This is a genomic window from Periweissella beninensis (assembly GCF_016908275.1).
In the GTDB taxonomy this organism is placed as follows: Bacteria; Bacillota; Bacilli; order Lactobacillales; family Lactobacillaceae; genus Periweissella; species Periweissella beninensis.
Genome location: NZ_JAFBDN010000001.1, coordinates 115,343 through 169,577 on the forward strand (window position 1 = coordinate 115,343; position 54,235 = coordinate 169,577).

Below are 54,235 nucleotides of genomic sequence, written 5' to 3' on the forward strand. Positions count from 1 at the left end.
AATTAACGCAAACCAAAATTCGAGCTCACCATAGGCTTTAACTGATGTTAAATTAGCTACACACAAGGTCACGACCACTACGATGCCGGTTAACCAATCTGCGCTACTTGGCCACCAATAATTTAGATACTGACCAACTGCAATTACCTCACTAATACCAACTACTAAGTACTGAAAAACATTACTCCAAGCTGTTAAGTAACCAGCCACCGGGTGAATATACTCTGTTGCGTAATTTACAAATGAGCCCGTTGAAGGATCAACATATAACATTTCCCCTAATGCCCGCATTACCAAGTATAAAATTAATCCGGCAAAGGCATAGGCTAGCAATACAGATGGGCCAGTCCATTTAATTGTTGCTGAGGCTCCCATAAACAAACCCACCCCAATTGTGCCACCCAAGGCAATCATTTGCATCTGTCGTGAAGATAAATCTCTACTTAATTCTTTTTTTGCCATAATACTACTTCCTTATTCTCAATGTCTCATCAGGATAACCAAAACATAAACGTTAAAAAAAGCGCCCCTAGATAATAAATTATCTAGGGGCGCTTTTGCGCGGTACCACCCAAGTTTTTTTAATTAATCGTGTGCACTACAATTAATTAACTCACTTTGTTAGCGAATAACGACTCTAACAGCACCGTTGATCTTTCAGTTTTAAACTTACTAGTATCACACTTTAAGGTAGTTTTCGATAAATGTAACTAGCCATTTGCACCATCCATGACCTCTCTGTAGCTTACATTTTTATCTACTCGTCCTTATTAACGTTTTCTTAATAGGGAAGAGTATATACCATTCATCCCCAACAGTAAATAGTATCTTTAATAATTTTTTAATTTTTTATTTAGATTGACTATTTAAAAGCCATCTTTCCATATATATTAATTATTTAAATGATATTCATTAATGAAAGTTATTATTTAGTTATAAAAGATACAAATGATGTTTAAAACTAGTAATACTGAGCTTAATGAATAAATGTTGCCAGAATCATAATGACAATTAAACCTGTTACTGAAATTAAGGTTTCCAAAACTGTCCATGTCTTCAACGTTTCCTTAACATCTAAATCAAAGAATTCTTTAAACATCCAAAAACCAGCATCATTAACATGACTAGCAGCTAATGAACCCGCGCCAATTGCTAACACAACAAAGACTGGATTTACTGAACTTTGGGCGGCCACAATTGGGGCTACAATCCCAGCAGCTGTCATCCCGGCGACCGTTGCAGAACCAACAGAAACACGAATAATAACAGCAATTAACCATGCAAACAAGATTGGTGACATTGATGAGTGTGAAAATGCACTAGCAATGGCAGTTGAAATACCACCAGACGTAAGGACACCCTTAAACGCAGCACCCCCACCAATAACCAATAATAAATTCGCAATTGATTTAACGGCATCACTTAAGCTACCGTTAACTTCGGCCATTGTTCGACCAGAATGCCGGCCCATTGACCAAAGTGCAAATAATAGTGCAATAACCATAGCAATCAAAGGATTACCTAAAAATGCAATCATTTTTTGGAAAAATGTTGGATGTAATAAATAACCATTTTGGGCGGCTGAGGTAAGGGTTTTCCAATTAGCATCACCGATTACACCACCATACACTTGCTTACCATCATTAACCACCATCGTGATCACTGTAGTAACGACCATAAAAATAACAGCCATTAAACTAGTTAAAATTGATAAACCAAACGAAGGGGTCTCTTCAAGCTTAAATTGCTTAACCTCACCCAAAGCATCTAACTTTTTAGTGATTTTAAATGCGGTTGGTACATACTTTTGCGCAAATTTAGTAAAAATTGGTCCAGCAACAATCATTGCTGGGATTGCGACAATAATCCCATAAATTAAGACCATGCCAAGTGGTGCACCTAAAATATTAGAAACAGCAGTTGGTGATGGTTGTGGTGGTAAGAACCCTTGAGCGGCTGATAAAGCCGTCGCCATTGGTATTCCTAGATAAAGTAATGGTACTTCTGCTTCAAGCGCAATTGTGAAAACAATTGGGATTAATACGACTAGCCCAACTTCAAAAAGCAATGAAATTCCGATAATAAATGATGCAAAAGCAACGGCCCATTGCAAACGCTTTTTACCAAATTTATCAATTAAAGTTTTGGCAATTCGATAAGAACCACCTGAGTCAGAAACTAAGCGGCCAATCATCGACCCAAACCCAAAGACAACAACTAGTTCACCAAGGGTCCCCCCAATTCCGTTCTTTATGGCATCAGCAATTCCTGCTGGATTCATCCCTAAAGCAAATGCCACCACGATTGAAACAACAATTAATGTTACAAAAGTGTTAATCTTGTACTTTAAAATTAGGGTCAATAATAAAGCAATTCCTAACACCAAAATTAAAAACGGCCATACATTAAAGCCATTCATATTAAGCATAAATAATCCGGTTTGCGGATCAGTTGCTAAACCAACTAAAGCAGTCAATTTCTCTTCCTCCAAATAATTACTAGTTCTCTTTTAATCTTTGTTTGTATTGTTATACTTCCGCTGGAAATTAGCAATATTAGCATATTCTGTTTGTAATTGCCGACTCAAACGAATAAAGATTGGTACTAATTCACGATATACATTGTAGTTTTCAGGATTTGGCGTATAAGTGTTACTTTGACCAACTAATTCTTCAATATCCTCTAACCTATCCATAATACCCAAAGCTTTTTTAGCAACAACAGTTGCAGCTAATGCGCCAGATTCAAATGCTTCTGGGACTGTAACTGGTTGTTCAAAAATATCAGCAGCCATTTGCCGCCAAAGTGGTGACCGTGCAAAACCGCCAGTTGCCTGAATATTGTGCAAATCACCCACTACTTCTTCAAGGGCTAATGAAACCATGTAGATATTAAAAATAATCCCTTCAAGGACAGCACGGACCATATGTGCTCGCGTATGTTCATGCGTTAAGCCAAAGAATGAACCTCGTGCATTAGCATCCCATATGGGCGCTCTTTCACCACCTAAATAAGGATGAAATAATAATCCATCGGCGCCTGCTGGTACTTTTGCTGCAATACTGGTTAACAAATCATACGTGTCCATATGCAGTAATTTAGCAGTTGAATCTTCAGCATCAAATAAGTTATTTTTAGCCCAACGGAAAACATCACCTCCATTATTGACCGGACCACCCACAACCCAGTGATCTTTATCAAGAGCGTATGTAAATGTCCGCCCTTTAGGATCAATCACAGGCTTGTTAGATACTACGCGAATCGCCCCTGATGTTCCAATCGTTACCGCAGCAACACCTGGTTGAATCGCATTTACCCCTAAGTTTGAAAGTGGCCCATCCCCAGCACCGTAGACGAATGCAGTATCTGCGGGAATACCAATGAATTTTGCATATTCCGGATCTAAATTGCGTGCAATTTCATATGGTTCAACTGGTTGTGGCAATTGTTCTTTCTTAACTCCAGTAACGGCCAACGCTTGAGCATCCCAATCCAATTCAAAAATATTGAACAAACCAGTTCCCGATGCAATTGAAATATCCATTTTATTATCACCAAACAAGCGGTGAAAGATATATTCTTTAATTCCAAGATAATGGGCGGCTTGTTTATAAATATCAGGTTTCTCATTCTTTAACCATAATAGTTTTGATAATGGTGCCATTGGATGGATCGGCGTTCCAGTTTTCGCATAAATCTCTTTTCCCAAACCATTATTTTTTAATTCTTCGGTGTAATTAACAGCACGTGTATCCGCCCAAGTAATTACACGCGTTAAAGGCTGCCAATCTGCATCAAAAGCAATTAATGAGTGCATTGAACTTGAAAATGAAACAGCGATTAACTTATCTGTTGCAAAATTAAGCCCCTTAGTTACATCAATAATTCCTTCCGTAAACGCTTGAAAAATTTCATCTAAATCTTCTTCAGCCATATCAGGTTCATCACGATATAATGTATAACCATGATTAGCTGTTTTAATAACTTTACTAGCTTTATCAAATAAAACTACTTTTGTCGATGTTGTTCCTAAATCAACGCCAATTGTATAATCCATAATTTTTATATCCTCTAAACTTATCAAATATTTAAAGCGCTTACAAAAAATAAAACCGCAATTATCCTGTTCAATTATTAATTATAAGGTAAACGTTTACCGCATTGCAATAATATTGTGAAAAAAATATTTTATTATAGTACATATAAGTTAAAACCACCACTAACTATCTAAAAAGAAGTTCTGATAAAACAATTTTCATTACATTGTTTTATCAGAACTTCTTTTATTAATTAGCCCAGTTTTCAGTAGCTAATTATCAATATTAAATTTGCTCACGTAGCTCACTTGGAGCGTAGCAGCACGCTAAATTAAGCCTTTACGGTTGATTGTTTTAATTGAAAAATACCCATTATTAAAAAATTAATAAATACAAGCCCTGCTGTTACCAAGAAGACTTCTTGATAATCAAACGCACCGGCAATTACTGATCCTAGTAGTGGTCCAATGACTCCACCAGCGGCTTGAAATGATTGATTATAACTAAAGATTCTCCCAAATGCTTCACGGGGTACTTCTAATGTTAAAACTGTCTGCACGGCTGGTAGTAAGGCCGCATTCGCCATCCCCAATAGAAAGCGCCAAAAGGCTAATGACCATGGTGATGATACCAAATACATTGGAATAAAGAAAACAGTAGCGGCTAACAAACCAAACACTAAAACACGTTGTGGCCCAATTTCATCCATTTTATGGCCTAAGCGACTAGCAATCAGTAAGGTTCCAAAGCCCGGCATTGCCGCGACAACTCCACTGACAAAAGAAATATTTCCTTGATTATGCATCAACTCTTTAACTAATAAACTGATAATTGGTGAAATTGACATTAATGATGACTGAATTATCAGGGTTGTCATAAACATTAACCAAATTAACTTAACATTCTTAACTTGTTTAAAAATCGTACTAATTTTCTGCATTTTTTGCGTTGGAATTGGTGTAAAATGCTCTTCAACATTTAACATTGTCATAATAAAAACTAAGCCCATCACACATCCAGTAATATAAAAGGGTATCCGATAACCAAAGGTATTCGCTAAAATTCCACCAAAGAGTGGTCCTAACAAATTACCTGTAACATTTGCGGTCATCATGTTAGCCATCACAGATCCTGATTTATTTTTAGTGGTCTCACTTGCCATTAACGCAGTGGCATTATTAATATATCCCGAAAAAAAGCCTTGAATTGCACGTAACACAATGATTACCCAAACATTTTGTGCTAAGCCAACCGCAAATATTGTAAATGCCATTACACCAGATGCTCTTAAACACATTAAACGGCGCCCCTTACGATCAGCTAAACTCCCCCAGTATGGCGAAATAATAGCTTGTGCCAAAAAAGTCACGGCAAAGGCAACACCTGAATAAATATTTAGCTCAATTCGACTATAATTTTGTAAACTTTCAATAAATAATGATAAAAAAGGCATTGTCATTGAAAAGCCAAGACCCGTCATAAAACAACCTATCCATAAAGTGACGAATGTTTTACGCCATGCCCGTTGACGCTGTTCGGTGTCATCCATACTTGCTAACTCTCCTGTTTATTAAAATTAAAGCTATGGCAAATTTTAACACTCATAACACAAAAATTCATTAACTATTAAATAATTTAACTAGATATTTAATTAAATAGTAACCAAATTATCAGGCATAAGTAATTGATACCCTATTTTTATTTTCGGATATAATTAGTTGATACTAAGTCTTGTTTAATAACCCCAATTGGTATGACAACCTTTTGAACATTTAAATAAGCAGGGGCAATCAGACCACTTGCAAATACTAAAACTAACTTACCTTGTTCATTAATATAGAAGTTGTCTTTAATATCATGTGCTTTTATTTTAAAGTTTGCTTGTGTTTGTTTATTGACAAAATCAGCTAAAAGCTTTTGATAATGATTATTTTTAAATAACATCGCTAAGGTTAAGACAAGACCATGCTTCAGATCGATGACGGTATATTTGTCTTCAACCAATGAATCAGCAGCGGTTTTAGTAATTCGTCTTTTTAAAACAACCAATTTTTGATCCTGATACACCTTGCTAAACGATTGTCGAACTGTTCTATGTTTTGTATCTTGTTTAAATTCAGTATCTAATTGACGCCCTTCATTAGCATACTGAGTATTTAGTTTATTAGCTAATTTTTGATTATCGATTTGTGCTACCAATGGTACTTGAATATCAGCCCAACTAGTCTTATCGACATGCTTATACTCTCTAACTAAAACTAGTGAAACCAAATCTTTTAAACCACTAATCCGACTTGTAGCATTAACAAATTGATATGACGTATTTACAGCAATAACAAAAGAAGCCACGATTATAGCCACCCCAATCGTAATTTCCCACCAACCAAACCATTGACGTGTTTTTTTGGCAATGGTTTGATTAATTCTTTCTTTTAAGGCAAATTCTGGTATATCTTGTGATTTGTAGCGTGCTTTCATTTCTTCAATCTTCATGGTCATTCTCCTAATTTCTTTTCCAATTTTTTCAAAGAGCGATAATATAATGATTTAATTGTACTTGTTGGTTTCCCAATGATATTAGCTGTTTCATCTAAAGACAACTCTTCAAAAATATGTAACTTTATAACCTGTTGTTCCATCTCAGACAACTGTTTTAGTTCTTCTGCTAATGCTATTTGCTGTTCAAGCGAGACACTGATAGGTGTTACTAAGTCTTTTTTCACCTCAGTCGTGTACTCCTTTGTCTGTTGGTTCTTTCTTTGCATATCAATAGCGGTGTTAATTAAGATTCGTATTAGCCATATTTTTAAATATTTTGGCTCCTTAATTTGCTTTAACTTTCTAAATGCTTTTTCAACCGTAATTTGAACAATATCCAATGCTTGCTGTTCATCATGAACATAACTATTTGCAAGTCTAAATAGCCGGGCTTGCTCATGTCTAATAATTTTGATTAATTCTTCTTGCACATTCCTAACTCCTTTATTGTTTGCCATAATTATATTAGACGGTTATTTGCGGTAAAAAGTTTCAATTTATTTATAAATAACTTTACGCCGCTAACTAACTTGATTAGTGCTTTTGTAACATTTTTTAAAATATGCTAAAATTAAGTAGCAATAATTAATTATTTATATCTGGGGGAACAATTATGAGAAAATATTTTGCTGAATTTATTGGTACTTTTGTCCTAGTATTTGTCGGGACAGGTACTGTTGCTATCGCTAACACAGGTAGCACTGCCGTTGGCTTCATTGGTATTGCACTTGCTTTTGGTCTAGCTGTTACTATTATGGCATATGCTGTTGGTGGTATTTCAGGGGGCCACTTTAATCCTGCAGTATCATTAGCTATGATGATTAACCAACGACTAGATATTAAAGATGGTTTATTTTATATCGTTTCTCAATTTTTAGGGGCTACTGTTGCTTCATTTGTTGTTAAAGACTTTGCAAGTAGCTTAAAACTACCAAGTACTAGTTTGGGGCAAACTGATTTTCCAAATATTAGTGCTGGTCAAGCCTTTTTAGTAGAAGCACTTATTACATTTCTTTTTATTTTTGTCATTTTAATGGTCACAAGCGATAAGTTTGGGACCCCTACATTAGCACCACTAGCAATTGGGGTAACTCTTGCCCTCCTAATTATGGTTACACTAAATCTTACCGGCGGCTCATTAAACCCCGCTCGTAGTTTTGGTCCTGCAATCTTAGCTGGTGGTAGTGCCTTATCACATTATTGGGTTTACTTCTTAGCTCCGCTAGTTGGTGGTGTGATTGCCGCTTTTGTTGGTCAATTTATGGGTAGTGAAGAATAACTTAAATCGCTTTCTGTGAACAACTAATTCGTATTTTGAATTAGTTGTTTTTTTGATTATCAAAGCACGTAATATCATAAAATATAATCACTTTTAAAACGTATTTTTCTATTATTTAATTGCAACCTTTCTAGTTACATATCACTTTTCAAATTAATGATTACTATCAAAAACACGCACGTAGCAAACATAACTAATAATTTTTCGTACTGCATAAAAAAGCAACTAATTCAAAATGAGAATTAGTTGCTTAGGTAGTTATTTAATGTTTGATTTATTAAACCAATTTTTCAAAACATCCTGAATATTTTACTTACTATAGATATTTGACAAATCATACAACGTTGAGCTATTATTACCGCCCATTCCACCACCAAAGCTTTGAGTGCTTGATGTTGAATTAGTTTGCGTACCACTTAGTTTAACCTTAGTACCGTGCTTTTTAATCCAAGTTATTATTTTACCGATTTGACCACTACCACCCTTATCACCTGAAGATAAGAAGTACTTAACTTGACCACTCTTAACCAACTTTTTGAATTGGTTTAAGGTCATAGTTGGATCAGTTCCGTTATAACCACCTAAGGCCATAACTGCCTTTTTCGATTTAATAATATAACCAGATGCACTATTAGAATCACTAGTAGTAAATAGATATTTCGCGTTTCCTTGATGTTTAGTTACATATTTAAGAATACTTGTATTAACCTCACCACCAAGATCTTGACTACCTTGACTAGTTAATAGACTAGGACCAGCTGATGGAATTGCGGCTGATTCATGGGCAATTGTTGGCGTTGCTGCCCACCAACTTGCCATTGCTACTAACGTAATTAATGAAACAGCAATTCGATGTCTAACAGGTCGGTTATCAATCACCCACCAAACAGCTAGAGCCGCACCAACTGCTAATAAGGCAACACTTGCAGTTGGATAGTAACTCCAAGCATAGTAAGCTTGAACACCGGTTGTCGCTAATAAACAAATGGCCCATAGACTACCAACCCATCTATGCATCTTACCATCTTTTGCTTGTTCTTGTTGTTGCTTCAAGTATGCCAACCTGATTGCACTTAAAGCGGCTATCGTTGGTGCTAACATAATTGTGTAATATGGATGGAAGAAACCAGCTACTGAGAAGAAACCAGCTACCGGTACTAACCAACCTGCCCATAAAACAACTTCTTTTTGCTCACTAGTTAAGTAATACCATTTCTTTTTGCGATCACGATATCCTAGTAAACCAATTAACATTCCAATTAAACTCAAGGGAATGAACCAACCAATTTGGCTTCCCAAATCTTGTTGTAATAACCGTAGTGGTCCAGCAGTCCCAATGGCAAAGGCATTATTACCCCCACCCATACTCATACTACCTTTTTTGTTTCCACGTGTTCCCGTTGGTGGTGTCATATTATTAGTCTTACCGACTTTTTTAGTCCCTTTAGCTTGAATATTGTTCCTTGCTTTTTGCCCGTTTTTACCAGTTGGCATATTTTGGCGACTTCTATTACCACCGGCTTGGCCAGTTGCTTTAGCAGTCTTGCCAGTCGGCGGTGTCATATTTTGCTGCCCATTTTTAGTTCTTTTGCTATTCTTTTGACCGCTTGGCATTTGCCCTTTAGTATTTTTTTGTTGACTTTTTTTAGTTGTTGAATTCATCCCAGCAAAAGCACCACCAGTCCCAGTACTTTGCCCCAATAGCCGTTCCGTTCCATTATAGCCAAATGCTAATTCAAGTAGTGAATTCGTTTGTGAACTACCAATGTAAGGACGCCTATCTTTACTGACAGAATCAACTGCGACTGGATAAGCTAATGTAAAAATCGCTAAACTAGCAACCCCACCAATAAACCAACCAAGCTTACGTTTGAATGGCTTTTTTACACTTAACCAATAGTAGACCACCATGGCTGGTAAAATCATAAATGCCTGTAGCATTTTAATATTAAAGCCTACCCCAATCAAACCAAAGGCTATTAATACCTGCCAAAATTTATTTTGATTGACTGCTTTTTGTAGAAAGTATATTGCCAATAATAAAGTGAATACTAATATTGCATCCATATTATTCGTACGGGAGTCAGCTACCACAATTGGTGTTAAAGTCATAAATAAGGCTGCTAACCGACCTGCAAAAGCACCAAACTTAGGAGCGATTAACCGGTATAACAGATATACCGAACCAATTCCAGCTAAGACTGATGGTAAGACAATTGACCACCCATGTAGCCCAAATATTTTAGCTGAAATCGCCATAAACCATAGTGCAACTGGTGGTTTATCTACCGTAATAAAACCGGCTGGATCGAATGCTCCATACCAAAAGTTTGACCAACTTTGCAACATTGAAGTAATTGCAGAAGTATAAAAACTATTAGCATTTCCAGCATCCCACGTCCCCCAACCATAAAGGATAGCAGCTAATGCTAAAATAGCTAACAGCCATTTATCAACCTTAATATTCTTAAATTTTTCGCGCATAATTACCTCTTTCTAAAACTTATGCTTACTTTATTGTTCTAATGTATTTTCCTGAATTGTAAATCGTGGCCGATGTTTAACTTCATTAAAAATTTTGCCAATATATTCACCAATGACTGAAATACTAATTAGTTGGATACCACCAATTAACCAAATTGAAATTATTAATGATGGCCAACCAGATGTTGTATTGCCTAATAGATGTTCAATTAATGAATAACTAAATACAAGTAATGCACTAATTACCGTAATAATACCTAATAACAAAATAATGCGAATTGGTGCAACTGAAAATGACGTAATACCATCCCATGCAAACTTAAGCATCTTAGGTAACGGATATTTTGAAACACCGGCACTCCGTTCTTGCCGGGTATAATAAACCTTGGTTGTCTTGAACCCTAAAAGGGGAATAACACCTCTTAAAAACAGATTTGTTTCTTGATATTTCAACAATTCTTGGACCGCTCGTTGACTCATTAATCGATAATCAGCATGATTGGGGACGATATTGACCCCCATTTTAGCCATTAAGCGATAAAATGTTTCAGCAGTATGTTTCTTAAACCACGTATCGCTATCACGATTATTTCTTACCCCATACACAATTTCATTACCAGCCAATGCCTCATCAACCATTTGATCAATTAAATTGACATCGTCTTGTAAATCAGCATCAATCGTAATTATAAAATCACTAGTTACAACAACTGATGTTAACCCAGCTAAAAGTGCATTTTGATGGCCAAAGTTTCGTGATAGATTAATGCCTTGTAGTTGTTTATTTCGCTGGCTTAATGTACTTACTAGTTCCCATGTAGTATCTTTAGAGCCATCATTAACAAAAACTACCTCACTGTTTTGACTAATTTTATTTTGCTTGATCAACAGCATCAACTTTTGGTAAATGATTTCTGCTGATGTCAAAATCACCTCTTCCTCGTTATATACTGGAACAACAATTGTTAAGCTTTTAAGTTCATTCATTAGCTTTACTCCTTAATCCGTATATCTATGATTGTTGCATGATAGCGAATTATTTTTAAATGAATGTTAAACAACCATTTTATTCGAACGATTAGCAAAACTAGTTGCTTTTTTAATGTTACTATGGCAGAATATTGAACAATGTACTTAGGTACAAAAAAATAAAGAATGACTGTGAGCATTCTTTTTGGAGGAATTAAATATGCAATTATCTTTTAAAAAAGCCCACGCGCTATCATCTAATCAGAAATGGACCTTGGCTTCAACATCAGCTGGCTTTGCACTTGAAAATATGGATGTAATGTTTTTATCATTTGCCCTATCTTCAATTATCCAGCAGTTTCACATTTCTGGGACTACAGCTGGTTTGATTTCATCAATTACCAACTTAGGCATGTTAGCGGGTGGGATTTTGTTTGGCCTTTTAGCCGATCGTTTAGGCCGAGTCAAAATCTTTTCATATACGATTTTCATTTTCGCCTTTGCTACTGCTAGTATGTATTTTGCTACTAATATCTATACCCTCTATATTCTTCGTTTTATCGCCGGCATTGGGGCTGGTGGTGAATATGGTATTGGAATTACACTTTTAGCCGAGAATTTTGCAGCTAAAAAACTCGGGCGCCTTTCATCCATCACTGCAATTGGTGGTCAGATTGGAGCTTTACTAGCCGCAATTGCCGCAGCCATAATCATTCCTATTTGGGGCTGGCAAACCTTATTTCTCTTAGGCCTTATTCCCGTTATCTTAATCTTTTTTATCCGCCAAAATGTGACTGAAAGTCCCGTATTTGTTACTAATAATTCTAACAATCCTCAGCATATCAAGATTTCTCAATTATTTAAAACTCGTCAACTAGCCTATCAAACCAGCGCGCTCATTATAATGGTAATTGTCCAAATTTCTGGTTACTTTGGTCTTATGAATTGGTTACCAACCATTATGCAAAAACAATTAAACTTATCAATCTCTGGGTCATCGCTATGGATGATTACAACTATTTTAGGCATGAGTTTAGGAATGTTAACCTTTGGTCATTTTTTAGATTACTTTGGTCCAAGAAAAGCCTTTAGCATTTTTTTAATTGCAGCCGCATTAGGTGTTTTTTCTCTTTCACTTGCTTTTAACACGCTATCGTTACTACTGATCGGTGCACTAGTGGGCTTTTTTTCCAATGGTATGTTTGGTGGTTATGGTGCAATCGTTAGTCAGCTATATCCCACTGAAATTCGAGCAACTGCCAATAATTTTATTGTCGGTTGTGGCCGTGCAATTGGTGGCTTCTCCTCAGTTTTAATTGGCTTTTTACTAGATAATTACTCCGTTTTGGCGGTGATGCTCTTTTTATCACTATCATATCTTATCAGTCTTACAGTTATGTTAACCATTCCCAACCTTAAGAAGTTAGTGAACTAATCAGTCTGTAAACTTATTTCCCCTTATTTTTTAGGCGATAGTGGTAAACTATAAATTATTAAATAATTTATAGGAGGAGCCACTTATGTTTAAAATTAACACAAAACCATTATGGGCTAAAAACCTAATTATACTGTGGTTTGGGATATTCATGACTGGCATTGGCATGAGTGAAGTAATGCCTTTTTTATCCCTATTTATTAATGAATTAGGTAACTTTACGAAAACAGCGTTAACCATCTATAGTAGTCTTGTATTTGCGATATCATTTTTAATAATGGCCATTGTTTCCCCTTTTTGGGGTCGTCTTGCTGATAAAAAAGGCCGAAAATTAATGCTTCTACGCGCCTCTTTAGGTATGGCAATCGTCTTTTTACTAATGGGCTTTGTAACCAATGTTTGGCAACTTATGTTTCTCCGGGCTCTGCAAGGTGCGTTTGGTGGCTATGTTTCTAATTCTAATGCCCTAGTGGCCATGCAAACACCGAAGGAACACTCCGGGCATGCGCTTAGTATTTTAGTGACTGGTATTACTGCAGGAACCCTTTTAGGACCTTTAATTGGTGGTATTTTAGCTAGTTTATTTACCTATCGCATTTCGTTCTATATAACGGGCATCATTATGTTTTTGGTTTTTATTTTGACATATAAGTTTGTGCATGAAGATTTTGTTGCGCCTAACCCTAATAAAAAAGAAACCTTGCCTAAACAATCATTTAGGGCCGTGACTACCAATCCGTTAATAATTATTTTATTCATTACTACGATGATAATTCAAATTGTTAATATGTCGATTAATCCTATTCTTAGTTTATTTGTTAAAGAACTTGGTAGCCAAAATATTTCAATTACCCTAGTAGCAGGGATTGTTGCCGCGATGCCCGGTATTTCAACCGTAATTGCTGCACCCCTTTTTGGTAAATTAGGCGATCGGATTGGTACACATAAACTATTAACCTTTGGTTTTACTTTTGGAGTATTTATCTTTTTTGCAACTTTTTTTGTTCAAAACATTTACCAATTAACGATCTTCCGCTTTTTAACAGGGCTAGCTAATGCGACTCTTTTACCATCTGTCCAAACATTGTTAACTAAAAATACACCTATCTCTAACACTAGTTTGGTATTTTCATATAATCAAAGTTTCCAAGCAATTGGTAGTGTTTTTGGTCCTCTTCTAGGCGCTTTAATCGCTAATTTTTTCGATTATCGTGGTATCTTTCTATTCAGTAGTATTATCATGCTCGTTAATTTAGGCTTATTTAGTTACTACCGTTTAAATCATAGATTAATCTAACTTTGAGATTAAAAAAGACAGCTAAATCATAATAAAAAAAGGGGCTGAATTTATAAAAATTCGCCCTTTTTTTATTTTATATACTTACTTTTTTGTAGCTATTTAACCGTATCTCTTTTTAAGGTACCGTGTTGTTTAACACTGAGAGCTATTTATGAACAACTTTCAGTTTTAATAAACAATTTATTACTTCCATCTCAAGATCACTGGGAATATAGCCAGTTCGCATGACTAATGAAATATTAAATGCATCTAAGATATGATCTGTTATCTCTAAACATATCAAGCCATCATGCTCATTAATAACATCTTTAACTAGAAAGGCTACCCCCAGATTAGCAGCAATTAACCCCTTTATCCATGAAATGTCTGGTGTTCGATAAATAATTGCTGGTTTAACATCTGCATAACTGCAATAATTCATAAATGCACGATGATGAATATATTTTTCGGTCAAACTAATGAATTTCTGCTCAGCCAACTCCTGAAAACTCACTTGTTTTAAATTTGCCAAAGCAGATGCGGGACTAACTACAATACTAAACGGCCGGGTGTCCAATTGAATTGCATCTAACTTATCATTTTGAATGGGTAAAGTAGATGCTAATAATGCAATATCCACATCCCCATTTTCAACGTCTTTAGTTAATTGATTTGAACCATTCTCAATAATATCAAGCTGTTGTAGCAACCCTTTTTGTAACAGCTCACCTGCCACTTTCGGAAAACAAATTCTACCCAGAATTGGTGGCAAACCAAATTTTATCTTAACTTGTTTAGCATTATCAATTTCACGATGGGTGACATTAATTTGATGCATAATCAATTTAGCATTTTTGTATAGTAGTAGCCCTAAGCGAGTAATTTTGGTTTGCTGATGGACACGATCTTGTACAACTAATTTAGCATCAAATTCACGTTCTAACCGCTGAATTGCTTGTGTAATCGCTGGTTGCGATACCAAAAACTGTTGTGCTACCATCGTATAATTTCGGTTTTCTACTAACGCACAAAAATAATCTAAATCTTTAGTTTTCATCACTATACCTATTTAATATCAGATTGTTGGTAGGCTTTATCCCACCTTCTTAGCTTACCACATTCCGATAACTTTCATCCATAGTGAACCAATTCCCAACCAAATAACAAAGTAAACAATTCCTAAAATTGCATTTAAGCGCCACCATTCATTTTGTGTTACATAGCCTGATCCAAATAGAATTGGCGCTGGCCCGTTACTATAATGGGTAGTTGATGCAAACAAGTTACCAAAGAAACCGAGCATTAAAGCCGCAAGCATACCGGGTACGCCTGCTGAAATAGCGACTCCAAGTAAAGCACTATACATTGCACTGATATGTGCCGTTGCACTAGCAAATAAGTAATGACTGTAAAAGTAAGCTAATATTAGTACAACTAAAGCAATAACCCAGTTTAAGCCACCCATCATATTAGCAATTACCTTACTTAACCATGGAATGAAACCTAGTTCGTTTAATTGGGTTGCCATCATAACTAATACTGAAAACCAGGTTAGTGTATTCCACGCACCCGTTTCTTTAGTGATGTCTTTCCAAGAAAGAACCCCAGTTAATAAAAGCAATGTTAATGCAATAAAAGCCGTTAAGGTTGCATCAATTTGTAAAATACTACCAGTAATCCACAATAACAAAGCTAAAACAAAGATGCCGCCCATTAATTTTTCAGGTAAGGCAATTTTACCCATGGTTGTTAATTCATTTTCAGCCCATGCTTTAGCATTTGGCGTTTCCTTAACTTCTGGTGGATAAATTTTATAAATAATATATGGCACGACTAACAACGATATTATTCCGGGCACACTTGACGCTAAAAACCAACCCATCCATGTAATATTAACATGCATACTCTTGGCCAATGATTGTGCTAGTGGGTTCCCGGCCATCGCAGTTAGAAACATTGCTGCAGTAATCATATCGCCATGAAATTCTGAAAACAATAAAAATGAGCCAATTTTTCGTTGAGTATTATCTTTTGGCGAAGAACCAAAAGCTTCTGCCAATGAATTAATAATTGGATACATAATTCCACCAGCCCGGGCAGTGTTACTTGGTGTTGCCGGTGCTAAAATTAAATCAACACCAATTAATGAATACGCTAGGCCTAATGTCTTTTTACCAAATAGCTTAACAAAGATTAACGCTATTCGCCGTCCCAAACCGGTTTTAATAAAACCACGAGAAATAAAGAACGCCATTACAATTAGCCAGATACTATCATTACCAAACCCAGCAATGGCTGTTTCCATTGGAACAATCTTTGTTAAAACAACAATCGTAAATCCAGCAATCGCAACCCCCCCAATTGGTAGTGGTTGTGTAATACACCCAATAATTGTGGCAACAAAAATAGCAAACATATGCCATGCTGCTAGTGAAACACCCACTGGTTTAACCGGTGATAGGAACCAAATAATTAACCCTACGACCACCGGAATAATAAATTTCCGGTAGTCAATCTTTTCTAGTGTCATTTTCTCAAACTTCCCTTATTTATTTACTTTGCACATATGCAAATACTTGAATACCAGCTTGCCGACCAAAAATTACCGTTTCAGCAATCGAATTACCACCAATACGATTGTTACCATGAAGGCCACCAACTACTTCACCTGCAGCATATAATCCAGCAATTGGTTGGTTGTCCTCATTTAAAACTTCGGTTGCAGTGTTAATTGCAACTCCACCCATTGTATAATGGACAGCTGGTGCAATATGAATTGCATAAAATGGCCCAGTTACAACCCCACGATCCATTCCCGTTTTCCGATTAAACTGTTGATCATTATGTTCAGTTACAGCCATATTCCAATTAGCAATGGTTGTTTCAAGGGCTTTGCTTGGCACATTAATTGTTTTTGCTAAATCTGTAATTTCTGTTCCATGATGTACCAAACCAACGTGATCATAAAACTCAATTGCTTTAACTCGGTCACGAATACCTTGATCAAAAATCAAGAATGCGCCCGTACCACCTAAACTATCAATTGCTGCCGTTACATTTTTACGCGTATCTAGTTCGTTAACAAATCGTTGTCCATCATTATTAACTAAAATTGCTCCTTCACCACGAACCGCTTCACCAATTAAATAAGTATGATCAGTATCTTGTTGTACTGTTGGATGTACTTGTACTTGGTCCATATCAACTAATTTCGCACCAAGTGATCTTGCTAATTCAATTCCATCACCTTTAGCTCCTGGTTGATTGGTCGTTTTATATTCTGCCAACTCAGGGCGATATTTAGCAAGCATTTGCTTATTGGCACCAAAACCACCTGTTGCTAAAATAACTGCAGTGGTTGCTAGTTCTTTTTTAACACCAATAATGTCTAGGGTTACACCACTAAGCACATTATCAGTTGTGTTAATATCAGTTACTTTTACCCCAGTAAACACTGGAATTTTGGCTGCTTGCACTAATTTCAATAATTCCGTTATCAAAAAACCACCGATTGGTGCCATTGAGCTTGGCCGATGAGTTCGCATTTTACTCATACCACCAGTAATTGTAATATCATCAAGTTTAACACCATGTTCTGCTAACCAATCAATTGCTAACGCACTATGATTAGTAAAAAATTCCAACAACTGTTGGTTATTTTGATTACCACCGCCAACTAATGTTTCATGGTAAAAATCAGCCATGCTATCAACGACATGATGCTTAAGTTGTACTGTCGTTTCAGCAGCATTCATCCCTGATGATGCCCGTGTAGTATTACCACCAAGCCGGGCCATTTTTTCAAAAACAACGGGTTTTAATCCTAATTCGTGGGCTTGTAAAGCTGCCGTTAAGCCTGTACCACCAGAACCAATAATTACTACATCATATTTATCTGCCATTTTTTGCGTAGGCGTTGGTTCAAATTTAAATTTATCTGCCATTTTATTACACTTTCTAAATTTCTATTGTTAGCAAATTATGCTACGCCATTTAATATCCATAAATGCGCAGCATAATTATCATTATCTAGTTAAAATTAAGCTTTGTCGATATTTGTCATAGCCAAAGGTACAACCCATTTATCGAAATCTTCGCCACTTACAAAGCCTGATTTTACAGCTGCTTCCCGTAAAGTTAGCCCCTCTTTTTCAGCTTGTTGCGCAATTACGGCACTATCATGGTAACCAATGTGTGGTGATAATGCAGTAACTGTCATTAATGATTGATCGACTAATTCTTGCATGCGTTCAGCATTTACTGTTAACCCAGCAATCATTTTATCGGCAAAGCCCATAATTGTACCAGCCATTAATTCAGCAGATTCCAAAAAGGCACTAATTAGAACTGGTTTATAAACATTCATTTCAAAGTTACCTTGACTTGAGGCCACGTTGACAACCACATCATTTCCCATAACGCGGACAGCTGCCATTGTGATTGCTTCAGCTTGTGTTGGGTTAACTTTACCAGGCATGATTGATGAACCAGGTTCATTGGCTGGAATATTTAATTCACCATATCCTGAACGTGGACCACTAGCTAGAAAACGAACATCATTTGCAATTTTCATTAAGTCACTTGCTAAGGTTTTAATAGCACCATGCACCACATTTAAGCCTGAGTGTGCAGCCAAACCGTAGAATTTATTTGAGTCAGCTGTGAAAGCATGCTGATATGTGTCAGTCATCAAACTAGCAATCTTATCCGCAAAATGTGGGGCAGCATTTAAGCCTGTACCAACAGCTGTTCCACCCATTGCTAATTCGCTTAAAGTTGGATTTAATTTTTGTAAGTAATCAACATCATGTTCCAACATACTTACCCAACCACTGACCTCTTGTCCAAACGTCAATGGTGTTGCATCTTGTAAGTGTGTCCGGCCGACCTTTACAGTTCGCCAGTATTTTTCTTGTTTTACTTTTAATTCGTCAATTAAGTGTTGCGCAGCGGTGATTAACTTATCAACGGCTACCGCAGCAGTAATATTCATAGCTGTTGGGAAAATATCATTTGAACTTTGACCGTGATTAACGTGATCATTAGGTAAAATTTCAATTTTGTCATCAATTTTTGCTGCCATATGCGCAACCACTTCGTTGGCATTCATATTACTTTGTGTTCCTGAACCAGTTTGATAAATTACCAAAGGAAAATCTTTACGTAATTCAGCATCCTCTAATGCTAAAAGACTATCAATTGCTTTGACAATCAAATCAGCTTTATCAGCTTCTATTGCTTGAGCTTCCTTATTTGCAATTGCAGCTGCCTTTTTAATTTGCAACAATGCTTTGACAATTTCAAGTGGCATTGGGTCACCAGTTGGAAAATTATTACGACTTCTTTCAGTTTGAGCACCCCAAAGAGCAGTACTAGGAATTTTGACAGCACCTAATGTATCTTCTTCAATACGATATTCAACCATGATTATCTCCTTATTTTTAGTGAATATTTTCACATAAGTTTTTATAATTAATCAACAAATTTATCTTAAACGCTCTGATATTTTATAGTCAAATTACCATAAAGCTATAATTTTTACTTATGAGGTTAATATATCAAGATTTTTAAGGCTAGTTTTTGTTAATTAAAAAATTATAATTAATTTATTTTTAAATTTTAAACAAAAAACAAAAAATTATAACTATCACAATATCGTTTAATTCATTTCTAGCTAATACATTTTAATGTCTGCAACTAAGGCTTCATTAATTTGTGACCAATTCAGCGAAACACCTAATCCTGGTTGGTCTGGGACTTGCATCTTACCATCAATCACACTTAATGGTTCATTAATAATATCATTTTCAAAATAATCAGCATTACTACCATTATCACCAGGAAAATTATGCACAGTAGGTAATGAACTTAATGCTAAATTAACCGCTCGACCGACCCCAGTCGTTAACATGCCACCAATCCATGCCATTGTTTGATATTGCTCAGCCATGTTTATTGCCGCTTTAGCAGCCGTTATCCCGCCCAATTTTCCTTGCTTGATCGTCAAGGCCCGGGTAATTGGGTGTTGATACTTTGTTAAAACGTTATTTACATCAGCTAAACTATTAATACTTTCATCTAAACTAAGTTTGAGCTGTTTTAAATTATTTTGAACTTGATAATGTAAAGCTAACTCCTTTTCACCAAAAGGTTGCTCAAGTAAACTAATACCCATTTGATCTAAATACATAATTTTACTAATATCATTTTGATGCCAACTACCATTAGCATCTAGGGAGAAATAAACTTGCGGGTAGCGCTGAATGAGCTGGGCTAACTTAGCTAAATCGGTGGCCTTGTCAATTTTTAATTTAATCCGTTCATACCCCTGATTAACATAATCATCAACTTTATTTTGTAATATGTGGTTGTCACTTTGGAGGCCAATGGCGCGGCCAACCTTAACCGCGCGGCCTTGCCCACCAATCATCATTTGTAACGATTGTTCCGTTATTTTGCCATAGACATCATATATCGCCATTTCAATCGCGGCCTTAACGAATGAATATGGTGTTAAGTTTGCCAGCTTTTTAATAAGCTCACTAGGTTCCTTAAATTCTAAACCGATTAATTTCGGTAAAATCTGGGTTAGGTTCTGTTGCGATAATGCTTGGGTTTCTGCTACATATGCCGTATCTGCAAATGACTGGACCTCACCGATCCCCCAATTATGATTACTTAGCATAATCTTTATTAATGTAATTGGCCGTTGCGTTGTCAGTCCGTGTGCGGTTTTAAACGGATGCTTTAGCGTTAACGCAATCGGATAGACTGTAATATGTTCAATTTTCACTACGCGCTAACACCTCACTATATGCATTAGGTTGCTCAAAATGGACATTATGCCCGGCCCCCTGCATCACCACTAATTGACTATTTGGTAACAACTCGGCCATTTGTTTACCAATCGTCGTAAATTTTTGATCAAATGCACCCACAATAATTACCGTTTTAACTTGTAAATTGGCTAACTTTGGCCAATAGTTTGGTTGTTGGCCCGTTCCCATCATTTCTAATGAATTGGCAACGTTTAACTTATTATGACTAATGCGTTGTTGATGCATAAAAATGCGTTGCTCAGTTGTTAGCATCGTTTGCGTTGCAAATAGTGGTAGTTGTTCCCAATTCGTCACAAAATTTTCAAGCCCAAGTTTTCTAATCTGCTGCGCCTTTTGTTGGTCACTTATTTGGCGCGCTTGCCGTTTTATAGCTGAGCCAATCCCTGCCGTGGTACTTTCTAAAAACAATTGTTCTATCATAGTTGGATATGTTAACGTAAATGCAATTGCTAATCGCCCACCCATCGAATAACCAACCAAATTAACTTTATCGATGGCTAATTCTGTTAATATTTGGGCTAAATCTTGAACTTGACTTTGAATTGTCATGCGTGTTTTGGCAATAATTGGTTGCTTCTGACCGAAGCCCAATAAATTTAAGTATATGCACGTTCCTTGTGGCTTGATGTTAGCAAAGTCAGCGTGACTTCCCATAAAACCATGTAAAAAGAGCCAAAATGGTTGGCCTTGACCACGTACTTCATATTCATACAGATAATTATTAATTATAATTTTCTTTAGCATCTTACTTCCCTAATTATTTAATTCTTGCTTGATTTTGGTGACCAATGCTTGATGAACCAATACATTCTTGTCACGTTGACTAACAATTTCAATCAGTTTCAACCCTTTTGGCACCTTTTGTAATTCAGCTGTCAAACTTGGTAAGGTTGAAATACACTTATATTCACCCGCATACAATTGCGCAATTTTAGCAATTTCTAAATTCAGCGGTGTCCCAAATAGTTCATTAAAATAATCCTTAGCTTGCGCTTGTGGTAAAAATGAAAAGATGCCACCGCCATTATTGTTAATGACGATAATTGTTAAGTTGATACCTAATAAATCAACTAACTTCAAGCCATTCATATCATGAAATAAAGTTAAATCACCAATCAGTAAATACGTTGGTTGACCATTTGTCGCTATCCCAACGGCACTTGAAATAGTACCATCAATCCCATTTGCCCCCCGATTACCAATTATTTTCAACTCATTTTCCGGCCATAAGTAGTTATCAATATCCCGAATTGGCATGGAATTTGCTACGAATAATTGCGCCTTAGATGGTAAATTTTTCATAGCTTGGGCAATCGTCGGTTCTGTTAATACAGTGTTTTGTGTTACTAATTTTTTAAAGTTGTCGCTTAATGCTAACCAACCTGCTAAATAAGCATTCTCGGTTTTTGTAGGCGTGCCAGGTTGGGCTAATAGTTGCGCTAGTAACTGATTACTATCCACATCAACTGATATTTGTGCAAAGCGACTATGGTCTTTACCAACAAAATTTTCACCAATTTGATAAACCTTAACATCATTTTGCTTTAACCAAGGTAATACCCGGGCTGAAACAGGAGTTGCTCCAAATCGGAACGTAACATCTGGAATTAAATCTTTCGGAATAACATCAGCCTCAAGTAAAACATCGATGCCGTTGATAACATTTATACCTGGCCGTACACTACTTAAGGCATCGGCAATTACCGGTATTTGATATTTTTCACTAAGTTTTAGTAATAAATCACGATTAAGCTGTTCTTCATCCGGTCCCACTAATATTAATACTTTTTGTTGAGTTAACACCTTAATTAGGTCTGTTACATCAGCAATCGTTAGCATTTTTTTACCAGTTAAGAAACGTTGCGGTAAAATCTGTGGCCACCTTGTCTGTAACGCTGGCATCAATGGTTTACGCAATGGCAGATTGACTTGAATCACACCAGCGGGGGCTTTACTTGCTAAATAAACTACCTGTTGCATCCTATAGTCAATATATTCCGTATTATCCGGATGTTGAAGTTGTAAATCTAATTGTATAAAATGTTTTGCATGTGACCCATATAACTGATTTTGATTAATTGTTTGCGGTGCACCAATTCCTTGAAGTTCTGTTGGTCGATCAGTCGTTAAAATAATTAAGGGAATATGACTAATACTTGCTTCAGCCACCGCTGGCAAATAGTTAGCTGTCGCAGTGCCTGATGTCGCTAGTAAGACCACTGGTTTTTTCGTATTTTTCGCAATCCCTAACGCTAAAAAACCCGCGGAACGTTCATCAACATCAACTAATACTTTTACTGCTTGCTTGTTAGCAGCTAATTCCGCTAATAATAATGCCACCGGTGTCGAACGCGAACCCGGTGAAACGACAAAATCTGTAACTCCTTGTGCGACTAGTGCACCGAGCATATGTTTAATATTTGTTGTTAAAGTCTCCATTAAGCTAAATTCTCCAATAAACTCATCATCGGTTCCATTTTTAAAGCCGTTTCTTGATATTCACTTTGGGCTTGTGACTCTGCTAAAATCCCAGCTCCGGCAAATAAACGTACCGTTTTTGCAACTACATACATCGAACGAATCCCAATTACTAATTCACCATCCCCATTGGGCATAATCATCCCTATTGGACTAGCAAATAATCCTCTTGCAAAGGTTTCGGTTTCTTTAATTATTACTAATGCCCACTCAACTGGAATGCCACCGAGCGCCGGGGTTGGATGTAGCCTTTGTGCAACATCTAATAACGTTTTGGTCGCTTTTAAGTTACCAGTAATTGGTGTATATAAATGCTGAATTTGCGGTGTTTTTAGAATACCCGGCTGACTAATTGTATCAAGTTTAGCTAAGTGCGCTAATTTTTTGACAATTGTTGCTACTACGTATGTATGTTCTTGTAAATTTTTATGATCATTTAATAGTGCTGTCTGTAATTTTGTATCCTCTAAGGGTGTGGTCCCACGTTTGATGCTGCCAGCGACTGCTGCCGTCGCTACCTGGCCATCTTTAACTGCTACCAAGCGTTCAGGTGTTGCTGAAACAAAAACTTCATCATAATATTTTAAAACAAAATGATAACTATTTGGTTGTTGCTCCTGTAATTGCTGAATTAAACTAACTAGATTAATCTCTGTTGCTAACTGCAATAATCTTTGCCGGCCCAAGACCACTTTTTGTTTATCCGCTTGCGTTAATAATGAATCAATAACCCGATTAATTCTATTGGGCCAAGTAGTTTCATCGCGTTGCTGTATAATTTGATTTTTTTGCTTATAAGTTGGTGTTGATTTAGCCAAAGGAAGTTTTTGCTTTATTCCATAAACTTGCTTGGTTACTAGTTCATAAACTGTTTGTGGTTCAAAAAAATAGCCATTCATTAATTTTGACAAGGCTGTCTTTTGATTATCAAATTTGAACCCGCCAAAAATAGGATTTGTGTGTCCTTCAGCGCGCCATTGCTGAACTGCTTGAAAATCACCTTCAAAGATTTCCTTTTTAACTTCAAAACCATAATATCTCGTTGTCTTCGCTGGATTAGCAAAATAAACAGCAACTTTAGCTGCAGCAAATTGCTCTTGTAATACTAACTCGTTTGGAAAATTCATTTAATAATACCTTCTCATTACCTAGCAAACATAGGTAATCTATGTTGTTCAGTCTAATATCGTTGTTATTGATAGCACAAAATAATCTTACAAATTATTTTGCTAACACTACCCCAATTTTAATTTTAATACTTATTAGTCATTAGTTGAAAGGTTTATACCTATTAAAATTAGATTTTACGTTTTTTTAGATTAGCTTACCTATTACATAATCGTCTAACGATATTATTATCAAAAAAAGGTTAGTGCTAAACAACAAAAGTTGTTTAACGCTAACCTTTTTTATAAAATTTTCAATTTTCATCGATTAAAAGAAGCCAATTAACGAACCTACTGTGATAATTGCTGTCATAATTAGAATAACTTTAGTAGCTGAAATCTGTTTACTTGAAACCAACCACCAACCAAGTAAAACCATACCTAATGGTAAAATACCTGGGAAAATGTTATCTAAAACGACTTGTAAATTTTGGGTTTTACCACCAAGAGGAATTTTCGCAATCGTTTCTAGCACAATTGTTTTAGCTGATAATGCCCCCACAACCATTACCCCTAAGATATTAAAGGCATCTGTAATCCGCTTTGAGTTCTCACCAACAATAGTATCAATTGCACTAACTCCTAATTTGTATCCACTATGAAAGGCAAAATACGAAATCGAAGGTCCTAAAATTCCATATGCGACAATATAAAAGATTGGTCCTAACGCACTCCCACCAGCTGCTAAACTCATAGCAATTGATAATAAAATAGGTACAATAATTCCTTGAATAATTGAATCACCAATTCCGGCAAGTGGTCCCATTAATGTCGCTTTTATATTAACAGGCATTTCCTCTGAAACATCATTGCCTAGTGCAATTTGTTCTTCTAGGGACGCGACAATCCCATTAATTAACTGGCCAGTTTGTGGTTCAGTATTGTAAAACATCGAGTGGCGTTCAAGTAAACGGCGTTGTTTTTCTGGATCATCTTTATAGAATTTTTTAGCGAAAGGAATGTATGAGTAAGCCCACGCATGTCCTTGTAATTTTTCATAACTCATTGAACTAAGGTGAGTAAAGCCCCAACGATACCATAGTCGATTTAAATCATGTTTTGTTAATAATTTGTCAGTTTGCTTTGCATCCATGTCAATTGCTCCTCCTATTCTTAAAAGAGATCATCATCTTCATATTCATCAGCTGTATTGACCGCTGAAGATTGTGTTGCGGTATTACCATCACCACCATTTCCTTTATTAATTGATGCGAAATAATACATATAAGCAACTAGTGCTGCAATAAAGACAATCGCAATCATACTCAACTTAGCAAACGCTAATAATACAAAACCAGCAAAGAAGAAAATAAAGTGTGTTTTATTTTTAATTACAATACTCATTAATAAGGCTATCCCTAACGCTGGTAATACCCCACCAAGGACTTGAATAATATGGGTGACTTCTTCTGGGATACTATGAATTAACCAATCAACTAAGCCCTTACCAAAATAAATTGCAAGAAACACGGGTACTGCCCGCAGAATAAACGTGGTAATTTGCGGATATACTAAGTGATTTAGGGTAATTCCATGAGTATCATTTTCATGGGCTGCTTTTTCAGCGCGTGTATTCCAAAATGAATATAACGCCATCCGACCATTGTAAAAAATCAAACCAAATGTTTGACCAATTAAAATCGCAAGAGTTACCGCGATTGCAGGATCCTTAGTTGTGGCCATGGCTAAACCAATACCACCATAACTGGCATAAACGATTTCACTATTCGTTGCCCCACCAGTATTTAGGTTCGCAATAAAAACCCCTTGAACAGCCAAACCACATAAAACACCAGCTTGAATGTCACCAAATGCTAATCCAATTAAAAGACCAGCAACTAAGGGACGCCCAACAATATAATAACCACCAGACATTCCTAAAAGCCAAGGCGATTCAATCGCCCCTAAATAACAAAAGATTCCTGTTAAAAGTGCAGGTATAAATAAACTCGACATAAATAATCACCCCTTTAGTGTTGTAATTAATCCATTGAATCGTATTTTGCTTTCATCGTGTCCCAATGGCGAATATCATCATCTGGTAACAATTGGAATTGAATATCAACGCCATGCTTAGCAATATTTTCAAATGCAGCATAATCATTTTGGTCAATCGCAACGGTTCGACCTAAAATTTTGGTATTTGGGCGAGTATTCATTGGTCCTACGTTCAATGTCCCACCAAAATCAACTCCCATATCAACTAATTGTGAAAAGGTTTGTGGTGAATCACTAATTAAAAAGAAATTTTTCTTTGATTCAATTCCTTTAGCAATTTTTTCAGGTGCTTCAGCAGTTGTATAAATTCCCACTTTAAGTTCATTCGCAGCTGCCTTTAAAACCTTACGTCTTAATTCATTATGTGCAATTGCATCCCCTACTACTAAAATGCCATCAACTGGTCGGGCTTTTGTCCATCTCGTCATTGTTTGGCCATGAATTACTCGATCATCAACTCGTACTACTGAAATTGTCATAATTTTTTCCTCCTAAATTATCAGTTAAAAATCTAAATCATCATCTGCATCATCATCACTATTCTGTGCAACTTGAATCCCTTGTTGACCTGCTGTCACGACAATTGATACTGCTTGATCTAAGTCAGCGACACCACTAATTTGCGGTACCAACTCTAACAGCATTGGTAAGTTAACCCCACTAACAACCCTAATGCGATCTGGGTGGCCCAAAAAATAATTATATGCCTCATTAAATGGAGTACCACCTTTTAAATCAGCTAAAACTAAGACTGGTTCTACTTGTTCATCTAGCCAATTCACTAAGCGATTCCGAAAATCCGTAACACCTTGATCATTCAAAACCAATGTACTTAGTTCTGGTGCTTGACTAGCAATAAATTCATAACTCGCAACTGCCCCCTTGGCCAAATCACTATGCGAAACAACTAAAACTTTCATGTAATCACCATCCTTGGACCCATATTTGTATTAACATATTTCGTTTACATGTTAATTATATGAAACCGCTTTCATATAGTCAATATATTTTATATAATTTTGTTATACAATATATAGTGTTAGGTATAATTAAATCGATAAGCATTTATAATTTGACAACTATACCAATTATTGCTAATTTTAATATGTTAATACATAATATGAAATGAGGCCTTTATTATGAACTATTCCATTACTGACTTAAGTAACCTAATCGATCATACTAATCTTCATCCAGATGCCACAGCTCAAGATATCCAATTACTATGCCAACAAGCAAACCAATACCACTTTAAAATGGTTGCCATTAATCAAAGTCAAACTGCATTGTGTGCTAAGTTACTTAATACTAGTAAAGTTCATGTTGGGGCTGCAATTAGTTTTCCATTAGGCCAAACCACCCTTGCCAGTAAGTTATTTGATACCCAAGATGCAATCGCCAATGGTGCCGATGAAATTGATTACGTTGTTAATCTCACAGCAGTTAAAAATCAACAGTGGTCCTTAGTTGCTGATGAAATGCAAAAAATTGTCTTTCTATGTCGTCAAAATAATGTTATTAGTAAAGTTATTTTCGAAAATTGTTATTTAACGACGAATGAAATTATTAAACTAGCGGAAATCGCTAAGGAAATTAAACCCGACTTTATAAAAACATCAACTGGTTTTGGTCCAAGTGGCGCCACGATTGAAGATGTCAAACTAATGAAAAAAACAGTGGGTAATAGTGTTGCGGTTAAGGCGGCGGGAGGAATTAGAAATGCCAATGATTTTTTAGCAATGCTTGCAGCGGGAGCTACTAGAATTGGAACTAGTGCTGGGATTGCTATTATTACAGAATTAACTCAACGATTGACTGCGCAAAATACCACAACAATTTCTATCACCCCGACGAAAAAATAAGAAAGGATACGAATAATGACAGATATACCAATGCCCAAATATCGCCAAATTGCTGACGATTTGCTAAAAAAAATTCAAACTGGGATTTATCCAATAAATGCCTTAATTCCCAAAGAAATTGAACTTGCAACTTTTTATGGTGTTAGTCGGCCGACTATTCGTCAAGCTATTCAGCTCTTAGTTAACGATGGTTATCTTGACCGTCGCAAAAAACGTGGCACAATTGTTCGCCAACGTAAAATTGTGCAAGAATTTACCCATGTGATTGCTAGCTACGATCAAGAAATGGATAATCATGGCCTAATTCCCATGACCAAAGTCATTATGTTTACCACTGAAGTGGCCGATAATGAAGTCTGTGAACGTTTAAATCTCCCCATAGACTCAATTGTTTTTAAGCTTGTTCGGCTACGTTATGCTAATGATCAACCAATTGTGATTGTTACCACCTATATTCCCTATAGTGTGGTTCCACATTTGAGTGATTATGACTTTACGGCGGTTTCCCTTTATGAAACTTTAGCGGCCAATAATACCGCAGTTGTCCGTGTACAACGCCGGCTAGAAGTTATCAAGGCAGATGAGACTGTTGCTAATCTACTCAATGTTCAACAAAACGAACCCCTTTTTTATTTTCATACGATCGGTCACACACAGGACTCTGGCGCTATTGAATATTCTATTGCTAAATATCGTGGCGATCTAAATTCTTTCAACATTGACGTTAGTTTGTAAAAAAATTTTTAAAAATCATTGACAAGTTATTTTTAAATTGTTAATATACATCCAACAATTAAATTTTAATGAGAAACGTTGAGTAGGAAAGTAGGCTTTTTATTATTTTTAGCGAGTCGTTGGTTGGTGCAAAACGATAATAATTTAAATTTGAAAATCACCTATGAGTTATCCGGCGAACTTTTATGTCGTAGTCAGGATTGGGAGCTCCCATTATAGAGCTAGCAAATTACAGTTGTAGCTTGCGAATTGAGATTCACTATTTGTTTAGTGAATAAAAATAAGGTGGTACCGCGTAATGACGCCCTTTAATAGCCAGTTGGCTGTTGAAGGGCTTTTTTGTTGATTTAATTGAAATTTTTAATAAAGGTGGTAAGTGCTATGTCGGACTCAAGCGATATTTCAGATATTAATAACATTAAATTTACTATTAAACACCCTTTACCTAAATTTTAAAGTATTTTATGGAGGAATTGATTATGACTTTAGTAACAACCGAACCTACTACCTTGACTGAAAATGAACTTAAATTTGCCCACGCCTTATTTGATGCTTATCAAACACGGAAACCACTGACTGAAAAAGATTGGCAAGATACTGTTACCACGGATGAACGAGCCTATGCTGTTCAAGATAAACTGACTGCCTTAAAACGTGAAGCAGTTGGTGGCTATAAAGTATCCTTAACGAGCGCTAAAACACAAGCAATGTTTGCTGCAACAAGCCCTCTATACGGTGCACAAGTTAAAAGTCACTTTTTAACTAGTCCAGCAACAGTTAGTCTACAAACATTAATGGAACCCTTAGTTGAAGTTGAGTTAGCCTTTGAAGCAACCGCTGATTTACTACCTACTGACTCATTAAGTGATCTAATGGCTAAGACTAACGTCGCGGGAGCTTTAGAATTACCTGATTCTCGCTTTGCAGATTGGTTCCCACAGCTATCCAAGTATATGGTAATGGCTGATGCTGCTGTTGGTGGGTTAGTTGTATACAGTCAACCAAGACCAACTACTAGTCTATTTAAAGATGTTGATCAAGTAACCAAAGTTGCCTGTGAATTAACCCATGATAATGAAACAGTTGCTAGTGGGCAAGCAAGCGAAGTTCTGGGTAATCCGCTAAACTCGCTTCACTGGCTCGTTGCTCAATTAGCTGACCAAGGTAAAACCTTTAAGGCCGGACAAATGGTTTCAGCAGGGACCTTTGTTTTACCACCAGCTCTTACTACTGGTACTTGGCACGTTGATTTTACGCATGGTTTGGCTAGTGTTACGGTGACAGTTACCGCTTAGGTTTTAAATGTTGACTGGCTTTCCATTGAAGTATTGATATTTTTTTATAAATTAAAAATATTTCCTATTTTTGATCAGTTAATCACAAAGGTAAACTAAATGTGTTATTAAATTATATTCTTTGTGAAGTATTTCAAAATGGCCAATGTAACAATTAAAAATTTAACCTTAGCAACTGATAAAACAAGTATTGCTATCCCAATTACTAAAGATACTACTAGTTCTATTTTAGAATATGCGCAAGCGATTAAAACGGTAAACCCAGATTTGGTTGAATGGCGCATTGATTTCTTTGAGGCTGTTCTAAATGACACTAAATTAATTAAAACTAGTCATGATTTACGAGCAATCTTAGCCCCTATTCCCGTTTTAATAACATTTAGAACCTATGGAGAAGGAGGTAATCTGCCCCTTGATGATACTAGTTATTTTAAATTATTAGCAACGATTATTGATAATAATTTAGCTGATTCAATTGATATTGAACTTACTCATGATTTTGCTACGATTAAAACCTTAGTTACGAATACTCATGCTGCGAATATTCCAGTCATTATGAGTAATCACGATTTTGTTAAAACACCTTCACTAACTGATGGTCTTAGCTTATTAACTGCAATGGATCGTTTAGATGCAGATGTTTTAAAAATTGCTAGTATGCCCAATAGCACGATGGATGTGTTAACCGTTTTACAACTATCGACAATGGCTAATCAGATTTTTGATAAACCAATCATCACCATTTCCATGGGTGAACTTGGTAAATTAACCCGTTTTAGTGGACCCGTTTTTCATTCCTGCTTAACCTTTGCAGCCTTAGAAGATGCATCTGCACCCGGTCAGTTAGATCTTGATACGTTAAAAACATTCTTAGCTGAACTTAGTTAAGTACCATTTTAATCCATAGTCTTGCATGCATTATCACCTAATCATCGAGTATGCCTTTGCTAATCTGTTAAGCAATTTGTGTTAGTAACTCAAGGTTACGTAGATATTAAAAAAGAGCAGAAAATTTATTTTTTCTACCCTTTTTTATTGTATATGTTAAATTATTAATTTACCGCTATTAACTTTTAAATATTAGCATTGTGACCTCGTTATGATAAAATAAACAAATTTATCATTAATTTTAACAGCAGACAAGGTTAGCGTAAAAACTTCGTGAAAAAAGAAGCTAATTTTAAAAAGCCATTGACAATTGCTTATAAATGTTAGAACATATTAATAATTTTAATTTTTTTAACATTTAAGATTGATTAATATATAGTTATTCCTTTTATCATCCATTTATTTTGCCTATCGATTAGGAGGTAGTTTATGTCAAGTTTCAAAGAAAAGATTTTTCGTAAAGAAGATCCCAGCGTTTATGAGAGCAAGGATGCCCATCTTGTTCGATCACTGCGTGTTCGTGATTTTTTAGCTCTTGGCGTGGGAACCATTGTTTCAACTTCAATCTTCACCCTACCCGGTGTCGTTGCCGCTGAACATGCTGGTCCTGCTGTCGCATTGTCATTTTTAGTCGCGGCAATTGTTGCTGGGATGGTTTCCTTTGCATATGCTGAAATGGCATCAGCCATGCCCTTTGCCGGTTCAGCATACTCATGGATTAATGTTATCTTTGGTGAATTTTTTGGTTGGGTCGCCGGATGGGCCTTACTAGCAGAATACTTTATCGCCGTTGCCTTTGTCGCATCTGGTTTATCAGCTAACTTCCGTGGGTTACTTGAACCATTAGGTATTTCACTCCCTGCTAGTTTAAGTAATGCCTTTGGCACTAATGGTGGCGTTATTGATATTGTTGCTGCCGTTGTTATTTTAGGTGTTGCCCTATTACTATCACACGGTGTTTCAACCGCTGCTAAGATTGAAAACGTCTTAGTTATTTTAAAAGTTTTAGCCATTCTTTTATTTATTGTCGTTGGTTTAACTGCCATTCGTACCAGTAACTACTTCCCCTTTATCCCTAAATATCACATGACAGCAAATGGGGACTTTGGTGGTTGGCAAGGCGTATATGCTGGCGTATCCATGATTTTTCTAGCATACATTGGTTTTGATTCAATTGCTGCTAATTCTGCTGAAGCAATCAATCCGCAAAAAACGATGCCTCGTGGTATTTTAGGCTCATTAGCCATTGCCGTTGTCTTATTCATGGGTGTTTCCTTAGTCTTGGTCGGCATGTTTAAATATTCAAGTTATGCTAATAATGCTGAACCAGTTGGTTGGGCTTTACGACAAAGTGGCCATGCAGTTGTTGCAACCATTGTCCAATCAATTAGTGTTATTGGGATGTTTACCGCACTGATTGGTATGATGCTAGCTGGTTCTCGTCTGCTTTACTCATTTGGTCGTGATGGCATGCTTCCTAAATGGCTTGGCCAATTAGATAAAGCAAACCGCCCAAATCGCTCACTTTGGCTCCTCACTATTATTGGTCTAGTTATCGGTTCGATGTTTCCTTTCGCCTTTCTGGCCCAATTAATCTCGGCCGGCACGTTAATTGCCTTTATGTTTGTAACGCTTGGTATTTATGGTCTACGTTCTCGTGAAGGTAAGGATATTGACGTACCTGCTTTTAAAATGCCTTTCTATCCAGTTATGCCCGCCCTTAGTTTCATTGGTGTTTTAGTTGTCTTTTGGGGCTTAGGTAACGATGCTAAACTTTACGCTGGTATCTGGTTTATCGTCGGTGTCATTATTTACTTTACCTATGGTTCAAGAAACTCGTATCTTAATAAACAAAAGTAGGTGAGTCACATGGTTGAAGATACAAATCGTTCCTTATTAACTAAAGAAGCTGCTGCCCTATCCCCGGCAACACGTGTTAAATATTATGATATTGTTATTGACCATGGTAACGGTGCCACAATTACCGATGCTGATGGTAAAACATATATTGATTTACTAGCTAGTGCCTCTTCAACAAACACTGGCCACGCTCATCCCCACATTGTTGCAGCAATTACCAAGCAGGCTCAAAAATTAATTCAATATACACCAGCCTATTTTGCCAATGAACCTGCCGCTAAATTAGCTCCACGGTTAGCCGCCTTGGCTCCCATAAGTGGTCCAGTCAAACTTGCCTGGGGTAATTCCGGTTCAGATGCAAATGATGCCATCATTAAATTTGCGCGTGCCTATACTAATCGTCAGTATGTTGTTAGCTTTACGGGGGCTTATCATGGTTCAACTTACGGTTCTTTAACTACCTCTGCTGTTAGTCTAAATATGAGCCGCAAAATTGGTCCCCTATTACCAGGTGTTGTTAAAGTACCTTATCCCGATCCCTGGCAACGACTTGCTAACGAAAGCGAAGATGCATTTGTTGACCGGTTGTTTAGGGCCTTTAAACAACCCTTTGAAACCTATCTACCAGCAGAAGAAGTTGCCGTTATTTTAATTGAGCCAATTCAAGGAGATGGTGGGATTGTTAAAGCACCAACTAGTTATTTAAAAAAAGTTTATGATTTCGCCCATGAACATGGTATTTTATTTGCCGTTGATGAGGTTAATCAAGGACTCGGCCGTACTGGTAAATGGTGGTCAATTGAAAACTTTGAAGGGCTTGAACCTGATTTAATGTCGGTTGGTAAATCATTAGCTTCTGGCTTACCCCTAAGTGTTGTTATGGGTAAAGCACCGATTATGGATGCCTTGGGGTCACCTGCGCATACTTTTACTGCTGCAGGTAATCCAGTTACCACAGCAGCGGCCTTAGCTACCCTAGATGTTATTGAAAATGAACATTTAATTGAACGCTCAGCGCTTTTAGGTCAAAGAGCGCAAGCCTTTTTTGAAAATGAGCAAAAACAATTTGCATTTATTGGTGATGTACGGATGTATGGCTTGAACGGTGGGATTGATATTGTCGATCCAATCACTGGGTTGAGTGATGCCACTGCTACCACTAAATTAATCTACCGGGTTTTTGAACTAGGCGCAATTATTATTAGTCTCCGTGGTAATGTCTTACGGTTCCAACCACCATTAGTTATTACAGAAGATGAACTAACACAAGCCTTTAGTATTCTCCATCAAGCCTTTACTGAACTAGCAGCTGGCACCTTGGAACTCCCAAATAACGCTAGCGAAATTGGTTGGTAATATGTGCGATTAGCATAATAAACTAGCCCTACCAGCTTCATTTAAGGTGCTTACTTAAATAATAAAACAGAGATTAATCACCGTTTATTATTGGTGATTAATCTCTGTTTTTGTTTTTTAACATTAACTCTGAAACCCGCTTGACCATAAATCGATTGAACCGCGCTTTACACATGAATACCTAAGGCCAAACGAGCTAGTTGACTCATTTTTTGCACGGACCAACGTGGTTCAAAAACAATTTCAAAGTTTACTTTCTTAACCCTAGAATGCCTAAGTAAAGTTTCTTCAATTTGTTCTTTTAAATAATCGGTCAATGGGCACCCTAACATTGTTAAAGTCATGACGACTAAACAACTACCTTGATTATCAAGTTTAACGTCATATATCAAACCCAAATTAACCACATCAATTTATAATTCTAAATCAACAACTTGTGTTAAAAGGTTTAACGCGATAGGCATAAATTCATTGTTTTGTTTAACCAATTGATCCTTCCATTTCAAACGCAATCAACCGATTTAATTCAACTGCGTATTCCATTGGTAACTCTTTTGTAAAGGGTTCAACAAAGCTCATTACAATCATTTCAGTTGCTTTACTTTGACTAATTCCACGTGACATTAAGTAATACAATTGGTCTTCAGAAATTTTAGAAACTTTAGCCTCATGTTCCATCGCTACATCACTATTCAAAATTTCATTATATGGAATTGTATCACTTTTTGATTGATCATCCATAATGATCGTGTCACACTCAACATGTGCTAAGGATCCTGCACTATTCCTAGCAAATTTTACATTACCACGATAGTTAACACTGCCACCAGTTCGCGCAATTGATTTTGAAACAATTGATGATGATGTATTGGGGGCATTATGAATCATTTGCGCACCCGTATCCGAAATAATGCCATTACTAGCTAAGGCAATTGATAACATTGTTCCTCTGGCACCATAACCATTAAGATAAACGGAGGGATACTTCATTGTCACTTTTGAGCCAAGATTACCATCCACCCATTCCATAATTGCATTATCCAATGCTTGTGCACGCTTAGTTTCTAAGCTATACACATTATCTGACCAATTTTGAATCGTCGTATAGCGACAATACCCATTAGCTAATACGTTAACCTCGACCACAGCAGCATGTAGACTATCTGAGTCGTATTGTGGCGCCGTACAACCCTCAACATATTCCAGATGTGCACCTTCATCAACAATAATTAGGGTTCTTTCAAACTGCCCAGTGTTCTCAGCATTTAAGCGAAAATACGCTTGAATTGGCATTGGTACGGTCACCCCAGCAGGTACATAGATAAAACTCCCTCCTGACCAAACGGCACTATTTAAGGCTGCATATTTATTATTATCTGGTTTAACTAATTTGCCAAACCATTTTTTAAACAACTCTGGGTATTCTTTTAACGCACTATCAGTATCAGTAAATATAATTCCCATTGTTGCTAATTGCTTTTGGATATTGTGATACACAACCTCTGATTCATACTGTGCAGATGAACCGGCTAAATACTTGCGTTCTGCTTCTGGGACGCCCAAACGATCAAAAGTTGTTTTTATTTTTGCTGGGACGTCTTCCCAATCACGATATTTTTTATCCGTCGCCTTTTGATAAAATTTCATATTTGCTAAATCTAGTTTACTTAAATCCGGCCCAAAATTAGCTTCATTCATTTTAAGATAGGTTTGATAGGCTGCTAGCCGATACGTTAACATCCACGCTGGTTCATTTTTAGCCGCTGATATTTGGCGGATGACTGCTTCACTCAACCCCCGCCCTGTTGAAAATACTGGTTTTACATCATCATGAAAGCCATATTCATAATCTTCATCTGTCATGATACTTTCTAATTCACTCATTTACTTACCTTCGTTTTCCAAAATTTCAGCTAAGCCATGCCACGCCAAGGTAGCACATTTAATTCGGGTTGGAAACTGCGCAATACTACTTAATACGGCAGCATCTTTCAATTGCTGATTATCAGCTTGGGTAATTACTTGACCACTAATTTTTGCCAAAAAGTTAGTAATAACTTTCTGGGCAGTTTTAATCTCTAGCCCCTTAACCGTGTTAGTTAACATACTCGCTGATGCTTGTGAAATAGTACAACCATGACCGGTAAATTTAATATTGGTTATTATTTTATTTTCAATCATAACTTGAAGCTCAATAACATCACCACAAGTTGGATTTTTTAACCTAATCTGGGCAGTTGGCATTACTAGTTGTCCTTGGTTATGCGGATTTTGTGCATGCTCAAGAACTACTTGTTTATAAAGTTGTTCTAGTTTTAATAAAGTCATGATTTAAAAAAGGCCTCGAGTTCTTTTAGGATCTTAGCTACCTTACGTACTTCACTACTTTGATTATAAATACTGGTACTAATTCTTAACGTTGCTAAAACGTGTAAATAATCCATTAATGGTTGCGCACAATGCTGTCCAGCTCGAATTGCGATACCTGCTAAATCCAAACCAGTGGCAATATCATGCGGATGCAAATCTGCAAGATTAAATGAGATAACACCATAGTGATCCTCAGGTACTTGCGAACCATAAATTATTAAATTGGGAATTGTTTTTAAATTCTTAAAAGTAGCTTGCATTAAGGCTTGTTCATGACTTATGATTTTTTGCCACCCAATTTTCTTTAAATAATCGATGGCGGCGGCTAAGCCAATGGCTCCTGCAATGTTCGGTGTCCCAGCCTCAAATTTCCACGGTATTTTTTGCCATGTTGCGGTATCTTGGGTTACTTCATCAATCATTTCACCCCCAAATTGAAGTGGTTCCATATCCTCTAATAATGCCTTTTTACCATACAGGACACCAATACCAGTCGGACCATACATTTTATGACCAGAAAAAGCTAAAAAATCAATATCTAATTGCATGACATCAATTGGAAAATGAGCCATTGCCTGAGCCCCATCAATCACGGTAATGGCGTTTTTTGCATGTGCAAGTTTAATTAATTCTAAAATTGGGGCGCGCATGCCTAAAACATTTGAAACATATGCAAACGTAACAATTTTTGTCTTATTAGTAATCTTTTGTTGAGCATCCGTTAATGATACTTTTCCGGTTTGATCCAACTTGATGAACCTTAACACAGCACCAGTCTTTTGCGCTAATTGTTGCCATGGAACAATATTACTATGATGCTCAGCGACCGTTAATACAATTTCATCACCTGTTTGTAATTTACTTTCATAACTTTTAGCAATCCAATTTAAACTTTCCGTTGTTGAACGTGTAAATATAATTTCTTCGGCAGTCGCCTGAATAAACTTAGCCACTGTTGTTCGAGCCTGCTCATATTGGTTTGTTGCATTATTCGCTAAGGTATATGTTCCCCGATGAACATTGGCATTAGCAGTGTTGTAATAGGCCATAATCGCCTCAATTACTTGCTGTGGCTTTTGCGTGGTTGCCGCATTATCTAAATATATAAGTGGTTGCTGATTCATTTGTGTTGCTAAAATCGCAAAATCTTGTCGAACATTAACTGTTTTTTTAGAATTATCCATTAACTAACTTTTCCTCAATTTTTCCTAATATCCGCTGAGCTAATGCCTGATCGATACTACTATCAATCGTTTTACTTAAAAAACCAGTGACAACCAATTTTTGTGCCATTGCTTTTGATAAACCACGACTCATTAAATAGTAAAGTTGTTGCTTATCAATTTGCCCTACACTAGCGGCATGCCCTGCTACAACATCATTTTCTTCAATTAATAGAATTGGATTAGCATCACCACTAGCATGGCTTGATAACATCATTAAACGATTTTCTTGATTAGCATAAGTTCCATGTGCCCCATGATATATTTTACCAATACCATTAAAAACTAATTTTGAAGCATCTAGCAAAACGCCTCGTTGATTTATTTCGCCCTTAGAATGATGCCCATAGTTTAGCAGCTTAGTATTAAACCCATGTTGTTGCTGTTGACTAGTAATACTAATCACGTTTATTTTTGACTCGGATCCAGCACCAATCAGATGACTAGTACACTCACTGATTAGGTTACCTTTACTTAAATCAACTAATTGCCAATTTAACTGACTAGCAGTAGCTAAATGCGCTGTGCGTTTAAGATAGCCAAAATTACTTGCTAATTGATCAAGACCAATATATTGAAGTTGCGCATTTGCATGTAACGTAATATTAACACCGATATGCGTTGGGCTTGCTGACTGTGGTGTTGAAGCTATTTCATGCATAATTTTTAATTTACTATTTTTACCAAGAATAACGATTGTTTGATTGCAATAATCAGTCTGTTGATCAGAGGCTTGGTCTGTTAAAATTGTTAATACTTCGTCAATTTCAACATTATCTGGCACCTTAATAAGCCAACCACTAGTCATTAGTGCAATTTGATAAGCTTCAGTTTTAGTATTAGCCTGTTTTAACATTTTTATTAGTTGATCTTTTAAAATTTGAGGCACTAATTGAATTGCTTCTTTGAATGTATAAGTTTTAAGTCCTTTTTCTTGCATGCTTTTAGCAAGCTTTTTACTATAGTGATCCGCATAGTTACTTAGTTGATACTCAATTTGTTGCTGGGCATCTATATCCTTTTGTTGTTTAATTATCGTCTTACTGGTAATAAATTGCGGCCAGTCTTTATATGCGATTTTATCAACCCGTGGTAACTCTAGTTGGTTAGCCCGTTGCCATGCTTGTATTCTAATTTCTTTTAACCATTGTGGCTCTACCTGTTTTAAAATACGCTCCATTGCGGTAGCTAATGCTTGTTTCTCTACCTTTTCTACCATTCATTTAATTCCCCACTAATTTAGTCTTCATCAACAAGCTTAATATCCAAACCTAGCTCATCACGTAAATGAGCATAGCCTGTCTGTTCCAATTCTTGGGCTAAGGCCCCTGTTCCAGTTTTAACAATCCGTCCATCCATCATAATATGTACGTAATCTGGTTTTATATAGTCCAATAATCTTTGATAGTGGGTAATCATCAAGGTTGCAAACTTTGGTCCCGCTAAAGCATTTACACCTTGGGCTACAACTTGAAGTGCATCAATATCCAATCCTGAATCAATTTCATCTAAAATTGCAAACTTTGGCCGTAACATCATCATTTGTAAAATTTCATTCCGCTTTTTTTCACCACCAGAAAATCCTTCGTTTAAATATCTTTCAAGCATTGCTTCTGACATATTTAACATTTTTAAATTTCGTTGGAGTTCTGCCATGAAATTACCAATTGATAATTGCTCTTTTGGTGATCTTTGGGCATTCATTGCTGCCCGCATAAATTCAAAGTTTGTAATACCACTAATCTCAACTGGATATTGCATTGCTAAAAACAGACCAAGCCGTGCTCTTTCATCAACTGTTTTTGCTAGCAAGCTAACGTTATCAACTAGGATATCGCCACTAGTTACTATATAATTAGGATGACCCATGATGGCTTGCGAAAGTGTTGACTTACCAGTTCCATTTGGCCCCATAATCGCATGTGTTTCACCGGTGTTAATCGTTAAATCTAGTCCTTTAATAATTTCTGTTTGTTTTTTTGTTTCATTGTCGACAATTGCCACATGTAATTGGCGAATTACTAAGGTTGACATAGTAAGCTCCTTATATTTAATCAAAGTTAGGTATTTGTTGTTCAAAGGCGGTAATTTGGGCCGCGTACTGCAAGGTTAAATCAATGTCGTCTTGTCCTTTAATTAATTTATCTTTCCACAGTTTATTAATCAAAAAATTGGCAGAAAATGTTCCACATGAAACATTTTGATTAGGTAAATGAATTGCTACTTTTTGCGTAGCAGCAAGCTTAGCAAGTTTTTGCCGATCTTCTTCTGGTAAAACAATTGCTAACAAACCATTTTTAGTACTGTTCATATAAAAGATATCACTATAGCCGCCTGCAATTATTGCTTTGAAACCATAATCTTTAAGTGCCCAGACTGCATGCTCACGCGATGACTCACAGCCAAAATTATTACCTGTAATTAAAATTTCTGCCGATTTATATAAAGGTTTATTTAAAACAAAGTCTTGATTAATCTGCCCATTTTCATCATAACGCCAATCAAAAAATAAGTCTTTCCCAAAACCAGTTTTTAGAATATTTTTCAAAAATTGTTTAGGAATAATTTGATCAGTATCAATATTTTCTTTCATTAACGGTACCGTTGTCGCTTTAATAATTGTAATTGGTTGCATATTAGCCAACTTCCTTTCTTATATCAATAAAATGACCATTAATTGCGGCAGCGGCTACCATCGCAGGACTAGCTAAATGAGTCCTTGAACCTACGCCTTGCCGTCCTTCAAAGTTACGATTAGACGTTGATGCACAATGTATACCACTAGGAACCTGATCAGGATTCATTCCTAAGCATGCCGAGCAACCTGGTTCACGCCATTCACAACCAGCTGTCTTAAAAATTTGATCTAACCCAAGCGCTTCGGCTTGCTGTTTAATCAATTGCGAGCCAGGGACAACCCAAGCCGTCACTTTCTCATTAATGTGTTTACCTGCTAATATTTTAGCTGCCTCTTTTAAATCCGATAAACGCCCATTAGTACATGAACCAAAAAAAGCCCAATTAATAGGAATATCCATTGCCTTTTGACCTGGTACCAAATCGACATAAGCATAGGCTTTTTTATCGTCCTCATTTTTAATTGCTGGTAATACTTCATCAACCCCCACCGACATTCCCGGATTAGTTCCCCATGATATTTGGGGTGCCAACTGAGCCACGTTCATTTCAATGATCTGATCAAAAGCATCGGGACTATCCGTTTTAAATTGTTGCCAATATGTGATTGCTTTATCCATATTTTTTGGCGCATATTTCCGTCCGTTAACATATTCAAAAGTTATTGCATCTGGTTGTACGCTTCCCATCTTTGCACCACCCTCAATAGCCATATTGCAAAGAGTCATCCGCTCTTCCATACCCATTTTTTCAATTATATCACCATAAAATTCAACTGCTTGAACTGCGGCAAAATCAGCTGTTGATGCAATTGGAAAACCGGCCTCAATAACATCAATTCCCCATTTTTCAAGGTTATTTGCAATTTTGATCTTATCTTCAACACTAAAATTAACCCCAATTGTCTGCTCGCCATCCCGCAAAGTGGTATCCAAAAATTATACTTTTCTCATTTAAAAAACTCCTTCTCTAATAAAAAAACCTCCTACTTGGAGACTTCTTTAAGTAAGCGCCTCATTACTTACATCAAAATAGGGCTTAACATGTGTCAGGCCCGTCAATTATAGTAATAGGTTTAGTAAAGTGGTTTTTGCATTAATCTTAATTGACATATTTTAGCGTCCTTCTAATCAAATGTTACATTCATCACTAGTGATTGCCGTTAGATTACGCCGCTAAAAACCCTATGTCAAGCTCTAATTATATTATACTAATTTTTTATAATAATTATTTAAAACCACTCTATTTACTACTTTCTTCACAAATTATTAATTGCTACTCAAACCATTTTTAATGGCATAATTTATGCTTATTCTTGATTAATATTGATTAAAAAATAAATTAAATAAAAAAAGATATTGACATTCTTTTCTCATTTATGTAAAGTAATACTCATAAAATAACAAAACAAAAAGGAGATTTTTATTATGACTAACTTTAATACTAATATCATTAATAACGCCCTCCTCCTCAACCTTCTACTCATCTAGAGTCTAGTAGGTTGACCTTTTGGTTTGTCCCAGCTACTAGACTTAATGTAAGTTTAGTAGCTGGTTAGGAAAACGTCTTTCACAAACGTCCTAACGAGCAATCGTCAGGGCGTTTTTTATTTACTCTCGCGATTGTTTACCTAGGACTAATCACACAGTAAAAATAGGAGAATAAGATTATGGCTCAAAATTCAGTTTCGCACCAACCAATGATTATTGACAAAAAAGCAATTACGGATGAGGTTACGCAAACCAAAACATCAATTAAAGAAACCGTTTATAACGTTAGTGCAGCGGTTTCCAATGCAATCTTAGTTACACTAGGTATGGGCCTTTTATTACAAACAATTGCCGGTTTTATTAATTGGGCCCCCATGGTCCAAATGGGTGCTATAACTAAAGTAATGTTACCCGCGGCCTTTGGTGCAGCCATTGCATCCCAAATGAAAACAAATACGATGGTTATGTTTGCTGCAATGGCCGCTTCAACCGTAGGTGCTAATGCTGTTTTCTTCAGTGAAAAAGCTGTTCAAGGTGTTACTGCTACTGGTTATGCGGGTGCGCAAGTCGCTGGATCAGCAATTATTACTACTGGCCAACCAATTTCAGCAGTCTTAGCGGGTTTAATTGCTGTGTTGTTTGGTAAATGGCTTAGTGGTAAAACACCCTTAGACATGGTTATTGTTCCTGCAGCCACAACGATTGTTGGAACAGTTTCTGGTTATTACTTAGCAATGGTGACGACACCCGTTTTGGTGGCAATGGGTAAAATTATTGCCTCAAGTGTTGCTGTCAATCCGATTATGGGTACCGCAATTGTCGCAATGACCTTTGGTGCTTTAACAATGACACCTGCGTCAGCTGCTGCTTTAGCCGTTGCTATTGGTGCAACCGGTATTACTTCACCACAAGCAGCCGGTGCTATTTTAATCGGGACTACCGCTGTTTTTGTAGGTTTCCCTGCTATGTCATTCCAAGAAAATAAGATTGGTGCAACAATTGCCCAAGGAATTGTGACACCAAAAATTCAATTTCCAAACCTTACCCAAAACCCTGCATTGATCATTCCACCAATGATTGGTGCTGCTATTGCGGCCCCAATTGCTACTATTGTATTTCATGTAACAGCCCCCTTTACAATGGCTGGTATTGGTTTCAACTCATTCATCGTTCCCTTGGCCTTGGCTGGTTCTAATTTTGGATCTTTCATTGCTTATATGGTAATTGGTGTAATCGTACCAATCATAGTTTCATTTATTGGCTATCGAATTATGCGGAAAATGGGATGGGCTAAGGCTGAACAATTACATTTGGAAATGATTTAGTCTTATAAAACCATCTTTAAAGTTTTACAAAAAAATTAATCGAGGTATTACCATGTTTAATCAAAACGCCTTTTGGGCAAAATTCATTCGTAAAGAATCACCTAGTAACTATCAAAAGCTTGATAAGCGACTTGATGGTAATGCACTAGGTACCAAAGAGTTAACTGCTATTGGTGTTGGAACAGTTGTGGGTGCTGCTATTTTCATTATTCCCGGGGTCGTTGCAGCTAATTACGCCGGTCCTGCCGTTGCTATTTCATTTATTATTGCTGCCATTGTCGCCGGTCTTTCGGCACTTGCGTATGCTGAATTTTCATCAGCACTTCCTTTTGCTGGTTCAGCCTATACTTGGTCTAATATCATTTATGGGGAATTCTTTGGTTGGGTTGCTGGCTGGGCTTTATTAGCAGAATACTTAATTGCTTTAGCATACTCCGCCTCAGCTTGGTCGGCCTATATTCGTGGTTTCCTTTCAACCTTTGGTATCACCATTCCAAAAGCCTTAACTAGTACTTTTGCGCCAAAAGCCGGCACATACATTGATTTATTTGCTATCATTGCCGTGCTTTTGGTTTGGTTCTTATTATCTCGTGGAATTCGCGATACCGCTAAAGTTGAAAATTGGCTAGTTGTTGGTAAAATTATTGTTATTATTTTATTTATTGCTGTTGGTATGACAGCTATTCATCCTGATAACTTCCATCCATTTATTCCTAAAAATGAAGGTGGAACTCGCTTTGGTTGGTCTGGGATTGTCGCTGGTGCTTCACAAATTTTCTTTGCTTATATTGGATTTGATATGATGACTTCCAATGCTGCTGAAGCTAAAAATGCTCAAAAAACTGTTCCCCGAGCTATTTTTGCAACATTAGGTCTTGCTACAGCATTATTCATTGGTGCCTCTTTAGTTATGGTCGGTATGTTTAAATATACTAAATATGCCACTATAACCGATCCTGCTGCGTGGGCTTTACGCCAAACTGGCCATGTTTTTGTGGCTAACTTGCTTTCAATTGTTGCTTTAGTTGGTATTTTTTCAATGTTAATTGGTGTTTCTTTAGGTGGTTCACGGTTAATGTATGCCCTTGGGCGTGATGGTTTACTTCCTAAGCAAATGGGGCAAGTAAATAAAGCTGGTACCCCTCATATTGCTTTAAGCGTTCTTGCAATTGTAAGTATTATCTTAGGAGCTATCTTCCCAATTACCATGCTTACTAACTTAGTATCAGCTGGTACTTTAATTGCCTTTATTATGATTTCATTCGGTGTTTTAATCTTACGACGGCGTAAAGATATCGATCATTCTGGTTTTAAGATGCCTCTTTATCCAGTATTGCCAGTTATTGCAGGTTTAGCATCAATGATGCTTTTCTGGCAGCTAAATGTTGATGCTAAAATCTTAGCAGCTGGTTGGTTCTTCTTTGGTGTAATTATTTACGTTGTTTATGGTATCCGCCATTCTATTAAGTCTAATAATGTACAAAAAAGTAGTAGTTCTGTAAGAAAACAAGCCCCACTTGTTGAAGAATAAATTAGAGTGTGGCAACATCAATAAAATGATTAACTAAACCCCATGAGTTAGCTATTAACTCATGGGGGTTTTATTTTCGCAAAATAAATTTAAAGCGAACTAATTTTCTTCATTAGATCGCGCCAAACCGTGATAGCCATTTATTAAGCACGGACTGCCAAGATGATATTAGTTTATTTAGTCTTACTAAATAAAAAAACTAACATAACTTCAGTCTAGTCCTGAAATCATGCTAGTCAGATATTTTATTTATTAACAGTATTCTGTGGTTTGCCATCATTAAAAGCCTGAATATTCTTAACTGCGATATCTAACAATCTTGCGCGCGCTTCTTTAGGAGCCCATGCAATATGTGGCGTAATAAAACAATTCTTAGCAGTAAGTAACGGACTATCAGCAGCAATTGGTTCTTGTGGTGCTACATCAACCCCCGCTGCTAAAATTTTGCCACTATTTAAACCTTGGGCAACGTCAACATCATTTAACAGTTTACCACGTGATGTATTAATAATAATAACACCATCCCGCATTTTGGCGAGCGCATTTTTATCAATTAAATGGGTTGTTTCCGGTGTTTGTGGAACATGTAAACTAATAATATCAGCCTGGTTAAACAAATCATCAAGTGATACTTGTTTCAACCAGTCAGCATGGTCTTTAGGTCGATGATTATAGAAAATAACATTCATTGAAAAGGCATGTGCCATTTTAGCTACTGCTTGTGCAATTCGACCAAAACCAACAATACCGATTGTCTTATCTTTTAATTCAATTAACGGTTTAGCCCAAAATGTAAAATCAGGATTACTACTCCATTTACCAGCATGAACTAGTTCGCTATGTAAGCCAACTTGACTAGTAATTTCTAATAATAATGCAAAGGTAAATTGCGCCACAGCGTCAGTTCCATAAGTAGGAATATTGGTTACTACAATTCCAGCCTTGTTTGCAGCTTCAACATCCACAACATCATAGCCAGTCGCTAAAACTCCAATATATTTTAGCGTTGGTACTTTGTTTAACACATTTTCACTAATCGGTGTTTTATTAGTTAAAACAACGGTTGCGTCACCGATTCGCTTGACTATTTCAGCTTCATCACTAGTAGCTGTCCGATCATAAAAAGTACATTCCCCGAGCGCTTTTAAATGCGACCAATCCAAATCACCAGGGTTTAAGGCATAACTATCTAAGACAACAATTTTCATGTTCTTTTACACTCCTTATAGTAAGTACTATCTTAAAATAATCATAGCATGATATTTCTAAAATAACCTATTATAAAACTGCTAATTAGCTTAAAAGTTTATTTTAATAACCACTTAATAGGTAGCAAAAAATTATAGTTTGACCTTACAATACAAAAAAGCAACTAATTCAAGTTACGAATTAATTGCTCATCAAATTAAATGTTTTTAGGATCTTGTTGCTTTTTTATATTTAATTTAGGTTGTTTATCTGTTTCAACGTCTATTTCCTTAGCTTTAAGAGCATCTGAAAATTCCATTTCAATACTTTTTTCATTTTGCGCACCCTTATAAAAAAGCTTATATAAAACTAAACAAATTATTGGTAAGATAGCTGTTACTAAATACATTTGTTTGAAACTAACAAACGCCCGTAAAGTTCCTAAAGCGTAAGGTCCAACACCAATTCCTAAGTCTAAACCAATGAAGTATGTTGACAAAGCGACCCCAATCCGAGTACCATCTTTGATTAACTTCAAAGTTACCGCTTGTCCATTAGACATAAACGTCCCATATCCTAAACCAACAAACGCCCCGGCCAATAACAATTGCCAACTTTGTTGCGTCATACTTAATAACAACAAGCCAATTGTTAAAAAGATGTAGCTTGGATACATCACTGCATTTTCACCATGTGCATCAAAGATTTTACCTGACAATGGTCGTGTCACGGTAATAACTAATGCATATATGACAAAGAAAAATGAACTAGCACTTACCAAATTAATTGCTTCCGCATACGAAGCTAAAAATGATAACACACTTGAGTATGCTAACCCCATTAAAAAACCAACCAATGCAATAAATAATACTTTACTTTCAACAAACGTATTTATCTTCCAACTTTTAGCAACGGCAACTTGGGCCTTACTTAATTCAATATTTTCCACTTTTGTAAGTAAACAACCAATTGTTGTTAATGCAATTAATACTGTTGAAATACCGATAATCCAATAAAAATTAGTATAGTCAAGCAACAGCATTCCTACAAATGGTCCTATCGCGGCTGCTAAACTAGTACTCAAACCGTAATAATTAATGCCTTCTCCACGTCGGCTAAATGGAATATATTCTGTAACAATTGCATTTGTCGCTGTTGACACTGTTCCATAACAGAAGCCATTTAATAACCTAACTATGTATAACACAGCGATTGATGGCATGTACAAATATGCTAAAGTTGTAATTAAATAAAAAATAGCTCCGTAACGTAGCACTTGTTTGCGCCCAAATAATTCTAATTTTTTACCTATAAATAATCGCGCTAACAACGTGCCAATAACATAAATTCCTGATGCTAAACCTGCCTGGCTTAAACTAGCATGTAAATTATCCTGAGCAATAACGGCAATAATTACCATCAATAAATAATAAACTAAATACACCACAAAATTAATTATCGTGATACTGATAAAACCCTTGTTAAATAATTTTTCGCTCCTAGCCGCGTCCGTCATTCATACTCTCCTATTCTTTCTCATATGCTCTCTTCCAAATTTCTCTTCCTTAACTTGATACGCCGTTTGCCTTATCTCTATCACCTTCAATTATTAAAAATTAATACAAATCTTGGTTACTTATTGAAAAATAACTTGACTGTACTACAATAATACATTAATGGTTACATAATCAAAGCTATCAAAACTGATAACTATTATTTATATACAGCCGCAAAACGCTGTTATCTAGGGGGTTTTCAATGTACTTTCATGACTTAGAATATTATCAACAATTATTTTTACAAAAAAACTTCTCAAAAGTTGCCAAATCTTACAACGTAAGTCAACCAGCAATTAGTAATGCGGTTAAAAGATTAGAAGATTTTTTTGATACAAAACTTATGATTCGAGGTACTTCCCAAAAAGAACTCATTATTACCGCATCTGGTGAGCAATTATATAAACACGCCATCACCATTATTAACGAATTACAAACTGCTAAAAAAGAAATTCATCGCCTTAACACGCACACCTTAACTTTGGGCCTAGCGCCAATTATTGAAAATACCTATTTTGCCAAAATAGCTCATAATTTAAAACGTAAAGCATTGCTTACAAATGTGGCAATTTATGAAGCGGGTTCTAACGATCTTCGCAAAGCACTCAAAGAAGGTGAAATTGATATTGCTCTTATTGGTTCTATTAGTCATCATCATCATGATGAGTTCATTGTTAAAGACTTTGCTACAAGTAAATTTTCTATTTTTGTTAGTACCCAACATCCCTTAGCCCAAAAAAAAGGTGTTTATTTTGCTGATTTAAAAAATGAAACTTTTGTTTTTTTTAATCCAAGCTTTGTTCATATGCAAGCAGCCCGTATCTTTGCCCAAAACGCCCACTTTAAACCAAATGTTTTATTTAAATCAAATGATGTAAATTTCTTGATGAATATGGTTGCTGAAGATGTTGGCATCACCATCTTAGCTGAAGTCGCCCAACCGAACCGCAATGATGTTGTCAGCATTCCTTTATTAGATAGTGATCAACCTGAATTTTTTGCTAGTGTAGCTTATCGACGTAACCATGTCCTAACGGATGCCCAACAAAAACTCCTAAAGGTTATTACTGAAGAACTATACTAAAAGTTTTAAGTTGTTATACCTAAATGCTTTTATTTTGAATATTTAATTAATATAATAAAAACCCCCGATATTGGATTTTGGTCCAATATCGGGGGTTCACTTCACTTTTCACTAATTTATTAGTGCTATTATACTAATCAAAATACACTTACTTGTGGTATGGGCTACCAGCATTAATCATATAAGCCCGATAAACTTGCTCTGCTAATATCAACCGCATCAATTGATGCGGCAATGTAAACTTACCAAAGCTAATTTGTGTATCAGCTCGCTTAAGTACCTCATTTGATAATCCCAAAGATCCACCAATCACAAAAGTTATATCGGAATGCCCATATGTAGCTAAATGATCGATCTCCGATGCAAGTTCTTCACTACTTCGCTCATTTCCTAAAATGGCTAATGCAAAAACATATTCGCGATCTTTAATCTTAGCTAAAATACGCTCCCCTTCTTTTGCTTTCACTTGTTGCATTTCTGCTGCTGATAATTGCTCAGGCGCTTTTTCGTCTGGTACTTCAACAATTGAAAAATTGACAAATTTACTTAATCGTTTAGCATATTCCGCAATTCCTTGTGCTAAATACTTTTCCTTTAATTTTCCAACACCAATAATTTTAATATTCATCTAATTATATATATCTCCTATTACTTTTATTCATTCTATATTATATTATTTTATCTAGGAGTTTATCCACAGTTTTCCACACGAACATTATTTTTTTAATTAGCTACTATGCCTAAGTTACTAGTGTTTACTCCCACGAACAATTAAGTTATCCACATAAAAATAAACTTATCCACAGCTGTGTCTCTTGGTTGCTATAATCAACTTTTTTATTTAAAATAACAAGAAATCCACCAAAAACAAAAAGTTATCCACAAGGGGATAACTTTTTGTTGCTTTATTCTTTCTAAAATAAGTTTAATCGTGCAATCCTTTCACAAGCCTCTGTATATCTTGGCTCATCGATTAGTAAGCCTACTCGCACAAAACCTTCCCCACCTGAACCAAAACCAGTTCCTGGGGCTACTGCAACACCGGCTTTCGCTAATAAAGTATCCGCAAATTGCTGACTTGTGTACCCTTTAGGTACCGGCATCCAAGCATAAAAACTACCACCGCCAATATATGGTTCCCAACCAATTTTACGAGCAGCCCGATAAAAGGCATCTCTTCGTACTTTATATAAATTAACTAATTCTTTTACGGTTTTTTGATTACTATTTAAAGCTTCCGTTGCTGCCTGTTGTATTGCGGGAAATACACTAACAAATAAATGATCCTGAATTAGGTTTAAAGCTTCAATCATATCTGCATTACCCACTGCAAAACCGATTCGCCACCCTGCCATATTATATGATTTTGATAAGGTATTAAATTCAAGCCCAACGTCCTTAGCCCCGGGTGTTTGTAAAAAGCTTCTCGGTGGTTGTTCTGCAAAACCAATTGCGCCGTATGCAAAATCCTGTACAACACCAATTTTATTTTCTTTAGCAAAGGTAACCGTTTTTTGATAAAAATCAGCAGTAGCTATCGCACCAGTTGGATTATTAGGATAATTTAAATATAACAATTTAGCATCTTGAATAACTTGTTCATCTAACTGGGTATAATCTGGTAAAAAATTATTACTTTTTAGTAATGGTAATAATTCTAATTTTAAATTAGCTAGGGCAATACTAGATAAATAATCAGGATAACCAGGATTAGGTAATAATAACGTATCCCCGGGATTTAAAATTGCTAATGGTAGTTCCACTAAACCAATTTTTGAGCCACCTAAAATGCAAACCTCTTGCTCTGGATCAAGCTTGACCCCATACTCGCGTTGATAAAAATTAGCAATAGCTTCTTTTAATTCACTAGCACCCCGAAAACTACTATACTTATGATTTTCTGGGTTAATAATTGCTTTGTTCATTGCATCAATAATAAACTGTGGTGTTGGTTGATCAGGGTTACCTTGTCCTAAATTAATTACATCCACTCCAGCAGCAATTTGGCTATTTACTTTAGCGACTAAATCAGCAAAAAACTGTTTAGGTAAATTTTGTAAAATATTTGCTTGTTGAAATTCCATAATATCATTAGCCTCCTAACGCTAAACCGTTATGATCTTGTATAGTGATTGGCCAAACGATCACCAATCCATTGAATAATCTGCACAATTACTACTAAAATAACAATGACACTTATTAAAACACCCGTTTCATAACGATTATAACCATATTGAATTGCTAAATTACCAACACCACCCGCACCAATTGTTCCCACCATGGCCGAATAGCCAATGAGACTAATAATCGTTAGGATAATTCCTCTAATTAATGCCGGTAATGCCTCTGGAAATAAAACGTCTTGGAAAATCAACCAAAAACCAGCCCCAGTCGCTTGACCAGCCTCGATTACCCCTTGATTAACTTCAGCAAATGCACTTTGCGCAATTCTTGCAAAAAAAGGTACGGCCGCTACCGATAATGATACAGCTCCTCCCATTGGGGTATATGGATCGCCAGCAATTAACTTAGCAAATGGAATTAAAACTACCATTAAAATCAAGAATGGTAATGAACGAGTTGCATTAATAATAAATCCAACAATACTATTTAAAACTGGACGTGGTGTAAATAGTTGATTTGAATAATAATATAGTGCCAAACCAATCAATGTACCAAAAATAATACCAATAATACTTGACACTAGTACCATTTCAAACGTTTCCCATAATGCCTGTCCTAAATTTTCCTGTAAAATGTGTAAAGTTTCTGTCATTCTCCCACCTCAGCAGATGTCGTTACTTGGCTATTAAACGCTGCAATGGCCTTTTTTATTGCTAGTGTCTCACCAGTAATGTAAATTGATAAGATACCAATTGCTCGCGCCTCAATAAATTCAATATGGCCTTGTAAAATACTAATATCAACATTGGTTTCTCGTGCAATAGCTGTTATTAGGGGATGCAATGAATCCTCACCATGATATTTAAGTGTTAAAATTTGGCCTTGCGTGGCTTGCAATGCTAACTGTTGCTTTATTTCACTAGGAATCGCTACTGCTAACACATGGTTTACTAATTTTTTGGCCATTGGTGATTGTGGATTAGCAAAGATTTCATATGTTTTACCTGTTTCAACTACGACCCCGTTATCCATCACGGCCATACGATTGAATAGTTTTTTGGCTACTTCCATTTGGTGGGTAATAAACACGATTGTAATTTTCAAACGTTTATTAATATCCTTTAATAAGTTTACGATTTCTTCAGCGGTGGCGACATCTAGCGCACTTGTTGCTTCATCACATAATAAAATCTCTGGCTCATTTGCCAATGCCCGGGCAATGCCAACTCTTTGCTTTTGACCACCAGATAGCTGATTAGGATAATTGTCTACTCGATCGGCTAATCCTACCAAGGACAATAGTTCATTAATTTTAGCTGGTTGCTCTTTTTCAGGATACCCACCAGCTGTTAAAGCAAAAGCTATATTCTGACCAACTGTTCGATTACTAATTAAATTAAAATTCTGAAAAATGAAACCAATTTTCTGTCGAACTTGTTTTAATTTTTGCTTGGTTAAACTAGTTATATCAATTCCATTTATTTTTACTAACCCGGTACTTGGTTTTTGAAGTCCATTAATCGTTCTTACGAGTGTTGACTTACCAGCCCCAGATAAGCCAACAATTCCGTATATTTCACCCGCTTCAATTGCTAATGAAACATCATTAACGGCACTAATCGTCCGGTTTTTTGCTTTAAAAAGGACTGATACATTGGTAAGTTCAATTTGACTCATAGTCCCCTCCTATTTCCAAGTATCTGGTTTTTGAAAATTCTTAAACTTAGACTTAGCAATTGCATCTTTAAAGGCTTGACTATTTAAGACACTTTTAACTGCCTTCGCAAATTTACTGTTTTTAGCACTTGTTTTTACGACAAATACTTCTTGATAATCCGCACTTAAGTTTTCAAGTGCCAAAGCTTTACTTGGATCCAAATTAGCATTCCATGAATAATTACCTGGAATTAGTGCGATTGTTACATTACTTTGCGATTGTGGTAATTGCGCTGCATCAAGTGTTTTAAATTTTAAATGTTTTGGATTACTTGTAATATCTGCTAGACTAGCTTGTGCGACATTAATCTTCGCCTTTAATTTGATCAATTTATTAGCTGCTAATAGCTGTAATGACCGTGCTAAGTTAGAGGGATCATTAGCTAATGAAACAGTTGCTCCGTTCTTTAATGCACTTAATTTAGTAATTTTTTTCGAATAAATTCCCATCCCCAACGTTGGCGTCTTTGCAATTGCGGTTAGTTTTAAATGATTAGCTTTCGAAAATGTTTTTAAATATGCCGTATGTTGAAATAAATTTGCATCAATTTCACCCGTGCTAAGCGCTTTATTCGGTTGAATGTAGTCATTAAATTCTTTAGTCTTAACTGTGAAACCTTTCTTTTTAAGCAACGGACCGATTACTTTTTTAGCCATATCACCATATGGGCCTGGTGCAACCCCAATTGTCACAGTTTTAGTAGTTTGACTCGTTGCTTGCTTAGAATTTAAATGACCAATGGTAAACACACCTCCTAATAAGATGATAATTATCCCAGCCCCTATTAACCATTTTGTATTTCTTTTCATTGTAATTCCTCCATTTTTTATTAAACTAAACAAAAAGTCGTCCTTTATTAAAAAATAAAGGACGACTTTTGCCGCGGTACCACCTTAATTAAGTCCATCTAATGCTTGCACTCACTCATTGCTGTGATATCGGTCAGTTACCGTAGTTAGCTTACGCTTAATTAGCTTCCCTAGGAACGCTCACTAACTAATTTTAAACCAATAGACCATCTTCGTATCTTTATCGTAATCAACTTCCACCACTTTGTTGACTCTCTGTCTTTGATAAATAATAGTACTCATCCTTGGCATGTTGTTTAGCTATTGCTTGTATTATGAGCAAAGGATTAGATTAAGTCAATAAAAAATTATTAAAAACTCATTTAAATTAAATTTAATTTTAATTAAAATTCACCTATTACTGTTTTTACTGCAAAATTAACCAAAAAAATAAACTATTAGGGATATTTCATCCTTAATAGTTCGGTTTAAATATTGGGTCTACACTTTTTGGTACTGATAGACATGACGTCGTCATGTTAATCGGTATCTTTTTTTCTTGCATTTTGTAAAAAAAGGTGTAAAAAAAGAGATAACCCACCACCACCAAGCAGAAAGGAAATCTCCATGGATAATTATCTCAAAATATCACTCACATTAAAAGACCCAAATTTAAAAATCGATAATACTTTCAAAAACCCTAA

General features: G+C 36.2%; 47 protein-coding genes and 2 other annotated features (1 of these 49 only partly in view). Of the genes, 12 read left to right on the plus strand and 35 right to left on the minus strand.

From position 1 onward, the window contains the following. The 6 genes from JOC59_RS00530 to JOC59_RS00555 form a co-directional block, all read right to left on the minus strand. Window positions 1-462: the 5' portion of an amino acid permease gene (locus tag JOC59_RS00530; protein WP_205142843.1), read on the minus strand. Its footprint begins 903 nt before the window's first position; only the first 462 of its 1,365 coding nucleotides appear in the window; its start codon is at window positions 460-462; its stop codon lies off the left edge, out of view. 82 nt (window positions 463-544) lie between these two features. Continuing rightward, window positions 545-783, minus strand: a binding site (T-box leader). 193 nt (window positions 784-976) lie between these two features. Next, complete coding sequence (locus JOC59_RS00535) at window positions 977-2,428, minus strand: gluconate:H+ symporter (protein WP_420875263.1); 1,452 nt, start codon at window positions 2,426-2,428, stop codon at window positions 977-979. A gap of 81 nt (window positions 2,429-2,509) precedes the next feature. Beyond that, window positions 2,510-4,057, minus strand: coding sequence for a gluconokinase (gene gntK / locus JOC59_RS00540; RefSeq protein ID WP_205142844.1), 1,548 nt, complete (start codon window positions 4,055-4,057; stop codon window positions 2,510-2,512). Between the two features lie 311 nt (window positions 4,058-4,368). Beyond that, entirely contained in the window at window positions 4,369-5,586 is a 1,218-nt protein-coding gene (locus tag JOC59_RS00545; protein ID WP_205142845.1) for an MFS transporter, read from the minus strand. Between the two features lie 149 nt (window positions 5,587-5,735). Beyond that, a complete protein-coding gene (locus JOC59_RS00550; protein ID WP_205142846.1) occupies window positions 5,736-6,530 on the minus strand; it encodes an RsiV family protein in 795 nt (264 codons plus the stop codon). A 2-nt stretch (window positions 6,531-6,532) separates the two neighbouring features. Then, complete coding sequence (locus JOC59_RS00555) at window positions 6,533-7,006, minus strand: sigma-70 family RNA polymerase sigma factor (RefSeq protein WP_205142847.1); 474 nt, start codon at window positions 7,004-7,006, stop codon at window positions 6,533-6,535. Window positions 7,007-7,188: 182 nt separating this feature from the next. On the opposite strand from JOC59_RS00555, the gene JOC59_RS00560 reads away from it, so the two are divergent. Beyond that, window positions 7,189-7,854, plus strand: a complete 666-nt coding sequence (locus JOC59_RS00560; protein WP_205142848.1) for an MIP/aquaporin family protein — start codon at window positions 7,189-7,191, stop codon at window positions 7,852-7,854. A gap of 309 nt (window positions 7,855-8,163) precedes the next feature. Here JOC59_RS00560 and JOC59_RS00565 read toward each other — a convergent pair whose 3' ends face one another. Both JOC59_RS00565 and JOC59_RS00570 read right to left on the minus strand, forming a co-directional pair. Further along, window positions 8,164-10,338: a glycosyltransferase family 39 protein gene (locus JOC59_RS00565; protein WP_205142849.1), complete on the minus strand. Its 2,175-nt coding sequence runs from the start codon at window positions 10,336-10,338 to the stop codon at window positions 8,164-8,166. 30 nt (window positions 10,339-10,368) lie between these two features. Then, window positions 10,369-11,325, minus strand: a complete 957-nt coding sequence (locus JOC59_RS00570; RefSeq protein ID WP_205142850.1) for a glycosyltransferase family 2 protein — start codon at window positions 11,323-11,325, stop codon at window positions 10,369-10,371. Between the two features lie 202 nt (window positions 11,326-11,527). Between JOC59_RS00570 and JOC59_RS00575 the strand changes: the two genes are divergently transcribed. Next, window positions 11,528-12,742, plus strand: coding sequence for an MFS transporter (locus JOC59_RS00575; protein WP_205142851.1), 1,215 nt, complete (start codon window positions 11,528-11,530; stop codon window positions 12,740-12,742). Between the two features lie 85 nt (window positions 12,743-12,827). Continuing rightward, window positions 12,828-14,039, plus strand: coding sequence for an MFS transporter (locus tag JOC59_RS00580; RefSeq protein WP_205142852.1), 1,212 nt, complete (start codon window positions 12,828-12,830; stop codon window positions 14,037-14,039). Between the two features lie 148 nt (window positions 14,040-14,187). On the opposite strand, the gene JOC59_RS00585 is transcribed toward JOC59_RS00580, so the two are convergent. The 12 genes from JOC59_RS00585 to JOC59_RS00640 all read right to left on the minus strand — a co-directional run bounded on the left by JOC59_RS00585 (window position 14,188) and on the right by JOC59_RS00640 (window position 27,422). Further along, entirely contained in the window at window positions 14,188-15,078 is an 891-nt protein-coding gene (locus tag JOC59_RS00585) for a LysR family transcriptional regulator (protein WP_205142853.1), read from the minus strand. Window positions 15,079-15,132: 54 nt separating this feature from the next. After that, window positions 15,133-16,551 (minus strand): anion permease, encoded by a 1,419-nt coding sequence (locus JOC59_RS00590; protein WP_205142854.1) that lies wholly within the window; start codon window positions 16,549-16,551, stop codon window positions 15,133-15,135. A 19-nt stretch (window positions 16,552-16,570) separates the two neighbouring features. Continuing rightward, window positions 16,571-17,965 carry a flavocytochrome c gene (locus tag JOC59_RS00595; RefSeq protein ID WP_205142855.1) on the minus strand — a complete coding sequence of 465 codons (1,395 nt, stop codon included), beginning with the start codon at window positions 17,963-17,965 and terminating at the stop codon, window positions 16,571-16,573. A 95-nt stretch (window positions 17,966-18,060) separates the two neighbouring features. Further along, entirely contained in the window at window positions 18,061-19,446 is a 1,386-nt protein-coding gene (locus tag JOC59_RS00600; RefSeq protein WP_205142856.1) for a class II fumarate hydratase, read from the minus strand. Window positions 19,447-19,695: 249 nt separating this feature from the next. After that, window positions 19,696-20,814 carry an o-succinylbenzoate synthase gene (menC, locus tag JOC59_RS00605; RefSeq protein WP_205142857.1) on the minus strand — a complete coding sequence of 373 codons (1,119 nt, stop codon included), beginning with the start codon at window positions 20,812-20,814 and terminating at the stop codon, window positions 19,696-19,698. Continuing rightward, on the minus strand, window positions 20,804-21,604 hold the full coding sequence (gene menH, locus JOC59_RS00610) for a 2-succinyl-6-hydroxy-2,4-cyclohexadiene-1-carboxylate synthase (protein WP_205142858.1): 801 nt from the start codon (window positions 21,602-21,604) through the stop codon (window positions 20,804-20,806). Before menH ends, menC begins: the two co-directional genes overlap by 11 nt. A gap of 9 nt (window positions 21,605-21,613) precedes the next feature. Further along, window positions 21,614-23,299 carry a 2-succinyl-5-enolpyruvyl-6-hydroxy-3-cyclohexene-1-carboxylic-acid synthase gene (gene menD / locus JOC59_RS00615; RefSeq protein ID WP_205142859.1) on the minus strand — a complete coding sequence of 562 codons (1,686 nt, stop codon included), beginning with the start codon at window positions 23,297-23,299 and terminating at the stop codon, window positions 21,614-21,616. After that, entirely contained in the window at window positions 23,299-24,465 is a 1,167-nt protein-coding gene (locus tag JOC59_RS00620) for an isochorismate synthase (RefSeq protein ID WP_205142860.1), read from the minus strand. Before JOC59_RS00620 ends, menD begins: the two co-directional genes overlap by 1 nt. A gap of 307 nt (window positions 24,466-24,772) precedes the next feature. Continuing rightward, window positions 24,773-25,597, minus strand: coding sequence for a PTS system mannose/fructose/sorbose family transporter subunit IID (locus tag JOC59_RS00625; RefSeq protein WP_205142861.1), 825 nt, complete (start codon window positions 25,595-25,597; stop codon window positions 24,773-24,775). A gap of 20 nt (window positions 25,598-25,617) precedes the next feature. After that, window positions 25,618-26,460, minus strand: a complete 843-nt coding sequence (locus JOC59_RS00630; RefSeq protein WP_205142862.1) for a PTS mannose/fructose/sorbose/N-acetylgalactosamine transporter subunit IIC — start codon at window positions 26,458-26,460, stop codon at window positions 25,618-25,620. Window positions 26,461-26,486: 26 nt separating this feature from the next. Beyond that, complete coding sequence (locus JOC59_RS00635) at window positions 26,487-26,981, minus strand: PTS sugar transporter subunit IIB (protein WP_205142863.1); 495 nt, start codon at window positions 26,979-26,981, stop codon at window positions 26,487-26,489. A 24-nt stretch (window positions 26,982-27,005) separates the two neighbouring features. Then, window positions 27,006-27,422: a PTS sugar transporter subunit IIA gene (locus JOC59_RS00640; protein WP_205142864.1), complete on the minus strand. Its 417-nt coding sequence runs from the start codon at window positions 27,420-27,422 to the stop codon at window positions 27,006-27,008. Between the two features lie 219 nt (window positions 27,423-27,641). Between JOC59_RS00640 and deoC the strand changes: the two genes are divergently transcribed. The 6 genes from deoC to JOC59_RS00670 all read left to right on the plus strand — a co-directional run bounded on the left by deoC (window position 27,642) and on the right by JOC59_RS00670 (window position 34,498). Further along, window positions 27,642-28,364, plus strand: coding sequence for a deoxyribose-phosphate aldolase (gene deoC, locus JOC59_RS00645; RefSeq protein WP_205142865.1), 723 nt, complete (start codon window positions 27,642-27,644; stop codon window positions 28,362-28,364). Window positions 28,365-28,379: 15 nt separating this feature from the next. Next, window positions 28,380-29,099, plus strand: coding sequence for a GntR family transcriptional regulator (locus tag JOC59_RS00650; protein ID WP_205142866.1), 720 nt, complete (start codon window positions 28,380-28,382; stop codon window positions 29,097-29,099). Between the two features lie 69 nt (window positions 29,100-29,168). Further along, window positions 29,169-29,411, plus strand: a binding site (T-box leader). Window positions 29,412-29,578: 167 nt separating this feature from the next. Further along, on the plus strand, window positions 29,579-30,394 hold the full coding sequence (locus JOC59_RS00655; RefSeq protein WP_205142867.1) for a 2-keto-4-pentenoate hydratase: 816 nt from the start codon (window positions 29,579-29,581) through the stop codon (window positions 30,392-30,394). Between the two features lie 138 nt (window positions 30,395-30,532). After that, window positions 30,533-31,282, plus strand: a complete 750-nt coding sequence (gene aroD, locus JOC59_RS00660) for a type I 3-dehydroquinate dehydratase (RefSeq protein ID WP_205142868.1) — start codon at window positions 30,533-30,535, stop codon at window positions 31,280-31,282. A gap of 429 nt (window positions 31,283-31,711) precedes the next feature. Continuing rightward, window positions 31,712-33,142: an APC family permease gene (locus JOC59_RS00665; protein WP_205142869.1), complete on the plus strand. Its 1,431-nt coding sequence runs from the start codon at window positions 31,712-31,714 to the stop codon at window positions 33,140-33,142. 9 nt (window positions 33,143-33,151) lie between these two features. Further along, window positions 33,152-34,498 (plus strand): aspartate aminotransferase family protein, encoded by a 1,347-nt coding sequence (locus JOC59_RS00670; RefSeq protein WP_205142870.1) that lies wholly within the window; start codon window positions 33,152-33,154, stop codon window positions 34,496-34,498. Between the two features lie 167 nt (window positions 34,499-34,665). Here the strand turns inward: JOC59_RS00670 and JOC59_RS00675 are convergent, their stop codons facing one another. The 8 genes from JOC59_RS00675 to JOC59_RS00710 all read right to left on the minus strand — a co-directional run bounded on the left by JOC59_RS00675 (window position 34,666) and on the right by JOC59_RS00710 (window position 41,663). Then, window positions 34,666-34,905, minus strand: coding sequence for a metal-sulfur cluster assembly factor (locus JOC59_RS00675; protein ID WP_260344383.1), 240 nt, complete (start codon window positions 34,903-34,905; stop codon window positions 34,666-34,668). A gap of 73 nt (window positions 34,906-34,978) precedes the next feature. After that, on the minus strand, window positions 34,979-36,382 hold the full coding sequence (gene sufB, locus JOC59_RS00680) for a Fe-S cluster assembly protein SufB (protein ID WP_205142871.1): 1,404 nt from the start codon (window positions 36,380-36,382) through the stop codon (window positions 34,979-34,981). Then, window positions 36,383-36,826 carry a Fe-S cluster assembly sulfur transfer protein SufU gene (gene sufU / locus JOC59_RS00685; protein ID WP_205142872.1) on the minus strand — a complete coding sequence of 148 codons (444 nt, stop codon included), beginning with the start codon at window positions 36,824-36,826 and terminating at the stop codon, window positions 36,383-36,385. It lies immediately after the preceding gene. After that, window positions 36,823-38,052 carry a SufS family cysteine desulfurase gene (locus JOC59_RS00690; RefSeq protein ID WP_205142873.1) on the minus strand — a complete coding sequence of 410 codons (1,230 nt, stop codon included), beginning with the start codon at window positions 38,050-38,052 and terminating at the stop codon, window positions 36,823-36,825. The genes sufU and JOC59_RS00690 overlap by 4 nt, the downstream gene beginning before the upstream one ends. Next, a complete protein-coding gene (locus JOC59_RS00695) occupies window positions 38,045-39,310 on the minus strand; it encodes a SufB/SufD family protein (protein WP_205142874.1) in 1,266 nt (421 codons plus the stop codon). Before JOC59_RS00695 ends, JOC59_RS00690 begins: the two co-directional genes overlap by 8 nt. A gap of 20 nt (window positions 39,311-39,330) precedes the next feature. After that, window positions 39,331-40,125, minus strand: coding sequence for a Fe-S cluster assembly ATPase SufC (sufC, locus tag JOC59_RS00700; RefSeq protein WP_205142875.1), 795 nt, complete (start codon window positions 40,123-40,125; stop codon window positions 39,331-39,333). Window positions 40,126-40,141: 16 nt separating this feature from the next. After that, complete coding sequence (gene leuD / locus JOC59_RS00705; RefSeq protein ID WP_205142876.1) at window positions 40,142-40,726, minus strand: 3-isopropylmalate dehydratase small subunit; 585 nt, start codon at window positions 40,724-40,726, stop codon at window positions 40,142-40,144. A 1-nt stretch (window position 40,727) separates the two neighbouring features. Further along, entirely contained in the window at window positions 40,728-41,663 is a 936-nt protein-coding gene (locus tag JOC59_RS00710; RefSeq protein ID WP_205142877.1) for an aconitase family protein, read from the minus strand. A 734-nt stretch (window positions 41,664-42,397) separates the two neighbouring features. Between JOC59_RS00710 and JOC59_RS00715 the strand changes: the two genes are divergently transcribed. Both JOC59_RS00715 and JOC59_RS00720 read left to right on the plus strand, forming a co-directional pair. Then, complete coding sequence (locus tag JOC59_RS00715; RefSeq protein ID WP_205142878.1) at window positions 42,398-43,543, plus strand: PTS sugar transporter subunit IIC; 1,146 nt, start codon at window positions 42,398-42,400, stop codon at window positions 43,541-43,543. Window positions 43,544-43,595: 52 nt separating this feature from the next. After that, a complete protein-coding gene (locus JOC59_RS00720; RefSeq protein ID WP_205142879.1) occupies window positions 43,596-45,074 on the plus strand; it encodes an APC family permease in 1,479 nt (492 codons plus the stop codon). A 245-nt stretch (window positions 45,075-45,319) separates the two neighbouring features. On the opposite strand, the gene JOC59_RS00725 is transcribed toward JOC59_RS00720, so the two are convergent. Continuing rightward, window positions 45,320-46,282: a D-2-hydroxyacid dehydrogenase gene (locus JOC59_RS00725; RefSeq protein ID WP_205142880.1), complete on the minus strand. Its 963-nt coding sequence runs from the start codon at window positions 46,280-46,282 to the stop codon at window positions 45,320-45,322. Window positions 46,283-46,479: 197 nt separating this feature from the next. Further along, complete coding sequence (locus tag JOC59_RS00730; protein WP_205142881.1) at window positions 46,480-47,778, minus strand: MFS transporter; 1,299 nt, start codon at window positions 47,776-47,778, stop codon at window positions 46,480-46,482. A gap of 242 nt (window positions 47,779-48,020) precedes the next feature. On the opposite strand from JOC59_RS00730, the gene JOC59_RS00735 reads away from it, so the two are divergent. Then, window positions 48,021-48,902 (plus strand): LysR substrate-binding domain-containing protein, encoded by an 882-nt coding sequence (locus tag JOC59_RS00735; protein WP_205142882.1) that lies wholly within the window; start codon window positions 48,021-48,023, stop codon window positions 48,900-48,902. A 148-nt stretch (window positions 48,903-49,050) separates the two neighbouring features. Here the strand turns inward: JOC59_RS00735 and rlmH are convergent, their stop codons facing one another. The 5 genes from rlmH to JOC59_RS00760 all read right to left on the minus strand — a co-directional run bounded on the left by rlmH (window position 49,051) and on the right by JOC59_RS00760 (window position 53,552). After that, window positions 49,051-49,530 (minus strand): 23S rRNA (pseudouridine(1915)-N(3))-methyltransferase RlmH, encoded by a 480-nt coding sequence (gene rlmH / locus JOC59_RS00740; RefSeq protein WP_205142883.1) that lies wholly within the window; start codon window positions 49,528-49,530, stop codon window positions 49,051-49,053. A gap of 286 nt (window positions 49,531-49,816) precedes the next feature. Next, entirely contained in the window at window positions 49,817-50,986 is a 1,170-nt protein-coding gene (locus tag JOC59_RS00745) for a pyridoxal phosphate-dependent aminotransferase (RefSeq protein ID WP_205142884.1), read from the minus strand. Between the two features lie 29 nt (window positions 50,987-51,015). Beyond that, a complete protein-coding gene (locus tag JOC59_RS00750; protein ID WP_205142885.1) occupies window positions 51,016-51,678 on the minus strand; it encodes a methionine ABC transporter permease in 663 nt (220 codons plus the stop codon). Then, entirely contained in the window at window positions 51,675-52,703 is a 1,029-nt protein-coding gene (locus JOC59_RS00755) for a methionine ABC transporter ATP-binding protein (protein WP_205142886.1), read from the minus strand. Before JOC59_RS00755 ends, JOC59_RS00750 begins: the two co-directional genes overlap by 4 nt. 9 nt (window positions 52,704-52,712) lie before the next feature. Then, window positions 52,713-53,552 carry a MetQ/NlpA family ABC transporter substrate-binding protein gene (locus JOC59_RS00760; RefSeq protein ID WP_205142887.1) on the minus strand — a complete coding sequence of 280 codons (840 nt, stop codon included), beginning with the start codon at window positions 53,550-53,552 and terminating at the stop codon, window positions 52,713-52,715. Between the last annotated feature and the right edge of the window lie 683 nt (window positions 53,553-54,235).

Coding starts and splice junctions, on each gene's coding strand:
- JOC59_RS00590 (WP_205142854.1), bottom strand. CDS start 16,551: ATGACACTAGAAAAGATTGACTACCGGAAATTTATTATTCCGGTGGTC.
- JOC59_RS00760 (WP_205142887.1), bottom strand. CDS start 53,552: ATGAAAAGAAATACAAAATGGTTAATAGGGGCTGGGATAATTATCATC.
- JOC59_RS00690 (WP_205142873.1), bottom strand. CDS start 38,052: ATGGATAATTCTAAAAAAACAGTTAATGTTCGACAAGATTTTGCGATT.
- JOC59_RS00665 (WP_205142869.1), top strand. CDS start 31,712: ATGTCAAGTTTCAAAGAAAAGATTTTTCGTAAAGAAGATCCCAGCGTT.
- JOC59_RS00735 (WP_205142882.1), top strand. CDS start 48,021: ATGTACTTTCATGACTTAGAATATTATCAACAATTATTTTTACAAAAA.
- JOC59_RS00655 (WP_205142867.1), top strand. CDS start 29,579: ATGACTTTAGTAACAACCGAACCTACTACCTTGACTGAAAATGAACTT.
- JOC59_RS00750 (WP_205142885.1), bottom strand. CDS start 51,678: ATGACAGAAACTTTACACATTTTACAGGAAAATTTAGGACAGGCATTA.
- JOC59_RS00545 (WP_205142845.1), bottom strand. CDS start 5,586: ATGGATGACACCGAACAGCGTCAACGGGCATGGCGTAAAACATTCGTC.
- sufU (WP_205142872.1), bottom strand. CDS start 36,826: ATGACTTTATTAAAACTAGAACAACTTTATAAACAAGTAGTTCTTGAG.
- JOC59_RS00620 (WP_205142860.1), bottom strand. CDS start 24,465: ATGAATTTTCCAAACGAGTTAGTATTACAAGAGCAATTTGCTGCAGCT.
- sufB (WP_205142871.1), bottom strand. CDS start 36,382: ATGAGTGAATTAGAAAGTATCATGACAGATGAAGATTATGAATATGGC.
- leuD (WP_205142876.1), bottom strand. CDS start 40,726: ATGCAACCAATTACAATTATTAAAGCGACAACGGTACCGTTAATGAAA.
- menH (WP_205142858.1), bottom strand. CDS start 21,604: ATGCTAAAGAAAATTATAATTAATAATTATCTGTATGAATATGAAGTA.
- deoC (WP_205142865.1), top strand. CDS start 27,642: ATGAACTATTCCATTACTGACTTAAGTAACCTAATCGATCATACTAAT.
- menD (WP_205142859.1), bottom strand. CDS start 23,299: ATGGAGACTTTAACAACAAATATTAAACATATGCTCGGTGCACTAGTC.
- JOC59_RS00730 (WP_205142881.1), bottom strand. CDS start 47,778: ATGACGGACGCGGCTAGGAGCGAAAAATTATTTAACAAGGGTTTTATC.
- JOC59_RS00535 (WP_420875263.1), bottom strand. CDS start 2,428: ATGCTTAATATGAATGGCTTTAATGTATGGCCGTTTTTAATTTTGGTG.
- JOC59_RS00580 (WP_205142852.1), top strand. CDS start 12,828: ATGTTTAAAATTAACACAAAACCATTATGGGCTAAAAACCTAATTATA.
- JOC59_RS00630 (WP_205142862.1), bottom strand. CDS start 26,460: ATGTCGAGTTTATTTATACCTGCACTTTTAACAGGAATCTTTTGTTAT.
- JOC59_RS00670 (WP_205142870.1), top strand. CDS start 33,152: ATGGTTGAAGATACAAATCGTTCCTTATTAACTAAAGAAGCTGCTGCC.
- JOC59_RS00650 (WP_205142866.1), top strand. CDS start 28,380: ATGACAGATATACCAATGCCCAAATATCGCCAAATTGCTGACGATTTG.
- JOC59_RS00640 (WP_205142864.1), bottom strand. CDS start 27,422: ATGAAAGTTTTAGTTGTTTCGCATAGTGATTTGGCCAAGGGGGCAGTT.
- rlmH (WP_205142883.1), bottom strand. CDS start 49,530: ATGAATATTAAAATTATTGGTGTTGGAAAATTAAAGGAAAAGTATTTA.
- JOC59_RS00625 (WP_205142861.1), bottom strand. CDS start 25,597: ATGGATGCAAAGCAAACTGACAAATTATTAACAAAACATGATTTAAAT.
- JOC59_RS00550 (WP_205142846.1), bottom strand. CDS start 6,530: ATGAAGATTGAAGAAATGAAAGCACGCTACAAATCACAAGATATACCA.
- JOC59_RS00635 (WP_205142863.1), bottom strand. CDS start 26,981: ATGACAATTTCAGTAGTACGAGTTGATGATCGAGTAATTCATGGCCAA.
- JOC59_RS00585 (WP_205142853.1), bottom strand. CDS start 15,078: ATGAAAACTAAAGATTTAGATTATTTTTGTGCGTTAGTAGAAAACCGA.
- JOC59_RS00745 (WP_205142884.1), bottom strand. CDS start 50,986: ATGGAATTTCAACAAGCAAATATTTTACAAAATTTACCTAAACAGTTT.
- JOC59_RS00755 (WP_205142886.1), bottom strand. CDS start 52,703: ATGAGTCAAATTGAACTTACCAATGTATCAGTCCTTTTTAAAGCAAAA.
- JOC59_RS00570 (WP_205142850.1), bottom strand. CDS start 11,325: ATGAATGAACTTAAAAGCTTAACAATTGTTGTTCCAGTATATAACGAG.
- JOC59_RS00575 (WP_205142851.1), top strand. CDS start 11,528: ATGCAATTATCTTTTAAAAAAGCCCACGCGCTATCATCTAATCAGAAA.
- JOC59_RS00560 (WP_205142848.1), top strand. CDS start 7,189: ATGAGAAAATATTTTGCTGAATTTATTGGTACTTTTGTCCTAGTATTT.
- gntK (WP_205142844.1), bottom strand. CDS start 4,057: ATGGATTATACAATTGGCGTTGATTTAGGAACAACATCGACAAAAGTA.
- JOC59_RS00600 (WP_205142856.1), bottom strand. CDS start 19,446: ATGGTTGAATATCGTATTGAAGAAGATACATTAGGTGCTGTCAAAATT.
- JOC59_RS00695 (WP_205142874.1), bottom strand. CDS start 39,310: ATGGTAGAAAAGGTAGAGAAACAAGCATTAGCTACCGCAATGGAGCGT.
- aroD (WP_205142868.1), top strand. CDS start 30,533: ATGGCCAATGTAACAATTAAAAATTTAACCTTAGCAACTGATAAAACA.
- sufC (WP_205142875.1), bottom strand. CDS start 40,125: ATGTCAACCTTAGTAATTCGCCAATTACATGTGGCAATTGTCGACAAT.
- JOC59_RS00565 (WP_205142849.1), bottom strand. CDS start 10,338: ATGCGCGAAAAATTTAAGAATATTAAGGTTGATAAATGGCTGTTAGCT.
- JOC59_RS00720 (WP_205142879.1), top strand. CDS start 43,596: ATGTTTAATCAAAACGCCTTTTGGGCAAAATTCATTCGTAAAGAATCA.
- JOC59_RS00595 (WP_205142855.1), bottom strand. CDS start 17,965: ATGGCAGATAAATTTAAATTTGAACCAACGCCTACGCAAAAAATGGCA.
- JOC59_RS00725 (WP_205142880.1), bottom strand. CDS start 46,282: ATGAAAATTGTTGTCTTAGATAGTTATGCCTTAAACCCTGGTGATTTG.
- JOC59_RS00715 (WP_205142878.1), top strand. CDS start 42,398: ATGGCTCAAAATTCAGTTTCGCACCAACCAATGATTATTGACAAAAAA.